Annotated in this window: 56 protein-coding genes, 1 tRNA gene and 1 pseudogene (1 of these 58 cut by a window edge); 35 read left to right on the top strand and 23 right to left on the bottom strand. The window is 64.3% G+C overall.

Annotation, left to right across the window (positions count from 1 at the left end; translation table 11 throughout):
* The 4 genes in view from J1M87_RS17940 to J1M87_RS17925 are tightly spaced (at most 40 nt apart) and all read left to right on the top strand, a layout consistent with a single transcriptional unit that may run on beyond the window.
* On the top strand, positions 1 to 129 hold the 3' end of the coding sequence (locus J1M87_RS17940; RefSeq protein ID WP_206490870.1) for an ABC transporter permease. It extends 795 nt beyond the left edge of the window; the window shows 129 of its 924 coding nt (coding positions 796-924); its start codon lies beyond the left edge, outside the window; the stop codon is at positions 127 to 129.
* Positions 122 to 1060 (top strand): ABC transporter permease, encoded by a 939-nt coding sequence (locus J1M87_RS17935; protein WP_241257122.1) that lies wholly within the window; start codon positions 122 to 124, stop codon positions 1058 to 1060. The genes J1M87_RS17940 and J1M87_RS17935 overlap by 8 nt, the downstream gene beginning before the upstream one ends.
* A gap of 1 nt (position 1061) precedes the next feature.
* Complete coding sequence (locus J1M87_RS17930) at positions 1062 to 2735, top strand: ABC transporter ATP-binding protein (RefSeq protein WP_241257121.1); 1674 nt, start codon at positions 1062 to 1064, stop codon at positions 2733 to 2735.
* Positions 2736 to 2775: 40 nt separating this feature from the next.
* Positions 2776 to 3525 (top strand): oxidoreductase, encoded by a 750-nt coding sequence (locus tag J1M87_RS17925; RefSeq protein WP_206490868.1) that lies wholly within the window; start codon positions 2776 to 2778, stop codon positions 3523 to 3525.
* A 356-nt stretch (positions 3526 to 3881) separates the two neighbouring features.
* On the opposite strand, the gene J1M87_RS17920 is transcribed toward J1M87_RS17925, so the two are convergent.
* Positions 3882 to 4727, bottom strand: coding sequence for an HAD-IB family hydrolase (locus tag J1M87_RS17920; protein WP_241257120.1), 846 nt, complete (start codon positions 4725 to 4727; stop codon positions 3882 to 3884).
* 334 nt (positions 4728 to 5061) lie between these two features.
* Here J1M87_RS17920 and ssd point away from each other — a divergent pair, with 334 nt between their 5' ends.
* The 6 genes from ssd to J1M87_RS17890 all read left to right on the top strand — a co-directional run bounded on the left by ssd (position 5062) and on the right by J1M87_RS17890 (position 9305).
* A complete protein-coding gene (ssd, locus tag J1M87_RS17915; RefSeq protein ID WP_206490864.1) occupies positions 5062 to 6177 on the top strand; it encodes a septum site-determining protein Ssd in 1116 nt (371 codons plus the stop codon).
* Positions 6174 to 7358, top strand: a complete 1185-nt coding sequence (locus J1M87_RS17910) for a TadA family conjugal transfer-associated ATPase (RefSeq protein ID WP_206490862.1) — start codon at positions 6174 to 6176, stop codon at positions 7356 to 7358. The genes ssd and J1M87_RS17910 overlap by 4 nt, the downstream gene beginning before the upstream one ends.
* Positions 7355 to 8134 carry a type II secretion system F family protein gene (locus tag J1M87_RS17905; protein WP_206490860.1) on the top strand — a complete coding sequence of 260 codons (780 nt, stop codon included), beginning with the start codon at positions 7355 to 7357 and terminating at the stop codon, positions 8132 to 8134. The genes J1M87_RS17910 and J1M87_RS17905 overlap by 4 nt, the downstream gene beginning before the upstream one ends.
* Positions 8131 to 8703 (top strand): type II secretion system F family protein, encoded by a 573-nt coding sequence (locus tag J1M87_RS17900; protein ID WP_206490859.1) that lies wholly within the window; start codon positions 8131 to 8133, stop codon positions 8701 to 8703. Before J1M87_RS17905 ends, J1M87_RS17900 begins: the two co-directional genes overlap by 4 nt.
* Positions 8704 to 8766: 63 nt before the next feature.
* On the top strand, positions 8767 to 8970 hold the full coding sequence (locus tag J1M87_RS17895; protein ID WP_032380048.1) for a DUF4244 domain-containing protein: 204 nt from the start codon (positions 8767 to 8769) through the stop codon (positions 8968 to 8970).
* 23 nt (positions 8971 to 8993) lie between these two features.
* Positions 8994 to 9305, top strand: coding sequence for a TadE family type IV pilus minor pilin (locus tag J1M87_RS17890; RefSeq protein ID WP_206490857.1), 312 nt, complete (start codon positions 8994 to 8996; stop codon positions 9303 to 9305).
* Positions 9306 to 9547: 242 nt separating this feature from the next.
* Here the strand turns inward: J1M87_RS17890 and J1M87_RS17885 are convergent, their stop codons facing one another.
* Together J1M87_RS17885 and J1M87_RS17880 are read right to left on the bottom strand one after the other, a co-directional pair.
* Positions 9548 to 10810 (bottom strand): alpha-hydroxy acid oxidase, encoded by a 1263-nt coding sequence (locus J1M87_RS17885; protein ID WP_206490856.1) that lies wholly within the window; start codon positions 10808 to 10810, stop codon positions 9548 to 9550.
* Between the two features lie 48 nt (positions 10811 to 10858).
* Positions 10859 to 12544 (bottom strand): L-lactate permease, encoded by a 1686-nt coding sequence (locus tag J1M87_RS17880; protein WP_206490854.1) that lies wholly within the window; start codon positions 12542 to 12544, stop codon positions 10859 to 10861.
* Positions 12545 to 12666: 122 nt separating this feature from the next.
* Here J1M87_RS17880 and J1M87_RS17875 point away from each other — a divergent pair, with 122 nt between their 5' ends.
* Positions 12667 to 13434, top strand: a complete 768-nt coding sequence (locus tag J1M87_RS17875) for a FadR/GntR family transcriptional regulator (RefSeq protein WP_206490852.1) — start codon at positions 12667 to 12669, stop codon at positions 13432 to 13434.
* Positions 13435 to 13457: 23 nt separating this feature from the next.
* Here J1M87_RS17875 and J1M87_RS17870 read toward each other — a convergent pair whose 3' ends face one another.
* Together J1M87_RS17870 and J1M87_RS17865 are read right to left on the bottom strand one after the other, a co-directional pair.
* Positions 13458 to 13982, bottom strand: coding sequence for a MaoC family dehydratase N-terminal domain-containing protein (locus J1M87_RS17870; RefSeq protein WP_206490850.1), 525 nt, complete (start codon positions 13980 to 13982; stop codon positions 13458 to 13460).
* A 292-nt stretch (positions 13983 to 14274) separates the two neighbouring features.
* Entirely contained in the window at positions 14275 to 16644 is a 2370-nt protein-coding gene (locus J1M87_RS17865) for a DEAD/DEAH box helicase (protein ID WP_206490849.1), read from the bottom strand.
* Positions 16645 to 17045: 401 nt separating this feature from the next.
* Between J1M87_RS17865 and J1M87_RS17860 the strand changes: the two genes are divergently transcribed.
* The 6 genes from J1M87_RS17860 to J1M87_RS17835 all read left to right on the top strand — a co-directional run bounded on the left by J1M87_RS17860 (position 17046) and on the right by J1M87_RS17835 (position 23157).
* The gene (locus J1M87_RS17860; protein WP_005248460.1) at positions 17046 to 17249 is read left to right on the top strand and encodes a cold-shock protein; all 204 of its coding nucleotides are present in this window, start codon (positions 17046 to 17048) and stop codon (positions 17247 to 17249) included.
* 150 nt (positions 17250 to 17399) lie between these two features.
* On the top strand, positions 17400 to 17987 hold the full coding sequence (locus J1M87_RS17855; RefSeq protein ID WP_206490848.1) for a hypothetical protein: 588 nt from the start codon (positions 17400 to 17402) through the stop codon (positions 17985 to 17987).
* 109 nt (positions 17988 to 18096) lie between these two features.
* Positions 18097 to 21096, top strand: a complete 3000-nt coding sequence (topA, locus tag J1M87_RS17850) for a type I DNA topoisomerase (protein WP_206490847.1) — start codon at positions 18097 to 18099, stop codon at positions 21094 to 21096.
* A gap of 103 nt (positions 21097 to 21199) precedes the next feature.
* Positions 21200 to 21784: a DUF3558 family protein gene (locus J1M87_RS17845; protein WP_206490845.1), complete on the top strand. Its 585-nt coding sequence runs from the start codon at positions 21200 to 21202 to the stop codon at positions 21782 to 21784.
* Positions 21785 to 21811: 27 nt separating this feature from the next.
* On the top strand, positions 21812 to 22999 hold the full coding sequence (locus J1M87_RS17840) for a DNA polymerase III subunit delta' (RefSeq protein WP_206490843.1): 1188 nt from the start codon (positions 21812 to 21814) through the stop codon (positions 22997 to 22999).
* 85 nt (positions 23000 to 23084) lie between these two features.
* Positions 23085 to 23157 (top strand) — tRNA-Thr (locus J1M87_RS17835).
* Positions 23158 to 23347: 190 nt separating this feature from the next.
* Here J1M87_RS17835 and J1M87_RS29465 read toward each other — a convergent pair.
* A pseudogene (locus J1M87_RS29465) lies at positions 23348 to 23719 on the bottom strand (site-specific integrase); the annotation flags it as partial.
* Positions 23720 to 24600: 881 nt separating this feature from the next.
* On the opposite strand from J1M87_RS29465, the gene J1M87_RS29460 reads away from it, so the two are divergent.
* From J1M87_RS29460 to J1M87_RS17805, 5 genes are all read left to right on the top strand, one after another.
* Positions 24601 to 24789: a colicin E3/pyocin S6 family cytotoxin gene (locus tag J1M87_RS29460; RefSeq protein ID WP_374222409.1), complete on the top strand. Its 189-nt coding sequence runs from the start codon at positions 24601 to 24603 to the stop codon at positions 24787 to 24789.
* Positions 24782 to 25114, top strand: a complete 333-nt coding sequence (locus tag J1M87_RS17820) for a hypothetical protein (protein ID WP_206490841.1) — start codon at positions 24782 to 24784, stop codon at positions 25112 to 25114. Before J1M87_RS29460 ends, J1M87_RS17820 begins: the two co-directional genes overlap by 8 nt.
* Before the next feature lie 5 nt (positions 25115 to 25119).
* Entirely contained in the window at positions 25120 to 26043 is a 924-nt protein-coding gene (locus J1M87_RS17815) for an ImmA/IrrE family metallo-endopeptidase (protein ID WP_307830851.1), read from the top strand.
* 206 nt (positions 26044 to 26249) lie between these two features.
* Positions 26250 to 26927 carry a hypothetical protein gene (locus tag J1M87_RS17810; RefSeq protein ID WP_206490840.1) on the top strand — a complete coding sequence of 226 codons (678 nt, stop codon included), beginning with the start codon at positions 26250 to 26252 and terminating at the stop codon, positions 26925 to 26927.
* Between the two features lie 176 nt (positions 26928 to 27103).
* On the top strand, positions 27104 to 27658 hold the full coding sequence (locus J1M87_RS17805) for a hypothetical protein (protein ID WP_206490839.1): 555 nt from the start codon (positions 27104 to 27106) through the stop codon (positions 27656 to 27658).
* A 322-nt stretch (positions 27659 to 27980) separates the two neighbouring features.
* Here J1M87_RS17805 and J1M87_RS17800 read toward each other — a convergent pair whose 3' ends face one another.
* Together J1M87_RS17800 and J1M87_RS17795 are read right to left on the bottom strand one after the other, a co-directional pair.
* The gene (locus J1M87_RS17800; RefSeq protein WP_206490837.1) at positions 27981 to 28772 is read right to left on the bottom strand and encodes a maleylpyruvate isomerase N-terminal domain-containing protein; all 792 of its coding nucleotides are present in this window, start codon (positions 28770 to 28772) and stop codon (positions 27981 to 27983) included.
* Positions 28773 to 28827: 55 nt separating this feature from the next.
* Positions 28828 to 29586, bottom strand: coding sequence for an enoyl-CoA hydratase/isomerase family protein (locus tag J1M87_RS17795; protein ID WP_206490835.1), 759 nt, complete (start codon positions 29584 to 29586; stop codon positions 28828 to 28830).
* Between the two features lie 117 nt (positions 29587 to 29703).
* Between J1M87_RS17795 and J1M87_RS17790 the strand changes: the two genes are divergently transcribed.
* Positions 29704 to 30303 (top strand): TetR/AcrR family transcriptional regulator, encoded by a 600-nt coding sequence (locus J1M87_RS17790; RefSeq protein WP_206490834.1) that lies wholly within the window; start codon positions 29704 to 29706, stop codon positions 30301 to 30303.
* Positions 30304 to 30359: 56 nt separating this feature from the next.
* Positions 30360 to 31403, top strand: a complete 1044-nt coding sequence (locus J1M87_RS17785; RefSeq protein ID WP_206490833.1) for an alcohol dehydrogenase family protein — start codon at positions 30360 to 30362, stop codon at positions 31401 to 31403.
* On the opposite strand, the gene J1M87_RS17780 is transcribed toward J1M87_RS17785, so the two are convergent.
* Both J1M87_RS17780 and J1M87_RS29305 read right to left on the bottom strand, forming a co-directional pair.
* A complete protein-coding gene (locus J1M87_RS17780) occupies positions 31394 to 32509 on the bottom strand; it encodes a DNA alkylation repair protein (protein ID WP_206490832.1) in 1116 nt (371 codons plus the stop codon). The two genes, J1M87_RS17785 and J1M87_RS17780, sit on opposite strands and share 10 nt — an antisense overlap.
* A gap of 9 nt (positions 32510 to 32518) precedes the next feature.
* The gene (locus J1M87_RS29305; protein ID WP_206490831.1) at positions 32519 to 33625 is read right to left on the bottom strand and encodes a DUF2087 domain-containing protein; all 1107 of its coding nucleotides are present in this window, start codon (positions 33623 to 33625) and stop codon (positions 32519 to 32521) included.
* A 165-nt stretch (positions 33626 to 33790) separates the two neighbouring features.
* Here J1M87_RS29305 and J1M87_RS17770 point away from each other — a divergent pair, with 165 nt between their 5' ends.
* From J1M87_RS17770 to J1M87_RS17750, 5 genes are all read left to right on the top strand, one after another.
* The gene (locus J1M87_RS17770) at positions 33791 to 34453 is read left to right on the top strand and encodes a TetR/AcrR family transcriptional regulator (RefSeq protein WP_206490830.1); all 663 of its coding nucleotides are present in this window, start codon (positions 33791 to 33793) and stop codon (positions 34451 to 34453) included.
* Positions 34450 to 35340, top strand: coding sequence for an alpha/beta fold hydrolase (locus J1M87_RS17765; protein ID WP_206490829.1), 891 nt, complete (start codon positions 34450 to 34452; stop codon positions 35338 to 35340). Before J1M87_RS17770 ends, J1M87_RS17765 begins: the two co-directional genes overlap by 4 nt.
* A gap of 76 nt (positions 35341 to 35416) precedes the next feature.
* The gene (locus J1M87_RS17760) at positions 35417 to 35986 is read left to right on the top strand and encodes a dihydrofolate reductase family protein (protein ID WP_206490827.1); all 570 of its coding nucleotides are present in this window, start codon (positions 35417 to 35419) and stop codon (positions 35984 to 35986) included.
* Positions 35987 to 36013: 27 nt separating this feature from the next.
* A complete protein-coding gene (locus J1M87_RS17755; RefSeq protein ID WP_206490825.1) occupies positions 36014 to 37252 on the top strand; it encodes an AGE family epimerase/isomerase in 1239 nt (412 codons plus the stop codon).
* A gap of 115 nt (positions 37253 to 37367) precedes the next feature.
* Positions 37368 to 38261 carry a LysR family transcriptional regulator gene (locus tag J1M87_RS17750; protein ID WP_206490824.1) on the top strand — a complete coding sequence of 298 codons (894 nt, stop codon included), beginning with the start codon at positions 37368 to 37370 and terminating at the stop codon, positions 38259 to 38261.
* Here the strand turns inward: J1M87_RS17750 and J1M87_RS17745 are convergent, their stop codons facing one another.
* The 6 genes from J1M87_RS17745 to J1M87_RS17720 all read right to left on the bottom strand — a co-directional run bounded on the left by J1M87_RS17745 (position 38262) and on the right by J1M87_RS17720 (position 44176).
* A complete protein-coding gene (locus tag J1M87_RS17745; protein ID WP_241257118.1) occupies positions 38262 to 39071 on the bottom strand; it encodes a carbohydrate ABC transporter permease in 810 nt (269 codons plus the stop codon).
* Positions 39061 to 40032 (bottom strand): carbohydrate ABC transporter permease, encoded by a 972-nt coding sequence (locus J1M87_RS17740; RefSeq protein WP_374222408.1) that lies wholly within the window; start codon positions 40030 to 40032, stop codon positions 39061 to 39063. The genes J1M87_RS17745 and J1M87_RS17740 overlap by 11 nt, the downstream gene beginning before the upstream one ends.
* 5 nt (positions 40033 to 40037) lie before the next feature.
* Positions 40038 to 40910: a metallophosphoesterase gene (locus tag J1M87_RS17735; protein WP_307830850.1), complete on the bottom strand. Its 873-nt coding sequence runs from the start codon at positions 40908 to 40910 to the stop codon at positions 40038 to 40040.
* Positions 40907 to 42283, bottom strand: a complete 1377-nt coding sequence (locus tag J1M87_RS17730; RefSeq protein ID WP_206490822.1) for an ABC transporter substrate-binding protein — start codon at positions 42281 to 42283, stop codon at positions 40907 to 40909. Before J1M87_RS17730 ends, J1M87_RS17735 begins: the two co-directional genes overlap by 4 nt.
* Positions 42284 to 42318: 35 nt before the next feature.
* Positions 42319 to 43440 carry an ABC transporter ATP-binding protein gene (locus tag J1M87_RS17725; RefSeq protein WP_206490820.1) on the bottom strand — a complete coding sequence of 374 codons (1122 nt, stop codon included), beginning with the start codon at positions 43438 to 43440 and terminating at the stop codon, positions 42319 to 42321.
* 199 nt (positions 43441 to 43639) lie between these two features.
* Positions 43640 to 44176, bottom strand: a complete 537-nt coding sequence (locus J1M87_RS17720; RefSeq protein WP_206490819.1) for a CGNR zinc finger domain-containing protein — start codon at positions 44174 to 44176, stop codon at positions 43640 to 43642.
* A 39-nt stretch (positions 44177 to 44215) separates the two neighbouring features.
* Here J1M87_RS17720 and J1M87_RS17715 point away from each other — a divergent pair, with 39 nt between their 5' ends.
* Entirely contained in the window at positions 44216 to 45217 is a 1002-nt protein-coding gene (locus J1M87_RS17715; RefSeq protein ID WP_206490818.1) for a DMT family transporter, read from the top strand.
* Positions 45218 to 45241: 24 nt separating this feature from the next.
* On the opposite strand, the gene J1M87_RS17710 is transcribed toward J1M87_RS17715, so the two are convergent.
* On the bottom strand, positions 45242 to 45886 hold the full coding sequence (locus J1M87_RS17710) for a TetR/AcrR family transcriptional regulator (protein ID WP_206490817.1): 645 nt from the start codon (positions 45884 to 45886) through the stop codon (positions 45242 to 45244).
* A 73-nt stretch (positions 45887 to 45959) separates the two neighbouring features.
* Here J1M87_RS17710 and J1M87_RS17705 point away from each other — a divergent pair, with 73 nt between their 5' ends.
* Entirely contained in the window at positions 45960 to 46826 is an 867-nt protein-coding gene (locus tag J1M87_RS17705) for an SDR family oxidoreductase (protein ID WP_206490816.1), read from the top strand.
* Between the two features lie 29 nt (positions 46827 to 46855).
* On the top strand, positions 46856 to 48346 hold the full coding sequence (locus J1M87_RS17700; RefSeq protein ID WP_206490815.1) for an NAD(P)/FAD-dependent oxidoreductase: 1491 nt from the start codon (positions 46856 to 46858) through the stop codon (positions 48344 to 48346).
* 101 nt (positions 48347 to 48447) lie between these two features.
* Here J1M87_RS17700 and J1M87_RS17695 read toward each other — a convergent pair whose 3' ends face one another.
* The 3 genes from J1M87_RS17695 to J1M87_RS17685 form a co-directional block, all read right to left on the bottom strand.
* A complete protein-coding gene (locus J1M87_RS17695; RefSeq protein ID WP_206490814.1) occupies positions 48448 to 48729 on the bottom strand; it encodes a protealysin inhibitor emfourin in 282 nt (93 codons plus the stop codon).
* Between the two features lie 10 nt (positions 48730 to 48739).
* Entirely contained in the window at positions 48740 to 49759 is a 1020-nt protein-coding gene (locus tag J1M87_RS17690; RefSeq protein ID WP_307830849.1) for a M4 family metallopeptidase, read from the bottom strand.
* Between the two features lie 174 nt (positions 49760 to 49933).
* On the bottom strand, positions 49934 to 51607 hold the full coding sequence (locus tag J1M87_RS17685) for a phospholipase D family protein (protein ID WP_206490812.1): 1674 nt from the start codon (positions 51605 to 51607) through the stop codon (positions 49934 to 49936).
* Positions 51608 to 51661: 54 nt separating this feature from the next.
* Here J1M87_RS17685 and J1M87_RS17680 point away from each other — a divergent pair, with 54 nt between their 5' ends.
* The gene (locus J1M87_RS17680; RefSeq protein ID WP_206490811.1) at positions 51662 to 52510 is read left to right on the top strand and encodes an aldo/keto reductase; all 849 of its coding nucleotides are present in this window, start codon (positions 51662 to 51664) and stop codon (positions 52508 to 52510) included.
* Positions 52511 to 52562: 52 nt separating this feature from the next.
* Here the strand turns inward: J1M87_RS17680 and J1M87_RS17675 are convergent, their stop codons facing one another.
* Positions 52563 to 53204 carry a 3-oxoacid CoA-transferase subunit B gene (locus tag J1M87_RS17675; RefSeq protein WP_206490810.1) on the bottom strand — a complete coding sequence of 214 codons (642 nt, stop codon included), beginning with the start codon at positions 53202 to 53204 and terminating at the stop codon, positions 52563 to 52565.
* Positions 53201 to 53962: a CoA transferase subunit A gene (locus J1M87_RS17670; RefSeq protein WP_206490809.1), complete on the bottom strand. Its 762-nt coding sequence runs from the start codon at positions 53960 to 53962 to the stop codon at positions 53201 to 53203. The genes J1M87_RS17675 and J1M87_RS17670 overlap by 4 nt, the downstream gene beginning before the upstream one ends.
* A gap of 144 nt (positions 53963 to 54106) precedes the next feature.
* Here J1M87_RS17670 and J1M87_RS17665 point away from each other — a divergent pair, with 144 nt between their 5' ends.
* On the top strand, positions 54107 to 54880 hold the full coding sequence (locus J1M87_RS17665; RefSeq protein WP_206491389.1) for an IclR family transcriptional regulator: 774 nt from the start codon (positions 54107 to 54109) through the stop codon (positions 54878 to 54880).
* 35 nt (positions 54881 to 54915) lie between these two features.
* Here J1M87_RS17665 and J1M87_RS17660 read toward each other — a convergent pair whose 3' ends face one another.
* Entirely contained in the window at positions 54916 to 55188 is a 273-nt protein-coding gene (locus tag J1M87_RS17660; protein WP_206490808.1) for a hypothetical protein, read from the bottom strand.
* A gap of 165 nt (positions 55189 to 55353) precedes the next feature.
* Here J1M87_RS17660 and J1M87_RS17655 point away from each other — a divergent pair.
* Positions 55354 to 56745, top strand: a 1392-nt coding sequence (locus J1M87_RS17655; RefSeq protein WP_206490807.1) for a DUF222 domain-containing protein, incomplete at its 3' end; no start/stop codon positions are given.

Genomic DNA, 56745 nt, shown 5'->3' with positions numbered 1-56745 from the left:
GGTCTCGCTCGTCAGGAAGGCGCCGTCGTCGTCGGCATCGTGACGCTCTTCGTGTTCTTCTATATCTTCTTCAACCTCGTGGTGGACGTTCTCTACGCGGTTCTCGATCCAAGGATTCGCTATGAATAAAGAAGATTCGAGTGCAGCTCAGCACGCCATCGAAGAGGGCGAGCCCGGGGAGGTCGTCACCGGCGAGTCCGGCGATCTGGTCGGCCAGGCCAGCCTCTGGGGCAACGCGTGGAAGTTCCTGCGCAAGAGCCCGTTCTTCATCATCGGAACCTTCCTGTTGACGGTGCTGTTGGTCATGGCCGTATTCCCACAGCTGTTCGCCCGCGGGATAGATCCTCGAGTGTGCTCGCTGTCGGATTCGCGGCTGAGCCCCAGCGCACAACACTGGTTCGGTACGGACGTCCAGGGCTGCGACTACTACGCCAACGTCATCTACGGAGCGCGCATCTCGTTGTCGATCGGCGTGCTGTCGGTGATCGGCGTGCTGATCATCGGCGTCCTGATCGGCGCTCTGGCAGGCTATTTCGGTGGAATCATCGACAGCTTCCTGGCTCGGTTCACCGACGTGTTCTTCGGAATTCCGCTACTGCTCGGTGCCCTGATCCTGCTCACCGTCACCGCCCAGCGCACCATCTTCACCGTGTCGCTGGCCCTGGTCGCCTTCGGCTGGATGACGGCGATGCGTCTGGTGCGATCGAGTGTCATCGCGATCAAGAACAGCGAGTACGTCCAGGCTGCACAGGCACTGGGGGCGTCGACCTACCGAATTCTGGTGCGACACATCCTGCCCAATGCCCTGGCTCCGGTGGTCATCTACGCCACCATCTCGGTGGGAACGTTCATCGCCGCCGAGGCGACGCTGACGTTCCTCGGAATCGGATTGCAAGCCCCCGAGATCTCATGGGGTCTGCAGATCAACCTCGGCCAGAACGTGTTTCTGACATCGCCGCACCTGGTGCTGTTCCCGGCTGCGTTCCTCTCCGTCACGGTGCTCGCGTTCATCATGCTCGGCGATGCACTCCGTGACGCACTCGATCCGAAACGGAACTGACATGGCTATTGAGAAGGACGCCATCCTGCGCGTCACGGACCTGACGGTCGAGTTCGAGGTCGAGAAAGTATGGCGCAAGGCCGTCGACACCGTCTCGTTCACGGTCGGCTCCGGCGAGGTGCTGGCGGTCGTCGGTGAGTCCGGATCGGGCAAGTCGACGACGGCCATGGCCATCCCGGGCCTGCTCGCCGATAATTCGCGAGTGTCGGGCAGCATCATGCTCGGGGAGAAAGAACTGGTCGGGTTGCCCGAGAAGCAGCTCGCACCCATCCGCGGCAAGAACGTCGCGGTGATCTTCCAGGAGCCCATGACGGCGCTCAACCCGGTGTACTCGATCGGATGGCAGATCACCGAGGCCATCCGGGCGCACACCTCGCTGTCGAAGAAGGAAGCAAAAGCCCGAGCGGTCGAGCTTCTCAAGCTCGTCGAGATGCCGGATCCGCAGACTCGGGTGAACTTCTACCCTCACCAGCTCTCCGGTGGTCAGCGTCAGCGCGCCATGATCGCGCAGGCACTGTCCTCGGATCCGGCGCTGCTCATCGCGGACGAGCCGACCACAGCGTTGGACGTCACGGTGCAGGCCGAGATTCTCGACCTGATGCGTGACCTGCGCAACCGGGCCGACGCCTCGATCGTGCTGATCACCCACGACATGGGTGTGGTGGCCGACATGGCCGATCGCATCGCGGTGATGAAGGACGGCGTCATAGTCGAAACCGACGCCGCACCCACCATCTTCAAGAACGCGTCGCATCCGTACACGCAGCAGTTGCTCTCGTCGGTTCCGCACCTGGGCAGCAGCATCGAGGCCGTGGCCGCCGGAGAGATCGCCGAGCCGAGTGCCGTCGAGGAAACTCGCGCACTGAGCATCGTCGACGGTGTCATCGAGTACCCGGGTCGCACCGTGTTCCGGGCCGTCGACGGGGTCAGCCTCGATATCGAGATGGGTGAGGTGGTCGGGCTCGTCGGTGAGTCCGGCTCGGGTAAGTCCACGATCGGCAAGGCGGTGGTGGGGCTGAACAAGCTCACCGGCGGATCGTTGTCGATCGCAGGCGTCGACATCACGAACATGTCCAATCGCGAACTGCGTTCGGTGCGAAGCAAGGTCGGCATCGTGTTCCAGGATCCGGGCTCGTCGCTGAATCCGCGTTGGCCGATCGGACAGTCGATTGCCGAGCCGATGCTGCTGCACACCGAGCACAATGCTGCCGAACGGAATCGAAAGGTCGAGGAACTGCTCGACCGCGTTCACCTGTCGCGGACCATGCGTAATCGTTATCCCCATCAGCTCTCCGGTGGACAGCGTCAGCGCGTCGGTATCGCCCGGGCTCTGGCTCTGGAGCCGACGCTGCTGGTGGCCGACGAGCCGACGTCCGCGCTGGATGTGTCGGTGCAGGCGAAGGTGCTCGACCTGTTCAAGGAACTCCAGCACGAGTACGGGTTCGCATGCCTGTTCATCAGTCACGACCTCGCGGTGGTGGAAGTACTGGCCAAGCGCATCGCGGTGCTGAACAAGGGCAAGTTGGCGGAGTTCGGTACGACGGATCAGATTCTCCGTCGTCCTACCAACGAGTACACCAAGCGGTTGCTCGCGGCTGTCCCGGTGCCCGATCCCGCCGAACAGGCCAAGCGTCGTCAGGCGCGCGCCGAGCTGTTGGCGGCCGGATCGAAGTAGGCGGGAACGCCGAGTAGGGGAGGGGGTACCGTCGTCTGTCGTGACGGACCCCCTCGCCCCGCTGCTGGACCTGCCTGGAGTTCTCGATGCCGCCGAACGGGCGCGTGACGCTCTGGGCGCGGTACACCGACACAAGGCCAATCGGCGTGGTTGGCCGGCCACTGCTGCCGAGGCCGCGGTCCGCGCCGCTCGATCGTCCTCTGCGCTCGAAGGCGGTTCGATGGATTTTCCGCGCGAGGACGAGGACGGTGATCCCGTTCTCGCCGGCGCGCTCCGGGTCGCGGCCGCGTTGGACGGTGACGCTCTGCAGAACACCATCTCCACGTGGAAGCGGGCACCGCTGCAAACCCTCGCGCGGCTTCATCTGTTGGCCGCGGCCGATCTCGTCGACGAAAATGCCGCCGCGCTCGGCCGTCCCCGCGCCGATGCCGGTGTGAGCGAGCGACTGGACCTGCTCGCTCAACTGGTGACGGGCGGGACCTCAGCGCCTGCCCCGGTGCTTGCGGCCGTGGTGCACGGCGAACTGCTGACGCTCCGTGCTTTCGGATCGGCCGATGGCGTCGTGGCGCGGGCCGCGTCGAGGTTGGTTGCAGCATCCTCGGGATTCGATCCGCACAACCTCGGGGTACCGGAGGTGAGCTGGATGCGCCGGGCGAATGCGTACCGCGATGGTGCGGCGGGATTCGCCGAGGGCACTGCGACGGGCGTCGGGAGTTGGGTGATCCTGTGCTGCGGGGCGTTCGAAGCGGGTGCGGCAGAAGCACATTCGATTGCCGAAGCAGCGCAATAGCACGTAAAAAGGGCGGCGATACCGACGTGTGTCGGCTTCGCCGCCCTCGAGCACGGAGCGCCTGGTTACCAAGCGTGCATAAGTGGGCTGTGATGGCGTACCACGTGGCCTCGGCGAGAATGCGGCAGTGATGAGGTCATCCCTGCAACCGGTGCAGGGTTCTTGCTGATCGCTGGCGAATTCCGCAGGCCCACAGCGCTTCTGCCATTGGGTGGCAAGCTCCGCGTGGGTACCGGTGTCCGTGCTGGGAATCCGGGTCGGGAGAGCGAATCTTCTCTTCCGATTCGTTCTTGGCCTTCCGTTCTTCCGTACGTCATTTCTACCCCGCGGCGCGCCTTACTTCAAGAGGTACGGGCTCATCTCTTTCTGCGAAGTAGTCCGTAGGTGATCACGCCTGCAGCAAGCGCACTGAAACTTGCTGCGGCACTGACCGCTACGGTCTTGCCGGATGGTGCCTGAATTCGAGAGCGCAGTGACACCGGGTTGGAGAAGGTCAGGATCGGCCAGCCGTTGGCTGCGGCTTCCTTGCGGAGCGCGCGATCGGGGTTGACGGCCGTAGGGTGCCCGACGGCGCGCAGCATCGGCACGTCGGTGATCGAATCCGAGTAGGCGTAGCTCGAGGCCAGGTCGTAATCATGTTGTGCGGCCAGGGAGTTCATGGCGTCGACCTTGCCTTCGCCGTAGCAGTAGAACTCGACCTCGCCGATGTACTTGCCGTCCACGGTCACCATCGTGGTGGCCATGCTGTGATCGGCTCCCAGTAACTCCGCGATGGGGTGCACGATCTCGTCGCCGGACGCCGAGACGATCACGACGTCGTGCCCTCGGAGCTTGTGATCGGCAATGAGATCGGCGGCCTCGGCGAACACGAGGGGGTCCACGATGTCGTGCAGAGTTTCGGCAACGACTGCTCGAACCTGCTCGACGTCCCAGCCCGCGGTCATGCTCGCGATGTGCGCCCGCATCCGCTCCATCTGGTCGTGGTCGGCACCGGAGAGCAGAAACAGGAACTGCGCGTAGCTGCTCTTGAGCACCGCGCGTCGATTGATGAGACCTTGGTCGAAGAACGGCTTGCTGAAGGCCAGCGTGCTGGACTTGGCGATGATCGTTTTGTCGAGGTCGAAGAATGCCGCGACGCGCGTTGCGCGTCGGCCGGCCGGGGCATCGTCATTGCTCGCGCTCTGGGTCACGTTTGTCACCATAGTGGCCGGTGGTGACTGGTGGATGTCCTGTGGCGGCACTGCCGGACTCGGCCGAACTCGGCCGAGAAACTCGGACGGTTGAACTTGCAAACAAGGACGTCCACGGGTGTAGTATTTTCCATGAGCCCGGTTCATCCCGGGCGGTGTTCAGCCCGACCCCCCGGGGCTGAACCAGACGACCCTCGCCTCCTCCCCCCCTGGCGAGGGTCGTCCTCATTTCTGGGGTCGGTCGAAAAATGGTACTTCGGTACCGTTATTCATCCACAGGCCCGAATCTATCCACATTTCCCCAAGTCGCGCGTTTCTCGAGCAGATTCTCACGCAGGCTTGGCGCATGGAAACGGACTCGCGAGAGAGAAGCGCTCGGCCCGCGGTGACGATGTCGATCGACCTTCGCGGCCTCCGCGACGAGGTCTACCGAATCGCTGCGGCCGCGGATTGTGTTGTGGAGGAGCAGAACTTACTGGTCGGTATCGGCTCGAAGCGTTCGATCTGGGACCGAAACGGAAATATTCTCCTCGATTTCGCTGCCGCCGAGACGGCTCTTTCCGCCGGATTTCCGCGACGCGAAGGTGTCGTTCTGGTCACGGCCGAGCCGCCGACGCTCGAGGATTGGCGAACCGCAACGGCCCTCGGGGCCGAGCACGTGATCTCCCTACCCTCGGACGAGGACACACTCGTGCGGATACTCGGCGCGCCTGCCGCGTCTGTCACCGGCGACGGCGGCATCGTGGCCGTCGTGGGTGCCCGCGGTGGTGCGGGAGCGTCCACGCTCGCCGCCGCACTCGGACTGAGTGCCAGTGGCACGGGCGGGCGCGTCATCCTCGTGGAGGGCGACCGGTACGGCAGCGGGCTCGATCTGTTGCTCGGCTGGGAGAACGTTCCCGGTCTGCGGTGGTCCGGATTGGTTGTCGAAGGTGGCCGAGTATCCGGCGACGCTCTGCACGGTGCGCTGCCCTCCCGGGGCGGTCTGTCGGTGTTGGCGCTGGGCAGATCTGCTGACCGGGGTGCCGGGCTCACTGCCCCCGCAGTGGCGGCTGTGCTCGACGCAGGGCGTGCGGCAGGAGATCTGGTGGTATGCGACGCACCGCGTCACCCCGACGAGATCTCCGATGCCCTGTACGCCGCAGCGGATCTCGTCGTGCTGATGCTGCCGGCAGAGTTACGCTCGGTCACCTCCGCGGAGGCGGTGGCGGCGCACGTGGCTGACCGAAACGCCAATGTAGGACTGGTGGTTCGTGGGCCCGCACCGGGTGGTCTAAGGGCGGAGGACATCGCTGTCGCGCTCGAGCTGCCCCTGCTGGCGTCGATGCGTGCCGAACCAGGATTGGCCGAACGTCTCGAACGCGGTGGACTCGTTCTCGGCCGTCGTTCACCGTTGCGCGCCGCGGCGAACGACGTGCTCGAGACGTTCTCGCAGAAACCGCGGCACGGAGGGTTGGCAGCATGAGCGCAGTCGTCACTGCAGAATTACTCGACCGCGTCCGCGATCGCCTGGCGTCGGCTGCCGACACTCCGGTTCCTGCGACCGTGGCTGCCGCCATCCGGGCCGAGGCGGGAGGGGTGATCGGCGACACCGATATGCTTGCGGCACTGCGTGTTCTGCAGACCGAACTCACCGGAGCCGGACCGCTCGAGTCGCTGCTGTCCGAGCCCGGAGTGACCGATGTTCTGGTCACCGCGCCGGACCAGGTGTGGATCGATCGCGGCCGCGGACTCGAACGCACCGGAATTCGATTCGAGGACGAGGCCGCCGTGCGGAGGCTGGCGCAACGGCTCGCGTTGTCGGCCGGTCGCCGACTGGACGATGCGCAACCCTGGGTCGACGGTCGACTACCCGGCGTCGGACAGGGCGCATTCGGAGTCCGCCTGCATGCGGTGCTGGCACCGGTGGCGAGCGGCGGAACGTGCGTGTCTCTTCGCGTGCTGCGACCGGCAACTCAAGGACTTTCGGCCCTGCGTGCATCAGGAGCGGTCACTGATGGCGGTTACGAACTGTTGCGCCGAATCATGCTCGGGCGCTTGGCTTTCCTGGTGGTCGGCGGTACCGGTGCCGGTAAGACCACACTCCTTGCCGCGCTCTTGGGCGAGGTGGATCCGACCGAGCGGATCGTGTGCGTCGAGGACGCTGCCGAGTTGGCACCGGCTCATCCGCATGTGGTGCGGTTGGTGGCCCGGGCGCCGAATGTCGAAGGGGTCGGCGAGGTATCGGTACGCCAACTGGTGCGTCAGGCACTGCGGATGCGACCCGACCGTCTCGTGGTCGGCGAGGTACGAGGGGCCGAGGTGATCGACCTGATGACAGCACTCAACACCGGTCACGACGGGGGAGCAGGCACGGTCCACGCGAACTCGCCGGCCGAGGTGCCAGCCCGGCTGGAGGCTCTGGCAGCGTTGGGCGGGATGGGCCGAGACGCCCTGCACAGTCAGCTCGCGGCGGCGGTGCAGGTGGTGCTGCACGTTCACCGCAGCTCCGACGGTACGCGTCGGCTGCGCGAGATCGGAGTGGTCGACGTCGATCCGGGCGGGCGAGTGCATATCGCGGCGGCCTGGTCCGTCGATGCCCAGGCCACGCAGGGTGCTCATCGGTTGCGCGAGCTGTTGAACCGCCGCTGCGGTGACAACCGATGACCGCAGCGCTGGTCGTTCTGGCTGCAGCAACAGTGTTGTGGCCCAGTGTTTCACGTGTCTTTCCCGCCCCTGTACGCAGAGTCCGGACCTGGCCGGCATGGGTTATCCCGGCCGGTGCGGCGTCGGTTGCCGCAGTGACGGTCTTGTGGTTCGGCGGCTTGTGGGCCGTCGGGGCCGCAGCGGTGGCGGGCGGCACCGGATGGCACCGGTACAAGCGGCGACTCGAACGCGACCGACATGTCGCCGAATCGAACTGGCTGGCAACCGGAGTCGAGGTGGTCATCGGTGAGCTGCGCGTCGGAGCGCATCCCGCGACGGCCAGTGCGGTGGCAGCGGACGAGTGCGGCGGAATCGCGTCGGTGGCATTGCGCGGCGCAGCCTCGCGCTCGCGGCTCGGCGGTAGCCCCGCCGACGGGATTGTCGCAGCCGATCCGCTACTGAACGCGGAGCTGCACCGGTTGGCCGCCGCATGGCGGGTTGCCGACGAACACGGCCTGGCGCTTGCCGAGCTGCTCGATGCCGTACGTGCGGACATGCTGGGACGCAGACGGTTTCGAGAGCGAACAGAGGCATCGCTGGCGGGGGCCCGCGCTACCGCCCTGGTGCTGGCGGGTTTGCCGATCCTGGGAGTTGCGCTCGGACAGTTGATGGGGGCCGAACCGCTGGGGATTCTGCTCGGCGGCGGAATGGGCGGGATTCTGCTGTGTATCGGAACCACACTCGGCTGCGCCGGATTGCTGTGGACCGACGCGATCACCGGCAAGGTGACGACGTGACGTGGGTGACCGTGCTGTGTCTGGCCACGGCCCTGATCGCTGCGCCGACGGTCGGTAACGGGCTGCGTCGGCCCGCGAACGCCGGCGGGGCCGAGACCGACGCCGTCGAGGACGCCCCTCCGGATCCACTGGCGGTGGCCACGACCTTCGATCTACTCGCAGCATGCCTACGATCAGGGCTGCCGATCGCGACCGCCGCCGCAGCAGCAGCTCGATCCGCTCCTGCTTCCTTCGGCATCGCGCTGCGCAAGGCAGCCGATCTGCTCGAACTCGGGGCCGATGCCGAGACCGCATGGGAGTCCGTCGCGGACGATCCGGAAACCGAAGCGCTGGCGCGAATGGCACGCCGATCTGCACGGGCGGGCTCGTCGATGGCGTCGGCGATGACGGAACTTGCTGCGACACAACGAACCCGCGCCGAGGATGCCTCGGCGGCTGCTGCCGAGCGTGCCGGTGTGCTGATCAGTGGTCCGTTGGGACTGTGCTTTCTGCCTGCCTTCATCTGTCTCGGCATCATCCCCGTGGTGATCGGACTGGCGGGCAACGTACTGGGCGGCGGTCTGCTGTGACCGACGCGCACTCGAGTGTCCGGTGCGGAGATGCCGCGTCGGAGAACAAGGAGGGGAATCGAGATGATCGAGAACGCACTGCAGGAGTTGAAGACTCGAATCGTGCTGTTCGGCGTGGAGGACGATGGCATGTCCACCGCGGAGTATGCGATCGGCACCATCGCGGCTGCCGCGTTCGGGGCCGTGCTGTACACGGTGGTGACCGGCGACAGCATCGTGTCGGCGTTGACGGGAATCATCGATCGAGCGCTGAACACCGCCGTCTGATCTTGGGTGATGAGGACGGGGCCGTGACGGTGGAGGCGGCGTTCGCGATCGCGTCCATCGTCGCGGTGATCGTGGTGTGTATCGGGGCGATCGTGTCGGTGACGATGCACATCGGGTGTGTCGATGCGGCCAGGGAGGCTGCTCGGTTGGCGGCGAGAGGGGATGTGGCCCGGGCTGTGTCGGTGGGGGAGAGGGTTGCTCCGGACGGTGCGCGGGTCACTGTCACCGAGGATGGAGAGTTCTTTGTCGCGCGGGTGGAGGTGGACAGTCCGCTGCCGGGGTTGAGATTGTCGGCGGAGGCGGTTGCTGCTGCGGAACCGGTTGCAGTGGAATGAAATCAGGCATGGGTGATGACGAGGGCGGGGCGACGGTGTTGGCGGCGCTTGCGATGTCGGCGTTGATTGCGGTCGTCGTGATGGTGATGCACGTCGGGTCGGCGGTGGGTGCTCGTCTCCGTCAGGTGCGCGTGGAATTGCTCCGTTCTGCTGGCGAATCCGCGCGCGTTCAGCGAACGCGCGCGCGTTTGCGCCGAAACCGGCCCCGAAACCGGCCCCGAAACCCGGCCCGTCGGGAACGGTCAGCGTGGCGTGAAGGTGCGGGCCCCGGACTGCAGAGGGGCGAATCGAGTGAGTTGGGTGACGTGCTCCGGGGTGAGCTCCGAGAGTGAATTGACCTGCAGCAGTTGCATGGTGCGGACGATTTCCTCGCGCAGGATGTCGATCATGCGGTCGACGCCGGCGCGGCCCCCGGCCATCAGGCCGTACAGGTACGCCCGGCCGACGAGCGTGAACGATGCACCCATTGCGATGGAGGCGACGATATCGGCACCGTGCATGATGCCGGTGTCGACGGCTACCTCGAACTCGGAGCCGACTTCGCGGACGACCTGAGGCAGCAGATGAAAAGGAATGGGTGCCCGATCGAGTTGTCGGCCCCCGTGGTTCGACAGAATGATGCCGTCGACTCCCAGTTCGGCGAGACGGGCCGAATCGGCCACCGACTGAACACCTTTGACGACCAGCTTGCCGGGCCAGATTTCGCGGATGACGTCGAGATCCTCGAACGAGATGGACGGATCCATCGCTGAATTGAGCAGCTCTCCGACGGTGCCGCCGGTGGAGGAGAGCGATGCGAACTCGAGCTTCGCGGTGGTGAGGAAATCCCACCACCACCACGGACGCGGAATGGCGTTGGCGATCGTCGACGCGGTCAACTGCGGCGGGATGGAGAATCCGTTGCGCTTGTCGCGCAGGCGTGCCCCGGCTACCGGCGTGTCGACGGTGAACAGGAGGGTGTCGAAGCCTGCCTTGGCAGCGCGTTCGACCAGCCCGAACGAGATGTCGCGGTCTCGCATGACGTAGAGCTGGAACCAGTTTCGTCCGGTCGGATTGGTGGCCTTGACGTCCTCGATCGACGTGGTGCCCAGAGTCGAGAGGCAGAACGGGATACCGGCAGCTCCGGCCGAGGCGGAACCGGCGTACTCACCTTCGGTCTGCATCAGACGAGTGAAGCCCGTCGGTGCGATGCCGAACGGGAGCGCCGACGGCCCGCCGAACACCGTCGTCGACGTGTCGACGTGGGAGACGTCCCGCAGGATCGAGGGGTGGAACTCGACGTCACGGAAGGCCTGGCGAGCTCTCGACAGTGAGATCTCGGCGTCGGCGGCGCCGTCGGTGTAGTCGAATGCCGCGCGCGGGGTACGACGACGGGCGATGGTGCGGAGATCGTCGATGGTGAGTGCGGCGTCGAGGCGTCGGCGACGCAGGTTCAGATCTGGTTTCTTGAACGAGAGGACCTCGCGCAGGTCGGTAGCTTTGGGCATCTGCCGGGTGATGGGCATGTGATGGTCTCGATTCTGTGCAGTGTTGCGGTCGGTGGCGACGACGGGTCAGGGGAGCATCCAAGCCAGTACCGAACTCTGGAGCCCGACCAGGAGGCAGATGGCAAGCAGTAGGCCGAGGCTCCACCAGATGACTTTTCGGAATATCTCGGACTCCCGCCCGACCAACCCCACCGCGGTCGCGGCAATGGCGAGATTCTGTGGGCTGATCATCTTTCCCACCACACCACCCGAGGTGTTTGCGGCGACCAGCAGGGTGGGGTCGATACCGGCGTTGATCGCCGCAGTTTGCTGCAGCGTTGCGAACAGGGCGTTCGCGCTGGTATCCGAACCGGTGACCGCGGTTCCCAGCCACCCGAGAATCGGGGAGAGGTAGGCGAAGAATGCGCCGGTGCCGGCAATCCAGGTCCCGATGGTGATGGTCTGCCCCGACTGGTTCATCACGTAGGCGAGCGCCAGCACCGCGCCGACCGTGAGTGCGGAGAATCGGAGTTTGATCAGGGTGCTTGCGAACAGCCGGGCGGCGTCGGGAGCGCTGACGCGGTAGACGGCGGCCACGATGACCCCGCAGATCAGGAGCAGTGTTCCCGGCGTCGAGAGCCAGGTGAACTTGTAGATGGTGGTGGTGGCGGGGGAGCCGGCGGCGGTGAGGATGTTGCCGTCGAGACCGGGCCACGGTACGGCGATGTCGGTCGAGGCGAGGAATCCGGTGACCGGTGCCCACAGCTTGGCCACGGAGAACACCGCGATGACGAGCAGGTAGGGAAACAGTGCAAGCAGTACCCGTTGCGTCGTCAGGGGCGCGGCCTCGGCGGTGCGGGTGGAGACCGGTGCAGGGGTGATCGGGGCAGTGCCGGAGTTTCCGGAATCGACGTCGGCATCTCGGGCGAGGAGGATGCGTTCGCGGGCCGCATCGGATCCGGTCGGCTTGCAGAACCGTAGAACGACGACGGCTGTGGCGATGCCCGCCAGCGAGGCGATGATGTCTGTCAGCTCGACCGAGATCCAGGTTGCGCTGACCCATTGCGCGACGGCGAAGACGACGCCGACGGCCAGGGCAACCGGCCACGTCTGGGCGACGCCGCGTCGACCATCGGTCAAGAACACGATGAACAGTGGCACGAACAGCGCGATGAACGGGGTCTGGTGGCCCACGTACGCGCCGATCTCGTGGTAGTCGATGCCCGTCAGGTTCCCGGCGGTGAGGATCGGAATTCCGATGGCACCGAACGCAACCGGCGCGGTGTTGGCGAGCAGGACGACGACGGCTGCGCGCATCGGAGCGAAACCGATCGCCAGGAGCATGACACCGGTGATGGCGACGGGAGCCCCGAATCCGGCGAGCGCTTCGAGTAGCCCGCCGAAGCCGAACGCGATGATGACGGCCTGGATGCGCGGATCGTCGGAGATGGAATCGATGATGCGGCGAAGGTCGTCGAATCGTCCGCTCGTCACCGTCAACTCGTACAACCAGATGGCACAGATCACGATCCACACGATCGGGAACAACCCGAAGGCGAAGCCTTGGGTGACCGAGAGCCCGGCCAGGGTCATCGGCATGTCGTACGCCAGAACTGCCACCGCCAGCGCGACGACGAGCCCGGCCAGACCGGCGAAGTGCGCTTTCCATCTGAGCAGGCCCAGCGTGACGAAGACCGTCAACAGTGGCAGGCACGCCACCGCCGCGGACAATCCGATGCTGCCCGCGAGCGGTTCGAGATCGGGTGTGAACACAGCTACTCCATTCCAAGACCTTTAGAGTTTGTGAGGTCTGACCACACACAGGATGTTATGGGTCACACTCGATGGGGTCAAGAGGCTGAAGTCACAGACCGACGTCTGGTTGGATGGTCGATATGGCTGACGACGCTGGACGGGTGCAGAACGAACCGCTTTCGTGGAAGCCGGTCCGACGCGCTCGCGCGCACGAGCTGGTCATCGACGCCATCGAGGAGCGCATCATGGCCGGTGATCTCCGCGTCGGGGATCCGCTGCCGCCCGAGCGGGAGTTCGCAGCTCAGCTCGATGTCAGCCGGGCAGGCGTCCGGGAAGCGGTACGCGTGCTCGAGAGCAGCGGAATTCTCAGGTCGTCACCGGGTTCGGGTCCGGGAGCGGGCACCTTCGTTGCGGCTCTGCCGCGCCCCGCGCTCACCCGTCTGCTTCGACTGCACGTGGCGCTGGCCAACTTTCGGATCGACGACTTGGTCAGCACGCGAGTGGCGCTCGAGCGGGCCAGCGTTCACCTCGCCGCGATTGCCCCCGATCAGGACAAGCTTGCCCAGGCCAGAGATGCCGTCGAGATCATGGAAGCGCAGGGTGTCACCCGCGAGGTCTTCAACGACGCCGACACGAACTTTCACATCGCCCTGGCCGAGGCCTCGGGCAACGACTTCGTTGCCTCGCTCACCGCCGCGATCCGCGAATCGATGCGTGCGCCCATCCTCGCCGCGCTGTTGGAGATCGAGGATTGGGAATCGTTGGCCGAGACCTTGAAAGCCGAACATCGGCAGATTCTGGCCGCCGTCGAAGCAGGCGATGCCGATCTCGCAATGACGTCGGCCGAAGAACACATCCGGTCGTCCGCTGCGGCCCTGTCCATTCAGGACCGGACGGAACCGTCCTGACGCACGGGCTGTGAAAATCGGCCCTAGCTGCGCATCAGATTGTGCAGCGCGGCTGCTATCGCGGGTTCGGTGTGTCCACCCGTCCGGGCAACGAAGGTCGTTCTGGTGATGATGACGTCGATGCCCGCCGGGTCGGTGACGGTATTGCTGGTGACCATCACATCGGTCCCCGACGATCGGCGAAACGATTCGAGACACAGATCGGAGCTGAGTCGGTCGCCGACCTGCAACGGTCGTCTGAGCAGGATCTGCTGGTCGGTGTGCAGCACGTCGCTCACGGCGTACCCGATCAGAAGATGCTCGAACAATTCCGGCAACAGACGAGTGCCGATGACGCTGACGAATGTCACCGGAGCGATCAACGTGTCGTAGCCGAGCTCGGCCGCCGCGGCCTCGAAGCGATGAGCGGGGTGCTCGTCGTGAACCGATCGAGCGAACTCGCGAATCTGTTCGCGACCGATCTCGTATTCCTGCGGCGGGAAATAATGGCACCCCACCTTTTCCGCGATCGCCGGAGTCAGCTCCGCTGCCTGATCGATCACGGTCATGGTGGACCTCCGCCCGTTCCGAGGTGTTGTCGAGTCCTCACGATTGGACCAGCGTCAGAACTGATGAGCCGTCAGAACAGCACCCGTTTTGGAGGAGTCATAGTCGAGTGGGCCCGTGGCTGGAGATTGGCCAGGACCCTCGTATTCATCGGTGGGTTCACCGATGGCAGATGCGCGCGCGTTTGTCAGGTGCGCGCGGATTCTTTCCGAAACCGGAGCGAGTTCGCGCGCGTTCGGCGAATGCGCGCGCGTTTGCGGCGACGGACCGAAACCGCAATACCCGAACCTCGGCTCAGTGCTCGCGGGTAATGGCCCCCAATACCGCGGTCAACACTCGAACGGCACCGTCTTTGTCCAGTGGATCGTTACCGTTGCCGCATTTCGGCGATTGCACGCAGGACGGGCATCCGGTCTGGCATTCGCAGGAAACGATGGCGTCTTTGGTGGCCGCGAGCCAGTCGGCGATGGCCACGTGACCGCGGTCGGCGAATCCTGCTCCGCCGTCGTAGCCGTCGTAGACGAAGACCGTCGGAAGCCCGGTATCGGGATGCAGAGCCGTGGACACTCCGCCGATGTCCCAGCGGTCGCACGTCGCCACCAGTGGCAGCAATCCGATCGCAGCGTGCTCGGCGGCGTGCAGCGATCCGGGGAACTGTTCGTACGGAACACCGCTGTGCTCCAACAACTCCGGGGTGATGGTGTACATGACGGCCCGGGTGTCGAGGGTCTGTGCGGGCATGTCCAGCTCGATGGAATCGAGGACCTCGCCGGAGAGGAGGCGTCGCAGATATCCCACTACCTGATGGGTGACGTCGACCTGCACCAGCGCGACGCGTACCTCGCCGTAGTCGATGGATTCGTGCACTGCGGTGATCGAGATGTCGGTGATCTCGCGTGCCGAGGTGTTCCACTCGGGCTGCTCGGCGTGCACCAGTGCGAGCCCGGATTCGAGATCGAGCTCGTCGACGACGAACGACTCGCCTTGGTGTATGTGGACGGCACCGGGGTGGGCGGTGGCGGGAGCTCGGCCGCCGTCGACGGTGCCGAGCATCCGGCCGGATTCGCCGTCGACGATGGCCACCTGCTCCCCGGTGCCGCCGCGAATGTTCACCGCACCGTGCGGCGAGAGCTGCTGGCCCTCGGGGGTGATGAACCATCCGTGCGGACGCTTGCGCACGTAGCCCTTCAGTTCGAGCTCTTCGAGTACCGATTCTGCGTTCAGTTCCTCGGCCTCGGTGAGGGTGATCGGCAGTTCGAGTGCGGCGCAGAGCAACTGCGGAGCGAGGATGTAGGGGTTGGTGGGATCGGTGACGGTCGCCTCGACGGGTTTGTCCAACAGCGCCGCCGGGTGGTGCACCAGATACGTGTCGAGGGGATCGTCGCGCGCCACCAGTACCAGCAGCGAGCCCTCCCCGCGACGCCCGGCCCGGCCGCCCTGCTGCCAGAACGAGGCGACGGTGCCGGGAAAGCCTGCGACGATCACCGCGTCCAAACCGGCGATGTCCACACCCAACTCGAGTGCGTTGGTGGTGGCGACCCCGAGCAGGGTGCCGTCGGACAGATCGGATTCGAGCTTGCGCCGATCCTCGGCCAAATATCCTGCGCGATAGGCGGCGACGCGTCGCACCAACTGCGGATCGACGTCGGCGAGAATTCGCTGAGCTCCGAGCGCGGTGACCTCGGCTCCGCGTCTGGATCGTACGAACGCCAGGGTTCGGGCTCCTTCGATCAACAGGTCTGCCATGATGCGCGAGGCCTCGGCACCGGCGGACTTGCGCACCGGGGCACCGTTTTCGCCGGTGATCTCCTTCAGCAACGGAGGTTCCCACAGTGCGACGGTGCGGGCTCCGTGGGGAGAGCCGTCCTCGGTGACCTCCTCGCACGGTGCGCCGATGAGCCGACTTGCCGCCCGGCCCGGCTCCGAGGTGGTGGCACTGGCGAGAACGAAGACCGGAGACGCGCCGTAGCGGGCGCAGAGGCGTCGCAGCCTGCGCAGTACCAGGGCGACGTTGGAGCCGAAAACGCCGCGATAGTAATGACATTCGTCGACCACGACGTAGCGAAGGTTGCGAAGGAATCGGGACCATCGCTCGTGTGAGCCGAGGATGCCGAGATGCAGCATGTCGGGGTTGGTGAAGATCCATCGCGCATTGGCGCGGGCCCACTGGCGAGTCTCGATGGGCGTGTCACCGTCGTACGCGCTGGGGAACACGTCGGCCAGTTCGTCGGACAGCTCGCGTAACTCGTCGGTGATCGAGATGGTCGTGCGCAGTTGATCGGCACCGAGGGCCTTGGTGGGAGCCAGATACAGTGCTGTGGCACGGGCGTCGGCAGACAACCTCGTCAGGATGGGAAGTTGGTAGGCCAGCGATTTTCCCGACGCGGTGCTCGTCGAGAGCACCACGTGAGCGCCTTCGGCGGCGAGTGTCGCAGCCCGGGCCTGATGCGTCCAGGGCCGGCGGATTCCGCGAGAGCTGATCACCTGCACCACTTCCGGGCCGACCCACGACGGCCAGGATGTGAGCTGTGCGGCGCGCGCGGGCAACTCGGCGACGTGGGTCAGAGGGCTCTCGTCCGCGGGTGAGCCCGCCAACACTCGATTGAGCAAGTGCTGCCCGTAGCTCGCGAGGTCCGCACGGTCGTGCGGATGCGTCTCGCTCACTGCAGGTCTCCATACATTCGTTCGATCTACAATCCTCCGACGGAATGATCGCGACCTGGGATCCTCATGTTATCGCGAGCGCTTCCGGGCTCCTTCGCGCCCTGGTGAGGGCGGTAATTCGCGTGTTCGGGCCTGTGCGTTCCCACAAGGTGGACGATTTGTTCGAAAAGGGTCGACTTTCGACTGTTGCGAACGCGGAGATCATGGTTCACTTGACGCGGTCGCAGCTTCTGTGTTCGTTCTACGCTTCGCAGGATCTTATGTTGCGGGCGCGGTACTGGAAGAGCTCGTCCATCAGGGGGAATCCTGAGGGGGATTCGTACAAGTGCAGCGGTCGGAACCGGCCCGATGGATCGAAAGTGCGCTCCATCGAATCCGGTGTTAGAAAGAGAAGGAAAAGCATGGCACAGGGAACTGTGAAGTGGTTCAACGCCGAAAAGGGCTTTGGATTCATCGCACCAGAAGACGGCTCCGCTGACGTTTTCGTTCACTACTCCGAGATCCAGGGCAGCGGATTCCGCACCCTCGAGGAGAATCAGCGCGTGGAGTTCGAGGTCGGCCAGGGCACCAAGGGCCCCCAGGCAACGGGCGTTCGCGCAGTCTGATCCTCGTCTCATTCGAGTCGAGAAACGTCATCCCCCTTCACCGATCGTCCCGATGCCGAGGCGATCACAGAAGGGGGATGACGCATTTGCGAACCACCCAGGTGGGCGGAAAGCCGTGAGCGTGGGCGTCGATGTCCTAATGTCCTTGCTGTGAACCAGCTGTCCTTCTTCTCCGCCGAATCGTTGCCGCCCGCGGTAACCGATCTCAGCGGGCTGCTGGCTGCCACCGGCCATGTCGTCACCTCCTCGGGTTCGGCTCGTATTTCTGTCGTCGTCGACGCGCAATGGCGCGCGGATGCCATCGCCGAGCTCATCGAGCAATGCGGTCTGAAGGCAGAGCTGGGTCGATCGGAGGAAGATCGTCCGCTGGTGCGTACCGCGTCGGTACCCGAACTGTCGGCCTTGGCGTCGCTGTGGACCAAGGGTGCTGTCAAAGCAGTGCCGCCAGGTTGGGTGCCGGGTTCGCGGGAACTGCGCGCCTGGGTGCTCGCGTCGGGGCGGCCCGAGGCAGAGGGCGAGCGGTACGTTCTCGGACTCGACCCGCACGCACCGGACACGCATTCCGTCCTCGCCCAGTCGTTGATGCGGGCGGGCATCGCGCCGACCTTGATCGGCACTCGCGGCTCCGCTCCCGGGCTGAGAATCACCGGTCGACGTCGGCTTCTGCGTCTGACCGAGAACGTCGGCGAGCCTCCGCTCAACGTGGACGCGCGTACCATTTGGCCGCACGCCGAGTAGGAAGATCTACGACTGATCTGCGAGTATTTGGTCGGGGTATGTCAGTCTGTTAGTAGTGGGGCAGGCAAATCTGCCTGTGAAAACGCACTAGGGAAGGTTCGGCAGCAAGGTGGCAGCACGTAAGAACGGCACGGGGGACAGCTCCGCCGAGCCGCGTCGTCTGGTCATCGTCGAGTCTCCGACCAAGGCAAAGAAGATTGCTCCGTACCTCGGGAGCAACTACGTCGTCGAGGCCTCAGTCGGCCATATTCGTGACCTGCCCCGCGGTGCCGCCGACGTTCCCGCCAAGTACAAGGGCGAGCCGTGGGCGCGTCTCGGAGTGGACGTCGATCACGATTTCGAGGCCCTGTACGTCGTCTCGCCCGAGAAGAAGGGCAAGGTGGCAGAGCTCAAGGGCCTGCTCAAAGACGCCGACGAGCTCTACCTCGCAACTGACCCCGACCGCGAGGGTGAGGCCATCGCCTGGCATCTCCTCGAGACCCTGAACCCCAAGATCCCGGTTCGACGCATGGTGTTCCACGAGATCACCAAGCCGGCCATCCTCGCTGCCGCTGCCGACACCCGCGACCTCGATCAAGACCTCGTCGATGCCCAGGAGACCCGTCGTATTCTCGACCGTCTCTACGGCTACGAGGTCAGTCCGGTGCTGTGGAAGAAGGTCATGCCGAAGCTGTCGGCCGGCCGAGTGCAGTCCGTGGCCACCCGCATCATCGTCCAGCGTGAGCGCGAGCGGATGGCATTCCGCAGCGCCGAGTACTGGGACATCTCCGCCACGCTCGACGCCGGTGCCGAGGCATCGCCGCGTAGTTTCGGTGCTCGTCTGGTCAATGTCGACGGCAGTCGCGTCGCCGCCGGTCGCGACTTCGGTCCCGACGGCAAGCTCAAGACCGAGTCGGTGACCGTGCTCGACGAACCGCGTGCTCGACGCCTCGCCGAGGCTCTCGAGGGCGTCGATCTGACGGTCGCGTCGGCCGAGGACAAGCCGTACACCCGTAAGCCGTACCCGCCGTTCATGACCTCGACGCTGCAGCAGGAGGCCGGTCGCAAGCTGCGGTTCAGCTCCGAGCGGACCATGCGTGTCGCGCAGCGGTTGTACGAGAACGGCTACATCACCTACATGCGTACCGACTCGACGTCGCTGTCGGAGTCGGCGGTCTCCGCGGCCCGCGCGCAGGCAACCGAGCTCTACGGCCCCGAGTACGTGCATTCGACTCCGCGGCAGTACACCCGCAAGGTCAAGAATGCGCAGGAGGCGCACGAGGCCATCCGCCCCGCGGGTGATGTGTTCCAGACGCCGGGTCAGTTGCATTCGGCGTTGCAGACCGACGAGTTCCGCCTCTACGAGTTGATCTGGCAGCGGACAGTGGCCTCGCAGATGGCCGATCTGCGCGGCACCACGTTGACCCTGCGCATCACCGGAACGGCAGGAACCGGCGAGGAGTGCACGTTCTCTGCTTCGGGTCGCACCATCACGTTCGCCGGCTTCCTCAAGGCGTACGTCGAGAGTGTCGATGACGAGGCGGGCGGCCAGACCGACGACGCCGAGTCGCGTCTTCCTGCGCTCGTGGCGGGTCAAGCGGTGACGGCAACCCAGCTCGATCCCGACGGGCACACCACCAATCCGCCCGCGCGATTCACCGAGGCGTCGCTGATCAAGACGCTCGAGGAACTGGGCATCGGTCGGCCGTCGACGTACTCGTCGATCATCAAGACCATCCTCGACCGCGGATACGTCTACAAGCGCGGTAGTGCCTTGGTGCCGTCGTGGGTGGCATTTTCGGTGATTGCGTTGTTGGAGGGGCACTTCGGGCGGCTCATCGACTTCGATTTCACGGCAGGCATGGAAGACGATCTCGACGCGATCGCGGGAGGCCGTGAGCGACGCGGAGATTGGTTGCAGAGCTTCTACTTCGGCGGCGACACCGGTGCCGAGGGCTCGGTGGCGCGTTCGGGTGGCCTGAAGAAGATGGTGGGCCAGAACCTCGAAGACATCGATGCGCGCACCATCAACTCGATCCGCCTGTTCGACGACTCCGAGGGTCGCGAAATTCATGTGCGCGTCGGCCGTTACGGCCCGTACCTCGAGCGCATGGTGCGCAACGACGAGGATCCGGACGGCGATCCGATCAGCCAGCGAGCCAACCTTCCCGACGATCTGCCGCCGGACGAGTTGACGATCGAGTTCGCCGAAAAGCTCTTCGCCACGCCGCAGGAGGGTCGCAAGCTCGGTGTGGATCCATTGACCGGCCACGACATCGTCGCCAAGGAAGGCCGATTCGGTCCGTACGTCACCGAGATCCTGCCCGAGCCGGAACCCGAGCCGACGCCCCCGCAGCCCGACATCGTGCCCGTACCGCAGGATAACGATTCCGGCGGCGGTACCAAGACTGCAGTGAAGAAGGCGGCGGCCAAGAAGGCACCTGCGAAGAAAGCTGCGGCCAAGAAGGCTGCCGGTCCGAAGCCGCGCACCGGTTCGCTGCTCAAGTCGATGGATCTGGCGACCATCACTCTCGACGATGCCCTCAAGCTGCTGTCGTTGCCCCGCGTCGTCGGAGTCGATCCGGAATCCAAGGACGAGATCACCGCGCAGAACGGCCGTTACGGCCCGTATCTGAAGAAGGGCACCGATTCTCGTTCGCTCGCTGACGAGGATCAGATGTTCACCGTGACGCTGGAGGAGGCGCTGAAGATCTACGCCGAGCCCAAGCGTCGGGGCCGTCAGGGCGAGGCCAAGCCGCCGCTGCGCGAATTGGGCGTCGACCCCGTCAGTGAGAAGCCGATGGTGATCAAGGACGGTCGATTCGGGCCGTACGTCACCGACGGTGAGACCAACGCGAGCCTGCGCAAGGACGACGAGGTGGAATCGATCTCCGACGATCGTGCGTCGGAGTTGTTGGCGGACAGGCGTGCTCGCGGCCCGGTGAAGAAGAAGGCCGCAGCGAAGAAGGCTCCTGCCAAGAAGGCTCCAGCGAAGAAAGCGGCGGCGAAGAAGACCGCGGCCAAGAAGGCTCCGGCGAAAGCAGCAGCGAAGAAGGCCCCGGTGAAGAAGGCAGCGGTGAAGAAGACCGCTGCCAAGAAGGCGCCCGCGAAGAACGCAGACGGCGAATAGCCGCGCGCGCGACATCATGGATGAAATCTCGCCTTCGGCCGTCCGTACCGTCGGGGTTGACCGATCGCGGGAACATTCCGGCGCTCGGTCGCGTCGAACTGCGATGAAACGTGGATCGATCGGTCTGGTGACCCTCTGCTGCACCGTCGTCCTGTCGACGGGCTGCACCCAGGTGGTCCAGGGGAACGCTACCGCCGCTGCCGGCCAGATCTCCGGTAGTCCGTCGACGTCGAGACCCAGTGTGCCTGCCGGGCAGAATCTGGACCCGTGCACCCTGCCGTTGAAGTCCTTGGACCCCGACGGCACACTCGGTTTGCGAGAGACGAATTCGCCGTCGACTCCGGGGAGATTCGGAATTTGCATCTGGCTCAGTTCCGATTACTCCCTGTCGGTCGATGTCACCGTCAGCGACTACGTGTCGTATCCGGATCCGGGGTCGAATCCCAACGTGGAGGACTTCCGCTCGGAAAAAGTCGGTGCATTCACGTTCGACGTGTTTCGGGCGGTCTCTACCATCGGCGACGACGGCAAGAGCGAATCGTGCAATGCACAGACGGAGACATCGGCGGGCAATGTCAGCGTCGGCGTCATCGAGATCGATCTGGAACGCAGCCGGTCTCTCGATGCCTGCAGCACAGTGGAGCAGATCGTTCGCTCGCTCGAGCCGTACCTTCCCGCACCGAAGTAGTCGGTCCCAACCATTAGGGTTGCGAGCATGGCGGGTGTGTTCGATCGACTGGTCGGTCAAGAGGATGTCGAGGCCGATCTGACGGCCGCCGCGGTGGCTGCCCGTTCCGGCGTGGATTCCTCGGCGATGACGCATTCGTGGCTGTTCACCGGACCGCCGGGGTCGGGCCGTTCCGTTGCCGCCTTGTGCTTTGCTGCAGCCTTGCAGTGCACCACCGAGGGATCTCCCGGGTGTGGGCACTGTCAGGCCTGCTCGACGACCATGGCCGGCACGCACGGCGATGTGCGACGCGTTGTCCCGGAGGGCTTGAGCATCAGCACCAAGGAGATGCGTGACATCGTCTCCATCGCCTCGCGTCGTCCCAGCACAGGTCTGTGGCAGGTGGTCGTGGTCGAGGACGCGGATCGGCTCACCGAGGGTGCCGGAAACGTGCTGCTGAAGGTCGTCGAGGAACCGCCGGCGCGGACGGTGTTCCTGCTGTGTGCGCCCTCGGTCGATCCGCAGGACATCTCGGTGACGCTGCGCTCGCGGTGCCGTCACGTGTCGCTGGTGACCCCGACGGTGCCTGCGATCGCCCAGGTCTTGCAGACCCGCGACAAGCTCGATGCCGAGACGGCGCAGTGGGCCGCGTCGATCAGCGGCGGCCATGTGGGCCGGGCCCGGCGCCTGGCCACCGACGAGGACGCGCGAGCGCGGCGCACCCGCGCGCTGGCGCTGGCGTCGGCAGCAGCCAGGCCCAATCAGGCGTACCTGGCGGCCGAGGAGTTGGTGAAGGCCGCCGAGGACGAGGCCAAAGAGATGAGCGCCTCGAGGGACGAGGCCGAGACCGAGGAATTGCGCACGGCCCTGGGGGCCGGCGGTACCGGCAAGGGCGCGGCGGGTGCGTTGCGCGGCTCGGCCGGTGTACTCAAGGACCTCGAACGGCGGCAGAAGTCTCGTGCCACCAGAACCGGACGCGATTCATTGGATCGGGCGCTGATGGACCTGGTTGGCCTGTATCGAGATGCACTCGCCCGCTCGTACGGTTCCGCCGCCACCGCGACGCATCCCGACATGGCCGAGCAGGCCGAGCGGATGGCGAAAGCTGTCTCGCCGGAGGCGCTGCTGAAGAGCATCGAGGCAATCCTGGAGTGCCGAGAGTCCTTGGCCGTCAACGCGAAGCCGAAGTTCGCGATCTATGCAATGGTCGCGACGCTGGGGGACGTGCTGCGCTAGCTCTGCGCCTCGTAGCCTGAGCGCGCGGGAGGCGATTTTCGTTTCGCCCCGGTGCTCCGTTAGACTTACCAACGCCGAAAGGCACGCCGCCTTAGCTCAGTCGGTAGAGCATTTCACTCGTAATGAAAAGGTCAAGAGTTCGATTCTCTTAGGCGGCTCAGAGAACGAAACCCCCTCACCAGCAGCAATCGGTGAGGGGGTTTTCGTGCGTCTCGGCACCGGGATCGGACTGGCGTCGAACAGCCTGTAGCGCACCAACTCCCGGATCGACTCAGAAGCCGGGGAACAGCTGTTCGAGTGCCCGAGCTGTGCCGACGCCGCGCTCAGTCCGAGTTCGCGCTCGATCATCGTCCCTACGGTCTTGCGGAAGCTGTGCGGCTTCACCCAGGCGTAGTCGTCTCCTCGCACCTGTCGCCACGAGGTCCGGACGTTTCCCGGCCACCGCGGCGTGCCGAGTCGAGAGGGGAACACCAGGCCCTCGGCCGACGGGATACCGCGGTCCCGTTGTCTTCCCAGGGCATCGGCTGAAAAGGCAGGGATCGTCACCGAGCGCCGGCCGCTCTTTGTCTTCGGGTGGTTCTGGAGAAACACCCCGGTGCCGGCCAGCTCGACGAGTGTCCCCGCAACGGTCACCACTACAGGGCCGTCACCATCGAGGCCCGCGACGTCCAGCCATCGGAGCGCAAGGCATTCACCGATCCGGGTACCGGGGCCGATCATCACGTCGATGACCGCTGCCAGATCGTGGGCGCGTTCCGGGCCGAACCGCTTGCGGCCGTCGCCCAGGTCTCGGTCCTGCCATGCGGCAACTCGTCGGCGTAGCTCGTGCACGTCGTTGACATCGAGGGCGCGAGCTTGGTTGCTCGAGGTCGTGGCTGGGCTGGTGTCTCTCACCGGATTGCTGTCGACCGCATCGAGCCGTGCGGCGAGAGCAAACGCCTGGCTGAGGATTTCCCGCGCGTCACGCTTCCCGGAGTCGTACGCACAGCCTGGAGGAAGATCTCGATTCGGCCGGTGGTGGCCTCGTGTTGTCGAACCTTGCTGAGGCCCGACGCGATGATCTTGTCGATGCATCGCTGGTACCCGGCAAGGGGCTGTGGTGAACGCCTCGACGACAAGTGTGTCATATACGAGCACGCCTAGTCCGGCGATCTTACCGAGCGGGAACGCCGGTTGCTTCCCGTGATCGGCGGGAATCAGATGCACCGCCTCGAGCTGCTGTAACACCGCGGCCTATCTGTGCAGACTATTCGTTCGATGCTTTCGTCGATGACCGTTGCTCAGGGTGATACGTCCCGGCCCACCACGACTTCGGCGTCAAACTTGCCGCCCGCCGGGGTGAAGGTGAATTGACCGGTGGCGGAATGCATGAGCGGGTGTAGGAATCTGCCGCCTGTACCCCTCAGCGCCGAAACGACACCCCGCAGGACACCCAAGGAACGGTGCCCGCGGGCTCCGTCGTCAGCGTGGGTGTCGATTGCGTCGACGACCGCGAGGGCGGTTACGGTATCGGTGCGCAGTATGCGTCAGATGTCGAGTGGAGGTCGCCTCGTTTGGACGGGCAGTACATCGCGAGGCAAGAGCCGGACTTTTTGTCGCTCATGGAAAAATATTCGTGGAACGGCGAGTCAAGATGGCGTGACGGTACGAAACAGCGTATTTACACGTACGATCGTAGACACGGCCACGTAGAAGCGTATACAAGACGCGGCCGCCACGTCGCCGTGTTGGACGTGAGGACGGGCGAACGGATTGGTCCGGCAGTCAACGGAAGGAGCATCGATGTCTGAGTCAGCTACTACTTTTGTCGATGCCTGCGTCCGGGGTGAGGCATTCGCTCGCGACATCGACGACTGGGTTGACACGTGGCACGACACAGATTTTGCGGGTTCAGAGCCTAGTCTCGACGAGTTTCTCGGCTTTTCCGATGGCGAAGGCGCTCTCTGGGTTGAGAAGCCGGAGTCGTTGTCTGTAATTGTCGCTGCACACAAGCTAGGGGTACCGGTCGCAGAACTGCTAGTGGGGCAGAGTTCCTACGCGCTCGCCGCGCGTTCTGCTTCACCAGAGGACGCGGCATCGGTCCTGCAGTGGCTGATCGAACGTGGACGTATTTAGGGAACGTGGCCGACCCACTACGTCGGTCCGGGGCGTCCCCAGATCGTGACGCATCGCGCAATGCTGCCTCAACACTGCGTGAACGGCATGGTCTAACACAGCCTGTTGATGTCGCCGAGGTGGTCAGCCACTATGCAACCCTCGAAGAGGCGAACTGGCCCTTTACCGGTGTAGACGGTTTGTCCATCGACTGCGGCGGTCTTGAGCCAAAAATCTTCTTTCGCAGTGACGTCGACCGCCTGCGCACGCGTTTCACAATTGCCCACGAGCTTGGCCACGTAATGCTCGCGTGGCACTTTGGAGACAGTGAGTGCCTACTAGACAAGTCGAATCAAACCGACCCGCGTGAAGTCGAGGCCAACGCTTTTGCAGCCGAACTTCTTATGCCGGAGGTATGGGTGGCCGACCTGATGACCGAGCATAAGTTTGACATGACGAAAGTGTTGTCGGCCCTTGGCGAAGCCGAAACCAGCGTTACAGCCTCACTAATCGCGCTCAGCTCTGTGCTCCCTGTCGGTTGGGCTTTTCAAATGAACAATGCAGATCCCATCCTCTCCCAGGAGCGGAGGGTGATCCGTCGAAGGGAGCTCGACGCGACTTGTCATCCGGGCGGTGTCGTAACGCTCCACGGGCAGACTGTTCGCTGGTGGCGGCGCTTCCGCAGGGAGGTTATGCCCGAATTGCTTTCGGGCCGGGCAGAGGCAGACGAGAAGCTGATGCGGGTAGCCGAGATGTCGGGCAACGCCTTCACTGCACATCAACTTCATTCCAAGATCGCAGGCTTGATGGGATCACAGAAAACTCGTCGCCTTCTCGCCGTCCCGGAGTTGGCCTATTCCTATGCAAAGTGGAGACTTCTGACCGAGAGCGCCTTGCAGACGACGGAGTTCGATTCGTGGCTTCGGTGGAAGCTAGCCGACTTCTCTTGATCACAAAGTTTCATCGCATCAATCACAATTCTGTCGACTTGGCGGCCGGCCACCAGCGCTCTGGACGGGGGAGCGGTCGTCGTCCATAGCTGCTTAGTGCGGTACCCGCCGGCGGCTCGGCGATGCGTCCGAAAGTGCTGAGGAAGCTGCGCACGACAGGTAAACGTTCTTGAGGCGTCGATCGGGTTGATCGTCTGAGGGAACTTGTGACCGAGGACATGCTTCTGGGGACATGCCAGAGTGACCAGGATGGGAAAATCTCATCCGGGGCGTGTCCAGCCGGAGCTGGCAGGCCCCTCAAAATCGACCGGTCGAGTCGCAGGGTCGATTCGGATTGCTCCGAACCTGTCGTAGCCCACCGCTACTTTTACGGTATGGAACTGGACCTTGAGCACCGGAAGCTACTCGACGAGCACCTCACTGCCACTTCGCTACCGCCGCGGCACGTTATTCATACAGTCGGGACGCTCGTCGACGCCAACGACATCGTGGTCTCGTTCACCGAGTACGACTCAACGGAGCCGACGAAGTGGCGCGTCTTCGCACTCACCCCAACCGCTATCGTCCACACCGAGATCCAGTACGACACCGACAACTACGACCGCGAGGAAGAGTCCTCGCCTTGGCGGCGAACCAACCGACCCGCGATGACAATCAACGCAGCATGGACGCGACCGATTCGAACTATCACTGGTCTCCACCTCACACAGGTAGGGGATCTCGTCAGAACTGACCTCGGACGCCCATGGTTCAGAACTGCATCGCACATCGCATTCGCCGACCACTCGACTATGACCCTCCCGAACGAAGAGCACCTGTACTGCGATGACGTTCGACGTAGGGCAACCGATTTCGTCAAAACGCTCCGCAGCCTGATCGCCTGAGCGGTGGCGCACTCTGCCCAACCGCAGCGTTCAACATCGAGGTTGCTGCACGGAGCTGAAGACCGTGCAGGGAGCAATCCGGTGTGGCCCACTTTCTTGGGCGGTCCGCCGGTTTAGCTGGTTCGAGAGATGTACGTCAGGGTCCGAGCTTAGATGGTCCCCGCTACGATCCGCGCATGACTGTACGTAACTTGCTGGTCGGGGTCGTGGCTGTTTTTATCTTCATCTTGGGCGCGATGGTCGGATGGATGATTGACGGGAATATGACTGCCGCCTGGGTTTCAGCAGGCGGTACCTGGGTCGGGGCACTCGGAACCATCGCTGCGATTTTGTGGGCAATTCGAACATTTTCTCATCAGGTTTCCACAGACGCTGCTGCCGAGCGGAAACATCGAGGTGATGAAGAGGAGCTAGCGAAACGCGTAGTCGTGGGCGAGAGTAAAGCGAAATCAGCAGGTGTCGAGACAACCGTCTCGATCTCGGTCGATAACCTTACTGACAAACTGGTCGAGGTTGAGTCCGTTCGTTTTGGTCACGCCGCAATGACGAACCAAGATTGGTTCGGATCGAAACCTCTAACGCTGCAACCAAATTCGCAGGCATGGCGCGGAAAATTTAACATTGATTCTCAGGCGAGAGATGCGCATCTGGGGACAGTGGTCACCTACAGCGTCGGTGGCGTTCGCTGGCAACGGTCACCCGAGCAAGCGCCGAGAAGGCAAGGAACGTGAGCGCCCAGATATCGAGGTGCGCCCGTTCTTAGCGAATGCGATTCGTCGGGGCTCCCCTGTGTCGGATCTCGGATCCGACCCATCAGGGCACTTTAAGGGCACGGTAACTGTGCACACCCGGCAAGAACGGTTGGAATGCGAATAATCGCCGGAGCGACTGACCTGCGCTGTTTGCAACTAGCGATACCAGATGGACCATCGAGCAGGTTGGTCCGTAATGAAAAGGTCAAGAGTTCGATTCTCTTAGGCGGCTCAGAGAACGAAACCCCCTCACCAGCAGCAATCGGTGAGGGGTTTTCGTGTCTTGTATTCCCGGACCCGTTCAGAAGCCGGGAAACAGCTGTTCGAGATCCTCGCGGTGTGTCGGGCCGGTGACGTGCACATCGTCCTCACGGCGGAGGCGACCGTAGACGAGCCTGGTCAGGGCGTCGGACGTTCCGGTGACGGTGCTCGGCGCACTGTGGTCGGTTCCGGTCTCGATATGGACTTCGTCGTCGATCACGAGGCGATCGCGATGGTCGTCGTGCACCACGAGGATCTGCCGCTCAGCGAGTCGCTGCCGGACTGCTCCGTCGTGGAAGCGAGAGGCGATCATGTCGATTCGCCGCCATACGAGGTCGAGCTGGCCGACCGTCGCCGACGGGTCGAACACCTCCGCGATGTCCCAGCCGTGCAGGGCATGTTCGGAGAGCCGGTAGCCGAGGTATGTGGTCAGGTCCATCGGGCCGGCGAAGTACGGAATCTGCAGCGTGTTCTCCTGCTCGACGGTGATGTCCGCGAGCAGTCCGAGATGGGCGGCGTCGGCGTGCTGCCATTGCCGCCGTTGCTCGATGGGGCTCAGGGAGTTCCATCGGTCCCAGATCGGTACGAGTTCGTCTCGTTGCGGGCCGCGGTGGTCTCCGGCCAACCCGCGGCGCACCAGTTCGGTACAGATCTCGGCGGCGCTGCCGAGGTGCGAGAGAACCTGCGCGACTGTCCAGTCCCCGGTGTGAGTTGCCTGCGACAGATCTTCCGTGTTCAGCCCGTCGACCACGTGCCGTAGGTCGTTCGAGGAGCTCTGTAGGGCGACCAGCCATTCTCGTGAGGGGCGCGTCGTCGGGTTGCGGTGGGACATTGTTCTCCTCGGTCGGTGATGATGGGGTTCGAGCAGGCGGGCGAGGCGGTGTGCGTCAGCCCTGGTAGGGCATGTCGGCAGCGGTGAGGCCCTCGAGTGCCATGCCGAACGGCACGTCCTGCACGATTCGTTTGCGCAGGTTCCGGTTCAGGGTCTGCTTCTGCAGGGTTCGGTACAGAGCCGGTTTCGCAGCGAGGCCGCGTGCGATCTCGAGCCCGCGTTCGAGCGCCCGATCGTGTGCCAGCACCTCGCTGACGACGCCCCATTGCAGCGCGGTGTTCGCGTCGATCGACTCGCCGGTCCACAGCAACCACTTCGCGCGAGCGGTTCCGAGGATCTCCTCCCAGACGACCTGGACGCCGTCGCCGGCGGTGATGCCGAAGGTGGGGTGCGGCGAGTCGCCGTACTCGGCCTGTTCGGAGGCGATGTGGATATCGGCGAGTAGCAGGTATTCGGAGTGGATGGTCGCCGGGCCGTTCGCGACACCGATCACCGGCATGGGCAGCTCGACCAGGCGCTGGAGAACCTTCGCACCCTCGACACGGGTCTTCTCCCAGGCGGCCGGCTTGAAGATCTCGCCGAGGCTCGGGCCGTCGATGTCTTTCACGAAGTAGTCGCCGGTGCCGGTGAGCACCATGGCCTTGTTGTCACGATCCAGCGCGATCTTCTCGAGCAGGGCCGGAAAGTCCTCGTGAGTTCGCCCGGTGAAGGTGAGCGGTTCGCCGTCCGTGTGGAGGCGCACCAGCAGCACGCCGTCCTCGTCGCGCGTGATGGCGAAGTTGTCGTACTCGGTGAAGTATGCCGGGGCGGTCATGGTGCGCCTTTCGTCGTTAACTGAACAGGTCTGTTCATGTATCCGAGTGAACAGGTCGGTTCAGTTGTTGTCAAGTCTTGACTGAACAGATCTGTTCAGTGCGGGTAGGATCGGGACATGACCACCGTCAAGACTCGCCGCAGGCCGGGGCTCGAGCGTGTCCTCGCGACCGCCGACCGGCTCTTCTACGAACGCGGGATCCATGCGACGGGTGTCGATCTGATCGCCGAGGAGGCCAGCGTCTCGAAGGCCACCATGTACACCTATTTCCGCACCAAGGACGATCTGGTGGCGGCCTATCTGCAGGGGCGTAGCGACGGCTGGCAGCGGCATGTCGCCGAGCAGCTGGAGGCACGTGGGGGAAGCTCGATCGACAAGGCGTTGTCGGTCTTCGATCTCCTCGGCGAGTGGTTCGTCACGGACGATTTTCGAGGTTGCCCGTTCATCAACGCCGAGGCTGAGTCGACCCAGGACTCGCCGGGGCACCGCGTCAATCTCGGGCATCGCGGATGGGTGCGAGAACTGTTCGCCGATCTTCTGCAGCCGATAGGTGTCACCGGCTCGGACGAGATGCTCGTCCTTCAGCTCACGACTCTGTACGACGGCGCTATGGCCAGTGCCTACGCCGAACCAGGGCCGGCCTGGGCGCATGCCGCGCGAGAAGCAGCCCGCGCCCTCATCGACCGGTTCAACGCCGAGCACTCTCGCGTCGAGTAGGTCGAGAGTGCGGTCGTATCGACCCCGTCGCCGCGTTCGTCCTGCACGATGAGCTCATGCAGACCGACAGCGCCCGCGGCGACCTGATGACAGCGATCGTCACCACCGGCCACGGTGGATACGACAAGCTCCTCGTCTGCGAGGTGCCCAAACCTGTGCCGGGTCCGGGTGAGGTGCTCGTTCGAGTACTGGCGGCAGGGATGAACAACACCGAGATCAACACGCGCGTGGGTTGGTATCGAGACGGTGGGTGGAACGACGCGACGCCTTTTCCGCTGATACAAGGTACGGACTGCTGCGGGCTCGTGTGTGCGGGTGCCGGGATCGACGAATCTCTCGTCGGTCGCCGCGTCCTGATTCGATCCTGCATGCGGGTCGACGGCTTCTCGTCGATGCAGACGCGCTGGTTGGGTTCGGATATGGACGGCGCGTTCGCCCAGTTCGTCGTCGTTCCGGCGAGTGAGGTATTCGTGGTCGACTGTGAGTGGAGCGACGCGGAGCTGGCGACCATCCCGTGTGCGTACGGTACGGCGGAGAACATGATCGCCCGTGCTGGTGTAGGTCGCGGATCGACGGTGTTGATCACCGGCGCATCGGGCGGAGTCGGTTCTGCCGCAGTGCAACTGGCAACCCGACGTGGCGCACGGGTGATCGGTGTCGCGAGCCGTGCCAAGCACGATCAGCTCCGCGAACTCGGTATAGACCAGGTGTACGGACGCGATGCGGACCTGGTGGTCGCCCTGGGCAGGCACAGTGTCGATGTGGTGATCGACAACGTTGCCGGTGACGGTTTCGGCCGCCTGCTCGACCTACTCGTCCGCGGAGGTACCTATGTGTCCTCTGGCGCGATTGCCGGACCCGTCGTCGAGTTGGATCTACGGACGATGTACCTGAACGATCTCACTCTCCTCGGGTCCACGGCGTGGGACGAGGATGTGTTCGCGAACCTCGTGTCGTACATCGAAGCCGGGGACATTCGTCCGCTGCTGGCCGAGTCGTTTCCGCTCGAGCAGATCGCCGCGGCGCAGCAACGCTTCGTGGAGAAGGGGCATGTCGGAAAGTTCGTGCTCGTTCCGCCTGCGGTTCATGATCAGGCGTGATCGGCCCACTGGCTCGCGAGTACGAACTCCGCGCGCCCGGAACCGACGCCATTGATCTGAAGCTCGATGGCGTGCGGCCCCGGGTAGTACCGGCGGGTGGTCAACGTCCTGAACGAATGGCGTCGTCCGACGTCGATGCTCTGACCGGGCTCGATCGTCTTGGTCGTCAGTTTGAACGTCTTCGCGCTCATTCCGCCGTTGGCTTTCGTGTGATGCACGATGTAGTCGATCGCGACCTTGGCCGGTTCGTCGCCGACGTTGCGGATCGATGCTGTGAATTCCACGCTCTCGCCGATCGGTACCTGCGTGATGTCGAGGGTAGGGCCCTCGACCTCCAGCTCGACTGGACCGAAGCCCAACAGAGCGAGCGCGTCGGAGTGTCCGTTCTTGATCACCGTCCGGAGCGCATGCCGCACAAGGCGATCGGTGGTCTCGCTCGGGTCGTCGAGCCACCGGGCGGCGGTGGTGACGACCAGGTCCGGAACGTCTCGGCTGAAGTCGTTGAGATGGTTGGCGACCGAACGCCGCACGTAGTCACTGTCGTCTCTGTAGAGCCTGTCCAGAATCGGCACCGTGACGCCAGGGCGCGCCAGTATCTCGGGGACTCGCACCGACCACGGCAGATAGGGGCGGGTGCCCTCCGAGGCGAGCCGCCGAACGTGCTCGTCGGAAGAGTGCGTCCATTCGAGCGCGATTGCGAGCGATCGATCCGCATCCGCTCGAAGAAATGTACGGATGGCGAACTCCGAGGTGAGTCGGCCGGTGAGTTCGGCGAGCAGAGACATTCCGTCGTCGAAGGCTTCGGACGTCTTCTCCGCCACAGCTTTCGATGCGACGGCGCTCGTGGCGGGCCAGATCAACCAGCCCTCGAAGTCCCTGTCCTCGGCGGCCCGTCGGATGGTACGGGCGAACTCCGCGTAGGTTCCGGGCAGTCCCGTCAGAAGCGCCTCGCGAAGCAGATCTGCGCGAGCTCGAAGTGCAAGCGAACCCAACTGATCGGCTGCTCCCTGCAGGGCGTGCAGGTCCGCTGTCGGTGCGGCGGCATGGGTGGTCCGAAACAGCGCACGGGCGGCGTCCGGGCCGATGAGTTCGTCGGCGAAGGGCATGAGTGCTTTCTACTCCGTTCCGCTGCGTGCCCGATACATCGAACCCGCGGGGTTTCGCTCGAGGTATCCGGTGTCCACGAGCTCGCGTCGCAGTGTCGCGTAGTCGTCGTCGAACAATCTGCACAGTTCGTTGATCTGGTGTTCGGAGGACCAGCTCGTCGAACTCACTTGTCGTGCAATAGCATTCAGGAATCCGGGACGATCCCGACTGTATCGAGACATCTGGGTCGGAGGCGGCGTCCTCCGGGGTAGCGTCCGAAAGCTCTCGAAGGTTGCCGCGTCGACGACGAGGTGTTCGTCCACCCGAGTCACCACCGACAGCGCGAACAGCCGCGCAACGGCCTTGCCGATCGCGCGGCCGGGTAGTTCGGTGTGAGATCGGAGTGCAGTCAATGTCGAGACTCCGCTGCCGATCGCGAACAAAACCGACCGCAGTTCCGGGTCTGCGAGCACATGAAGCACGCTGGTGGCGTGGTCCAGCAACGGCGCATCGTCGTGGACGCCGATGGATTCGAATCGCAGCGGAACACCGGTCTGCGCAACCATCTCGTCGGTGAAGTTCACCTCGGGGACGGACCCGGATCGTTTTCTGAGCAGGCCGATCCCTGCCTGGTCGTCGATCGCGGGGATCGTCAGGGCCTCGACATCATCGGCGCGGAAGCGTAGGAGTGCATTCCACAATGGATTCGCCTCGGCCGGCAGGGACGAGTTCTCGATGGCCAGAATTCCGCCGGCAGCAATGTATGGCCACAAGGCGCGTATCAGCCGTGCGTCGGTCACCAAGGACGTGCTCTCGACGAAGGCGAGATCGAACGGGCCGATGTCCCGCAGGTGGCGTGCCGGTAGGTCGAACACGGAACCGGTGATCGATTCGACGAAATCGAAACGCGGCCGATGTTCGCGAACGAAGTCGTCGATCCCGCAGTCGCTCGGATCAGCGGCAAGGTTCCACAGTGTGGGCGATGCTGCGACGGAGATCGATTCGAGAGTCAGTGCCAGTGCGCGCACGGCACTCGCCGAGCAGATCGTCAGAACTCGTTGTGGCCGAACCATTGTCACCAGGCCTGCCACGATCGTGGACACGCTGCCTGCGCCATCCGCGGAACTGGTGGACACGGTAGCCCCTTTCCGAAGGCCCGATGAGATGCGCGCGCTCCGGGGTGTGGCATGCGCGCTCGATTGCGGTTCTCTCCACCCTCTCACGGCCGTGTGACTCGGCTACCCGAGTCCGGTGATACGATTCGAGACGTGCCGTATCGTATTTGGAATTCGAGGTAGCCGATGGAGACACGTCGCGCTGGGCGTCCACGTGACGACGAGCGAGAGTCCGACATCCTGCGAGCCGTCGCCGATTTGCTCGGCGAGGTCGGCTATGACGCTCTCACCTTCGAGGCCGTCGCGCGCCGGGCAGGAGCGTCGAAGGCGACACTGTATCGGCGGTGGAAGACCAAGCGTGAGATGGTTATTGCCGCAATCAAAGCCGGACCGGCCCGTGCGGACGGTCCGGTCGACATCGACACCGGTTCGCTGCGCGGAGATCTACTCGCTCTGTGTGAGCGCCTGGTGCAGACGATGATGGCGGCCGACGGCTCGATGTCGCTGCTACTGCTTCAGGCCGGGCTCGAGGATCCGGAACTGTGCGAGGAGGTCGAGCGGACGGCAGGTCCCACCGGTGCCCGGCTTCCGGCGTCGGTTCTCGACGCAGCAATCCGGCGCGGTGAACTGCCGAGCGGCACCGACCCGTTTCCGTTCGAGGAAGTCGTGGGCGCAACGATTCTGCTCAGGCGACTCAACGGCCTCTCCGTCGATGACCGCTATCTCCGGGCACTCGTGGATTCGGTGATCGTTCCCGCTCTGCGCGTAACAGCATCCCAACCCAAGGACCTTCCGGCGGGGATCTTTTCCGGTCACCCAGCCCACCGAGTCGACGAGGAGACGACATGACTGCATTCACGATCGAAGGATTCCGCTACGAGAAGGTTCCAGGCTGCGAGGGCGTCGAGCTCAGCGTGGCAGTGGCAGGCACCGGGCCGGCATTGGTGCTGCTGCACGGGTTTCCGCAAACGCACTTCATGTGGCGAACGGTTGCCCGCGAACTGGCCGCCGACCACACCGTCATCGTCCCTGATCTGCGCGGATACGGCTCGAGCGACAAGCCGGTCGAGAGTAGCCCCGCCACGTATTCCAAGCGGACGATGGCGCGCGACATCCTCGCTGTCGCCGCATCGTTCGGGTTCGACAGTTTCGGTCTGGTGGGCCATGACCGCGGAGCCCTTGTCGGTGTTCGCGCCGCCCTCGACCACCCTTCGGCGGTGCGATATCTCGGCATTCTGGACGTGCTTCCCACCGCCGACACCTGGGACGTGTTGCGGGGAGTCGACGCCAAAGTGGCCTGGCACCTGTATCTCATGGCGCAACCGACAGGGCTGCCGGAGCGGATGATCAGGGCCGTCGCGCCCGAATTCTTCGCATCGTTCCTGGACGCGTGGGACCCCGATGGTTCGACCTTCACTCCGGATGTGCGGCAGCACTACATCGACAGTTCGGTCGGTGCGGTGGATTCCATCGTCGCCGATTATCGCGCGACAGCGGGCATCGACCTCGAGATGGATCTCCAGGACCGCGCCGACGGCAGACAGCTCATCATGCCGGTGGGAGTGATTTCGCAGGATTGGGGATCGCAACTGGGGTTCGACGCGGCGTCGCTGTGGAGGGCCTGGGCGAGGGATTCGACGTATGAATCCATCGATGCGGGCCACTTCATGGCGGAAGCGAAACCGAAGGAGATCGCGCACTTCATCACCCGCTTGTCCGAGCGCGACAAGGCTTGATCGCACCGTCCTGCCGGTGACTTCGGGAACCGGCGAAGGTCGATACTTCGGAACCCGATCGACTTCAAGGAGCGACATGGCAATTCTGACCTACAACATGCATGTTTCCCTCGACGGCTACATCGAGGACCCTGCAGGCAGGATCGATTTCTCCGTACCCGACGAGCAGACACATCGATTTTCCAATCAGCAGACCGAGTCGACCGCTGCCTTCCTGTTCGGGCGTCGCCTGTACGACGTCATGGAGGACTTCTGGACGGATCCAGAACGCGCCGACGGTGAGGAGGTCGAGGCAGAGTTCGCCGAGCTGTACAAGGCCACTCCGCGGATCGTCTTCTCCGACACCCTCGACGCCGTGGCCGACGGCTGCCGGCTGGTGCGCAGCGTCGATGCTCTCGCAGAGGTGCAGCGGCTCAAGCGCGAGACCGAGGGAAAGTTGGCTGTGGGCGGGGCCGGCCTGGCCGAGTCGTTGGTGGAGGAGATCGATCAGTTCGAGCTCATCGTTCTGCCGACCATCCTCGGCGGCGGGAAGCCGTACTTCCCTGTGGGCCGTCGACTCGATCTCGTTCTCGAGGAGCAGCAGCTCTTCGAAGTATCGAGATGGATGTATCTGCGCTACAGCGTCTCTCGTCGACAGTCGCCGTAACAGTCGACCGCGGCGCACAATGAGCACATGACTTGCGGAGACCGGGACAGCTGGCTGACGCTGCCGTCCCATCACGTGTGGCTCGACACCGAATCCTCGCGCCTGCTCGGATTCGGAACCTCGCTCGAGCATCCTGCAGGTGGCGCGGTGTGGCTCGACGATCGTGGCAATCCGGATCTCGCGCATCCGGCGCTGACGTACATCACGGCACGAATGGCGCACGTCCACTATCTCGCATCCATACGGGGGCGACCAGGATCCCAGCGGACGGCGGATCGCGTCTTCGACGGACTGCTGACGACCTTGCGGGACAGCCGAAACGGTGGCTGGTTCGAGTCCAGCGCCGATGCACTGTCACCGGATGCCGCCAAGACCGCCTACACGCATGCCTTCGTGGTGTTGGCAGCATCGGCAGCAACGGGCGCGGGACACCCGAACGGGCGGGAGCTGCTGGGCGAAGCCCTCGATGTGGTGGAGCGCCGGTTCTGGGACGACCAGTACGGGATGTGTGCAGATACCTGGAATGCGGACTGGACAGAACTCGACGACTATCGCGGCATCAACGCCAACATGCACATGGTCGAGGCCTTGCTGACGGCCGTCGATGCGGGGGCTCGGACGATATGGCGGGAACGCGCAGTGCGCATCTGCGACAACGTGATCGGCTGGGCCGAGCAGAACGAGTATCGAATCCCGGAACATTTCACCGCCCAGTGGCACCCGCAGCTCGAGTACAACAGCAACGACACCGCGAACCAATTCAAACCCTACGGCGCAACCGTGGGCCACGGATTCGAGTGGGCGCGACTTCTCGTTCAGGCAAGCCTGGCCGATACCGGTGTCCGCGGACGCCGCTACGTCGAGGCTGCCGAGTCGTTGTATCACCGAGCGGCGCAGGACGGTTGGCAGCCAGGTCCGACGCCCGGGTTCGTCTACACCACGGACTGGGCCGGACGGCCTGTGGTGACCGGACGCCTGCACTGGGTGCTGTGCGAGGCGATCGCTGCTGCTGCCACCCTCGGCCGTCACACCGGAGAAGACCGCTACCACAGTGACTATCGCACCTGGTGGGATATCGCCGCCGACTGCTGCGTAGACGGCGTCGACGGTTCCTGGCATCACGAACTCGACACCCGGAACCGGCCGGCCGCCACGGTATGGAGCGGCAAACCCGATCTGTACCACGCCGTCCAGGCCACCTGGATCAGCCGGTACCCGCCGAGCTCGAGTATGTTGGCGGCGCTGCACACCTCGGCCAACCACTGAACGACGCGTCCGCGGCGCGTGTCGCCAAGAATGCATCGGACGGATGTCCGGTGTTCATGCGTCGTTGTGTTCGCTCCGTAGCCTGGCGAGATAATCCCACCTCGAAGGGCAGGTCATGGAGCTCAGGCATCTGACGGCATTCATCGCCCTCGCCGAGGAACTGCACTTCGGACGCGCCGCCGCGCGCCTGCACATGACGCAACCGTCGCTGAGCACCCAACTGCAGAAGCTGGAGAAGTCGTTGGGCGTGACGTTGGTGGCCAGGACCTCCCGCGAGGTGACCCTCACACGCGCCGGGCGGGAATTCGAGAATCAGGCGCGGCTCATCGTTCGGCAGATGGACACCGCCGCGAAGGTGACCAGGGCCGTCGCGACCGGAGAGGAGCGGGCGCTGAACGTCGGCTACAACCTACCTGCCAGTCGTCACGTACTACCTGGTGCCCTGGCTCGGATGAGTCGCAATCACTCCGAGGTCGTCGTCTCGCTGTGGGAGAAGCGAACAGGCCCACAGCTTGCGGCTCTCGACGACGGAACCCTCGATGTCGCGTTCGTGTACGGCCGCCCCGCTTCGGCAGAGTTTCGGCACCGGCGCGTGCTGCAGGCCCTGCCGCTCGTGGCCGTGGTCGGCCGGGCACACCGTTGGGCGGGCCGGTCCAAAGTTCCTTTCGCGGAGTTGGCGACTCAATCCTGCGTTCTGTTCGACCGGGAGCAGTGCCCGGCCATGTACGACTCGATCTTCGCGGCGGCCGCCGACAGCCGCATCGGGCTGCACGTGGCTCAGACGGCCGATGATCCCGGTGCTACGGCTCACGTGGTCTCGGTGAAGCCACTGGTCGGATTCGCGTCGTGGTCGCGGGCGACCTCGGCGGGGATGGGGGCTGTCGGAGCCGACACCGTTGCCGTCACATTGTGCGACCCGGTTCCGACGATAGATCTGTATCTGGTCTGGCGCGGTGAGGAGTCGAACCCCGCGGTGGAAGCCTTCGTGAGCTGCATCGAACCGGCGTGATCACTTCAACCCCGATCTGACGAACGCGTCGACGATGTGCCGCTGCAGCACGACATAGAGTAGGAAAACAGGCAGGCAAGCCATTCCGGCGACGGCCATCATCGGACCCCAATCGGTGCCCTCGGTCCCCATGAAACTGCGGAGACCTAGCTGCAGTACGGCATTGCTGCGCTGCAATACCACTGCAGGCCAGAAGTATTCGTTCCAGGAGTTGATGAACAGCAGGATCGAGAGCGCCGCCAGTGCAGGTCTGAGGTTGGGAACCACCACCGTCCACAGGATCGACCACGACGAGCGTCCGTCCAGCCGGGCTGCCGAGATGAGTTCCTTCGGGAACCCTGCCATGTGTTGACGAAGCAGCAGCACCGCCAATGCCGAACACAGAGTGGGCATGACCACGCCTGCGAGAGTGTTGATCAGTCCCAGCTGATACAGCAGAACGTAGTTCGGCAACATCGTCACCTGGAACGGCACCAGCCACGTGCCGACGAAGGCGAGGTACAGCACCTTCTGGAACCTGAAGGTGTACATCGCGAAGGCATACGAGGCGAGCAGTGCGATCAGTAGTTGCGCCGTCGACGACGCGAGAGCGACGGCGAACGTGTTGCCCAACAGTCCGAGCAGATCGACCTTCTCGGATGCGTCGGAGTAATTGGCGAGCGAGAGCGGCCAGGGAACGGGTGCGAGTGAATAGACGTCCCCTGGCCTTCGCAGCGATGTCGCGAACAACCAGTAGATCGGGAACACGCAGACCAGTGCAGCGGTGCCGAGCATCAGGTGACCGCGGAGGCGGCCGAAGTCAATCGTCATGGAAAGCAACCTTTTCCGACAGCCAGACCAGTCCGCCGGCAATGGCCCCGAATCCGACGAACAGTACGATCCCCGCAGCGGCGCTCAGGCCGGCATCGAATGTGCGGAACCCGTAGTCCCACAGCAGGTAGTAGATGTTCGTCGTCGAGCGAGATGGCCCACCCTGGGTTAGGGTATCGATGAGTGGGAAGGTCCACTGGGCACTGAGGAGCACGGTCATCAGTGCCAGGAACACCAAGGTGGGCGAGAGCAGAGGCAGGACGATCCAGCGGTCGATCTGCGAGTTCGATGCGCCGTCCATTCGCGCGGCCTCCTGATACGAGGTGTCGACACCGGCCATACCAGCGGATACCACCAGCACTGCGAAACCCAGGAAATGCCAACCGGTGATCACGATGATGACGAACTGTGCGGTGTCGGCGTCCTGGATCCAGTTGCGGTCGGACCCGAGGATGCGATTGACGATCCCGGCTCCTGGGTCGAGGAGCCACTGCCAGACGGCCGCGCCGGCTACGGGCGCAATCAGAAACGGGGCGAAAATCAGGCTCTGGTAGATCACCCGCGCCCGTCCGCTCACCGATCTGGTGGCGAACGCGACGATCACCGGCAGTATCAGAGAAAAAGGCAACAGTCCGAGAATGAGAACCACTGTGCGCCAGAGAGAATCCGCTACGTCGGGTAGCTCGAGCAGTCGTCGATAGTTCGCGGATCCGACCGGCACCATCGGAGTCGTCGGTAGGAGATTCCACGAATATGTGGACAGTTCCGCCGCCTGTGCCAAGGGGCGATAGGTCCAGATGATCAACAACGCGACGGCCGGTGTCAGATACAGGTAGGGCTGCGCAGATCGGACCAGGCGCGTCCATCGGGTCTGCAGGGCATGCTTACCGGTGTCCACGGTCTCTACGCCGGCAACGGTGTCCACGGCCGCGTTCGGTGGATCTTCGACGACGACGAACACTCCGGTCACCCGGCCCGGCGTTCGAGATCCGCCAGTTTCTCCAGCATCGACTGCTGAGACCGGTCGTAGACAGTTGCCGACGGTGTCGCATCGACTGCAGTTGCGGTACAGCCCGATTCGAGGAGATCGATTCGGGTGAAGCCGAATCCGCTGAGGCCTCGGTGCCGTCCGGCCGGTGGAGCGGCATCGACCCGGTACGACATCGCTGGTCCGACCCACACCGGAACACCGCCGATGGACCCGGCCCCGGTGTGGTGGGAATGGCCGCAGACGATCATGCGGACATCCGAACCGGCGATCGCCTCCTCGAGATCTGCAGGATTCTGCAGTCGTAGGTGATTCACCGTCACCACCGGCGACGAAATGGGTGGGTGATGCAGTACCAGGATCGAACCTCGGGGAGATGGAACCATCAATTCCGCTGCAAGCCAGCGTAGTTGGTGAGGCTCGATTCGGCCGTCGTGCCTGCCCGGTGTAGAGCTGTCGAGAACTACGATGCGGACACCGTCGACGACATGGACGGAGTCGAACGTGCGATCCGGATCCGAGACCGCGTTCTCGCCCAGGAGCTCTCGACCGAATGCCGTCCGCTCGTCGTGATTTCCCATCGCGTAGATCGTTGCCGCACCGAGAGACCTGGCCACCGGCTCGACCAGTTCGCGCAGCCGACGGTATGCGGCGGGGTCTCCGTCATCGGCCACGTCACCGGAGAAGACCATGGCGTCCACGCGCTGACCCGACGCCATCAGCTGATCGAGAACGCGGGTCAGATTGGCATAGGTGTCGACGCTGCCGTGGACCAGTTCTCCTTCGGCTCGCAGATGCGTATCGGTCAGCTGCACCAGCGTGAATGCAGGCTCCACTCGTGCCGTGTTCACGATGCCGGAAGGAGCGTGGTCGCCTGCTGCTGAGCGGCGGTCAACGTGCCCGCCGGGTCCGCGCCCTGGTACACGGCCGATTCGACGGCGTCCATCATGCCGTCCCGAATTTGCAGATAGTCGTTGCCGGGCATCGAGACCCACGGTTCCATCGTGGCCAACTGCGTCAGATTGGGGCCGATCAACGGGCTCGACTCGGCCCACTGTTCGAGCCCGTCGGGGTCGTCGACCAGTCCGGTGCGCAGTGGCAGGTATCCGATTCCCTTCGAGATCGCGGTGTAGGAATCCTCGCTGGTGAGGAACTTGATCAGCTCCCATGATGCGCGCTGCTTCGCTGGATCGGAAGCGAACGTGAACAGCGATGCGCCGGAGTTGGTCGGTACCAGGGGGTTCGAGCCGAACGACGGCATCGTGGTGGCTCGCAGGTCCCACTTGCCCTGCGCGCCCTCGATGAACTTTCCCTGAATTGCGCTGGTTTCGAGGATCATTCCCATGTCGCCGCGTGCGAAGGCCTCGTAACCCTGTTTCTGGTTGAGCTTCGGAGTCGCGCCGGAGTCGACGAGCCTGCGGGCCATGGTGACAGCTTCGACGGCGGGGGCAGCGTCGAACTCGAGCGTCGACCGGTCCTGCGAGATGACTCTGCCTCCGTTGGATCGAACCAGGCTCTGGAAGCACCAGTCTTTGGCCGACTTGGTGAGGCAGTCCAGGTACACCCCACCTTTCTCGGTCTTCGACGCGATGGCCGATGCCGCCGATGCCACCTCGTCCCAGGTGGTGGGCGGCTTCGCCGGATCGAGACCGGCCTGCTCGAACAAGCTGGCGTTGTAGTAGAAGACGGGAGTCGAGAAGACGAACGGCACTCCGTATGTCGTGCCGTCCCAGTCCGCGAGTGTACGTGCGGTAGCGGCGTAGGGGTGCGATGCGCCGTCGAAGTTGCGTTGCACCTCGTCCTTGCCGACGAGATCGTCGAGCGATTTCGCCCCCAGCTGATGAATGGTGAAATCGAGGTCACTGAAGCCGAGCTGTGCCACATCCGGTGCTGCCCCGGCGACCATCTGGCTCTGGATACTCGACACCGTGTCCGTCGCGGGATTGGGGCTGTTGCCCTGAGGCTTCTGGGCGGTGACGGTGATGTTCGGGTGCTCGCGCTCGAACTCGGCGATGAGGGTGTCGAACGTATCGGTCCAGGCACCGGCCAATCCGTAGTTGTAGCTCTCGAACACTATCGACACCGGTTGATCCGGGGCGAGTTCGGGAATCGAGGTCGATCCGGCCGTCGGGCTCGAGGCCGTCGTGGTGCCGAGTCCTCCGCAGGCTGTCAACAGGAGCGCGCTCACTGCCAGCGCTCCCGATCCGGTGAGAATGCGTTTCATTGTCGGTACTCCGTTCGATTCAGAGGGATGGTCGGTCATGCGACGAACAGTGGTTCGCCGGTGCATGCGGGTGCGTCCTGCGGTACCCAGGTCAGGCGGCGTCCGGTCTCGGGGTCGAACAGGTGCACGTCCACAGGCGCGACCCGAGCTCGGATCGGAGCGCCGACGCGAGCGGTGGACGGTCGAGATGCTCTGATACACAACGTGTTCACGGCGGTACGAATGTGGATCAGCTCCTCGCTGCCGAGGTTCTCGACCGCGGTGACGTTCGCGGTCACCGGTGCGTGTGTGTCCGCAATGTGCAGCTTCTCCGGCCGAATGCCGATGGTGACCGGGTGATCGGTGTGAGCCTTCGCCTCGATACCCAGCGCAATGTTCACCCCGGGTGCGACGGCGTGGAGTTCACCGCGATGCGCCGTGACGGTGGCGTCGAAGAGATTCATCGGCGGGGCACCGAGGAATCCGGCGACGAAGACCGACCTCGGTGTGTCGTAGAGCTCGGCCGGTGTGCCGACCTGTTCGATACGGCCGTTGTCCATCAGCGCGATTCGCGTCGCCATCGTCATCGCCTCGACCTGATCGTGCGTGACGTACAGGAAGGTCGTGCCGATCCGTCGATGCACATCGATCAACTCGGTACGCGTGGCGCTACGCAGTTTCGCGTCGAGATTGGACAGAGGTTCGTCCATCAGGAATGCGCCCGGATCTCGAACCATGGCCCGGGCCAGAGCAACTCGCTGCCTCTGTCCACCGGAGAGTTCGGCGGGGCGGCGGGAGAGGAGCTCGCTCAGGTCGAGGGCCGCGGCGGCAGTCGCGACGGCGCCGGCGATGTGCTTTCGCGAGAACTTGCGCGATCGAAGCGGGAAGCCGATGTTCTTGGCGACACTCAGGTGCGGATAGAGCGCGTAGCTCTGAAACACCATGGCGAGGTCTCGCTCACGCGGCGGTGCGGCGGTGATGTCTTTGCCGTCGAGCAGGATTCGGCCGCTGGACGGCTCGGCCAGCCCAGCGACCAGGCGCAGCAGAGTCGACTTTCCGCAGCCGCTCGGCCCGAGGAGTACCAGGAATTCGCCGTCGGCGATGTCGAGGTCCACCTGCTCCAGTGCGTAGGCTGCACCGAACTTCTTGGACACGGACTGGAGTTGTATGCGGCCCACCGAAACCCCTCACATGGTGCTGTCGACATCGATGACGACATGCCACCACCCGGTGGTGTATTCGAGGTGAACTCGGTGCTGCGGTGACGGCGTCACCGGGGGTTGGAACACCGACTGAACTGCATCGATAGGGTTTTGCAGTCGAACGATTGATGCTGTGAGAAAGCGAGAACCTTCCGCGAGGTCCGTATCGGCCCTGTCATACCTGCGCTTTGCGTGCGCGGTACGCGGCAACGGCCGCACGGTTGCCGCAGGTGGTGCTGCAGAATCGCCGAGAACGATTGCGCGAGAGGTCGAGGACGAGGCCGTTGCACTCCGGATCGGCGCACACGTCGAGGCGGGAGAGTTCGTCTGCGCGGATGACGTCGATCATGGCCATGGCGGTCTCGACGATGATCCGCGTCGCCAGCGGACTGTCGTCCGCCACCGCATGGACGTGCCAGTCGAGATCTCCGTGGCGCACCAGTCGCGGCAGTGCCGAGGACTCTGCCAGTAACCGGTTGACCTCGACTACCGCATCCTCGCGGCTGCTGGTGAGCAGCGCCCGCAGGGTCGGCCGTAGGGCTCGTACGGCGTCGAGTTCGGCATCGTCTCCGTCGAACCGGCCCGAGTAGCCCTGTTCGGAAATGAACTCGGCCAGCTCCTCGCGTGTGGTCAACGTGTCGGGGTCCTCGGCGGAATTGACCAGTGCCACGGCGGACAGGAGCGACAGTTCGGCGTCATGAGCAAAAAGCATATTGACACCTTACCAAGTCGTTCTCTACTGTCACATGTCATGACGGCCTACACTCATGACGCAAACCAGAATCTTGCGTCCAACCACGACGCTGCGGCACGCTCGCGGCGACTGTCGGGGCTCGGTTTCGCTCTGCTCTCGGCCGCCTCGTTCGGACTCGCGGGCTCGTTGGCCAAAGGGCTGCTCGACGCAGGGTGGACGGCCGGTGCCGCGGTGACCGCGCGGATCCTGCTCGCCGCAGCGGTGTTGTCGATTCCGTCGATCCTGGCTCTGCGGGGACGCTGGGCTCTGCTGCGTCAGAACTGGAAGTTGCTCGCCGCGTACGGCGCGTTCGCCGTGGCCGGGTGCCAGCTCGCATTCTTCAATGCAGTCGGACGCATGGAAGTGGGGGTGGCGCTGCTCATCGAGTTCACCTCGCCTGTCGCCGTGATCGGATGGATGTGGTTTCGCCATCACCAGCGCCCGGGCGGCCTGACCGTGGTCGGCGCGCTGTTGGCCGCGATGGGCCTGGTGCTCGTACTCGACCTGGTTTCCGGTGCCGATATCGACACCCTCGGCGTGCTGTGGGCACTCGGAGCGATGGCCGGAGCGGCCGTGTACTGGGTGTTGTCCGCAGACGAGAGCAACGGACTTCCCCCGATCGTGCTCGCAGGCGGCGGATTGCTTGCGGGTGGGCTCATCTTGCTGCTCGCCGGACTGGTCGGCATCGTGCCGTTCGAGGCCCCGCTCACCGACGTCACCTTCGTCGATGCTGTTGTGCCGTGGTGGGTTCCCATCGTCGGGCTCGGGGTGGTGACGGCCGCGCTCGCCTATGTCCTCGGTATTGCCGCGGGCCGACGCCTCGGGTCGAGGCTGGCGTCGTTCATGGGGTTGATGGAAGTTGTTGCAGCGCTGGTGTTTGCGTGGCTGCTGCTCGGTCAGGCACCGGCTCCGGTCCAACTCGCCGGAGGCGCACTGATTCTGCTGGGTGTCATCGTCGTGAAATCCGGCGAACGCTCGGCCGCGGACGCTCCGATGGAGCCGCTGCAGGGCAGAACCTGAGCCGGCGGCCTCTCCAACCGCGGCTCAGCCGTCGACGCGGCCGAAGACCACCGCGGCCAGAATCGTGTGCGCGCTGGCGATCACCGCGTCGAGGGGTTCGGGCTCGGGCGAGAGCAGCCACTGTTGGGCGATCGTCAGTACCGCCCCCACCAGCCCCATCGCGAGTGTTCGACGGTTCGGCCCGGCGAGGCCCCTGCTGGAACCGACGGTCTCGGCGACCTCGAGCAGGGTCGCGGAGAACGAGGCGGTGGTCTTGCGGTACAACGCGTCGACGACGGGAGAGACGCCCAGGATCTCGACGAAGGCGATGCGGGCCGATTTCGGGTGCTCGGCGACGAACGTGAAAAAGCCCGTCAGGGCTCCCCGGAGCACCTGCTCACTGGAGTCGGTGTCGGCGGCTGCGCCGGCCAGGATGTTCTCGCGCATGTCGTCGGTGGCCCGGGAGTAGGTGGCCATCAGGAGATCTTCGCTGTTGCTGAAGGACTCGTAGAAATAGCGCTTGGTCAGTCCTGCCTGGATGCACACCTTCTCCACGGTTGCCGTCCGGTAGCCGGAGGTGCCGAACACTTCGACGGCGGCGTCGAGCAGTCGCGTGCGGCGTTCTTGCTGCCGCTGTTGCGGGGGCGCGCCGCGGTAGGTGCGGCCGAGTTCACTGTGATCTGTAGTCACAGGAAGATCTTGACACCGCTCGGTATCAGATGCAAAGTGTTCGCAGGTATGAATTCCTATCTAGGGGGACACCATGGCGGCGTCGACGCTGCGAAACAAGGTTGTGCTGATCACCGGCGCGGCCCGGGGGATCGGGGCCGAGACGGCGCGGGCGCTCGCGAGTCGAGGCGCACAGCTGGTCCTCGTCGACGTCGACGAAGCTCCACTGCGTGAGCTCGAGACCCAGCTGAAGGCGACCGCGTTCGTCGCCGACGTCCGGAATCTGGACGATATGCAACGCGCTGTCGACGGCGGGATCGCGGCGTACGGGGGCATCGATCTGGTGCTCGCCAACGCGGGAATTGCCAGTTATGGGTCGATCATGCAGGTGGACCCGGCGTCGTTTCAGCGCGTCATGGACATCAACGTGATGGGCGTGTTCAACACGGTTCGAGCTGCACTGCCGTCGCTGATCGAACGACACGGCTACATCCTCGTGGTGTCCTCGCTCGCCGCGTTCACCCCATGCCCCGGCTTGGCGGCATACAACGCCAGCAAGGCCGCGGCCGAGCATTTCGCGAATGCGCTTCGCCTTGAGGTCGACTACCGGGGTGTCGACGTCGGGTCTGCGCACATGGCGTGGATCGACACTCCGATGGTGCAGGATGCCAAATCGGATCTCACGGCTTTCCAGGATCTGCTCGCGGTCCTACCCGGCCCGCTCGGCAAGACTATGACCGTCCAGCAATGCGTCGACGCGTTCGTCGACGGCCTGGCCAAACGCAAACGCCGCGTCTACGTGCCGCGGTGGGTGGGCGCAGCCTCCTGGTTCAAGGCAGTCATCACCTCACGGGTCGGCGATCGCGCCATGCTCGCGCACGTTCCGACGATCCTGCCGAAGATGGACGAAGAAGTAGCGAGCCTGGGTAGATCCGAAAGCGCCCGCAACAAGACCACCTGATCCACCACACCGAAGGAATCGTTGCCGACATGACTGCCGTACTGCCTTCCCCCGAGGTCGATGTCCTCATCATCGGTGCGGGACTGTCCGGGATCGGTGCTGCGCGCCATCTCGGGCATGACCTGCCCGGCAAGACCTACGCGATCCTCGAAAGCCGTGGCGCGATCGGCGGAACGTGGGATCTGTTCCGCTACCCCGGCATTCGCTCCGACTCGGACATGTACACCCTCGGATACAGCTTCAAGCCGTGGATGGGGGACAAGTCCATCGCCGACGGCACCGATATCCGCGAGTACATCGTCGAGACGGCCCGAGAAGCGGGGGTCGACAAGCATATTCGGTTCCATCACAAGGTCGTCGCACTCGAATGGTCCAGCGAGCAGCAATTCTGGACGGTGACCGCGCAGCGCACCGACACCGATGAAACGGTCACCATCACTGCGTCTTTCGTGTTCTCCTGCAGTGGCTACTACAACTATGACAAAGGCTTCACCCCCGAATTCGCCGGCCAGGAGAACTTCGGCGGTCAGGTGATCCACCCGCAGCACTGGCCCGAGGACCTGGACTACGCGGGCAAGAAGATCGTCGTCATCGGCAGCGGTGCCACGGCGATCACCCTGGCACCCAATCTCGCCCACGACGCCGAGCACGTCACCCTGCTACAGCGATCGCCCAGCTACATCCTCTCGCTTCCCTCGAAGGATCCGATTGCGCAGACGCTGCGTCGTCGGCTGCCGAAGAAGTTGGCGTACAGCGTCACTCGTCTGAAGAACGTGTCGATGGCGATGCTGATCTACTCGCTGAGTCAGAAGTATCCGGAATTCATGAAGAAGCGAATCCGCAAGTTGCAGGAGGGCTGGCTGCCGAAGGGGTACGACCTCGACACCCATTTCACCCCGTCCTACAACCCGTGGGATCAGCGGCTGTGTCTGGTGCCGGACAACGACCTGTTCCGCGCCATCCGCAAGGATCAGGTCTCGATCGTCACCGATCACATCGACACCTTCACCGAGACCGGACTGAAATTGAAGTCCGGACAGCAGCTCGACGCCGATATCGTCGTCACCGCAACGGGATTGAACCTCTCCGCCCTCGGTGGTGCCCAGTTTCGAGTGGACGGCAAAGACATCGACCTGCCCAGCACCATGGCCTACAAGGGCATGATGCTCACCGGGATTCCGAACTTCGCCTTCGTCGTCGGCTATACCAACGCGTCGTGGACGCTCAAGGCAGACATGGTCTCCAACTACGTCATGCGACTGCTCGCGCACATGGACGACAACGGGTACAGCACCGTCGAACTCGAGCGCGACCCCTCCGTCGGTGAGGAACCGTTCCTCGACTTCGCTGCCGGCTACGTGCTGCGCGCGGTGGACAACTTCCCCAAGCAGGGGAGCGAAACCCCGTGGAAGCTGCGGATGAACTACTTCCGGGATCTGCCGGTGCTGCGCTACGGCAAGCTCGTGGACGGTGCCATGAAATTCGGGCGACCCCGCTCGAAGGTCTCGATCGGATCCTGACGGGAATTACGCCGGTCAGCTCGGTGAGTCCTTGTACAGCAGGGACTTCGGCGTGGCCGGTCCCGGCGTGGCAGGTCCTGGCGTGGCAATAGTGCAGTGACCTAGCGGATGCGACCCTCGCGGAGCGTGCGCTCCGCGAGATCGCGCAGAGGTCCGGTCAGTGCCGAGTCCCCGACTCGGCATGATTGCTCACCGACCGACACCTTCCACACGAACGTGTCGCGAGCATCCGAGCGGTCCGCGTCGGCGGCTTGCTGATCGGCAAGGTACGGCTGCGCTGCCTCGACCAACGATTGCCACTCGGGCGCGTCGGTCTCGACGATCCCGCGCTTGGACATGCCCGCGACGCCGCCGGTTCGCAGTACCTCGATGCGCAGACTCATCTGCTGTGGATCACACCCGATCGTCGCTCGACTTCCCTGATGTCTCGACTCCCACGGTAGACCACCCCGTGGCCACCGCCCTGGCAACGTCGGAACCGGACCCGAACCGCTTGTTCGCTGCCCTGAGTGTCGCGGCCGCGAAACCCGAGAAGTTCACCGTGGGGGCGAGCCCACCGACGGTCATCGTGTCGAACCAGACCTGACCGACTCGATCCCATGCCGGACCACCCAACGTGGTGGCGGCGACGGCGAACGCACGATTGGGGATACCCGAATTGATGTGCACGCCACCGTCGTCCTCGGTGGTGACGACGAAATCGTCCATACTCGCCGGCTGCGGGTCCTTGCCGAGCACATCGTCGTCATAGGCGGTACCGGGCTCGAGCAACGATCGCAGGGCCTTGCCCTGGACGGCGGGGAGGAACAGGCCCTCGCCGATCAGCCACGACGCGTCCTCTGCGTTCTGCTTCTTGGTGTATTGCTCGACGAGTGCGCCGAACACGTCGGAGACGGACTCGTTCAGTGCACCTGATTGATCCTTGTACTCGAGCGGACTGGTGTACTGCGTGAAACCATGGGCGAGCTCGTGCGCGATGACGCCGACCGAGACGGTGAATCGACCGAACACCTCGCCGTCCCCGTCGCCGAACACCATGCGTGAGCCGTCCCAGAACGCGTTGTCGTAGTCCTGGCCGTAGTGCACCGTCGCATCGAGCGGCAGGCCACTACCGTCCAGACTCGAGTAACCGTAGACCTCCTCGAAGAACGCGTACGTCGCGCCAAGACCGTCGTACGCCTCATCGGTGGCGGCATCGCCGGTGGGATCCTCGCCCTCGGCCCGAACCTGCTGGCCCGGTAGGTCACGGGTGGACTTCGCGTCCGAGATCGTGCGTTCGAGTGTGCCGCCGGTACTCGGGGCGATGGCCGTGCGGGCCTGCACCACCTCACGTCCGGCGCGCATCTCGCGATCGGCCAGCAGCGTGGCGCGGGCGCCTGCTCCCTGCAGCCGCTCGAGGAGAAACGGTGGCACGACCGGATGGAAGTGGAATGGGCGGAACGAATCGGAACCGGACACTGACGGCATATATGACCCCCTACGAGTTGGCGTGCACCCAGTGTGCCCGAGGGGACCGACAGGCCGCTGAACTCCCGCCCTGCCGATCACCGCGTCGGCATGGTCGGTGGAGCCGGCGTCGAGTGGGCGTCAGAATCGACGACGCAGGCGCATTCCGATGGGGCGGCCGTCGGGGTCGACGAACAGCCGGTACGCGAGTGCTGCGAGTCGTTGTTGCCACACCGGTGGCACCGAGATCTCGTGTAGTCGAAGCCGTCCTGCCGGACGTGGCCCCGACGAGGGGTTTCGGTGCCAGTTGTCGAGTGCGGTGGTGCTGGCGGAGATCACGTCGAAGAACTGTTGTGGATCCACCAGGTCGGCGTCGTCGCCGTCGGCGCGGCCGAGATGTTCGCGGGCCAGCTCCAAGCGCAGGCTCCGGGCGTGGACGCGGGCACCGTCGCCCAACCCGGCGGGATCGAGCGGCTCGCGAGTATCACGGGTCTCGTCGATGATCGCCGCCGTCAACTCCGAATCGTGAGTCCAGGAGCGGCGATTGAAGTTGTCCGAACCCACTGCGGTCCACACGTCGTCGATGATGCAGACCTTGGCGTGTACGTATACCGGTATGCCCCGGTCGTTTTCGATATCGAGTACCAACACTCGGTCGCCGCCGGCAGCGCGGATGACCTCGAGCGCAGCCGAATGTCCCAGCAGCGCAGAGGGAATGGTGATCGGGCTGTCGTCGTCGAGATGTTTGGGCACCACCACTACCAGTTTCAGGTTCGGTTTGCGCCGCAGCGCCGCCGCGAACACTCGAGCGACGTCGACCGACCACAGGTACTGATCCTCGATGTAGATCAGCTCGCTCGCCCGATCGAGGGCCTTCGCATACGCCCGGGCGGCGCTGCGCTCGCCGTTCGTCGCGAAAGGGTAGGCGGGGCGTCGCCGTGGATACGTGCGCAGCAACTGCACCGAGCAGGTCCCGACCGGTTCCGGGCGATCCGACACCGGTGGCAGCTCCGAGGGCTCACGCGTCACTCCGCGCACGAAGTCGGGGATCGCGTGCCACGGAAGGCGTGACAGCGCGGACGGGTCCTCCCAGCGTTCGCGAAACACGTCTTCCACATCTCGTACCGACGGCCCCTCCAGTTGCACCTGAACGTCGTGCCAGGCCGGGATCTCGCCGTACTCGGGTGGAAAGGGCCGCGACACCGGATCACCGAAGTGGTTTCCATCATCGCGTCGGGCACGGGCGAGATCGATACCACCGACGAACGCAACGTCCGATGCCTCGGGCCGTCGATACCGGACGACGACGAACTTCTGGTGGTGGCTTCCGAGTGTCAGCACACGTTGGTCGAGGATGATCTCGCCGCCGGCTTCCTCGAGGCGCAGCGCGAGCTTGCGGTTCTTCGGGCCGGTGTAGCCGAGCGTCTCCATGTGCGAGCGCCACACCATTCCCTTCACGACGCCGCCGCGGTGGGCAACTGCGGTGAGTGCGTCCTCCACGGACACCCCGTCGTCGGTGAGCAGCTGCTCCGGGTCTCCGCGCCAGTCGGCGAAGAACACCAGATCACCGCGTTCGGCCTCTTCCAGGGCACGGGCGAGCGCCGCGAAGTACGTCTTGCCGTGCACGAGATTCTCGACGCGGTTGCCTTCGGTCCAGGGCGCGATTCGGGTGTCGTCGTTGCCCCGTTCGGTCGCCGTGAGGAACCATGGGTGCCCCGGATCGAACTCCCGCGCGGGAGCGATCAGGGCTGAGGTGGATCGGCCGAAGCGTTCGGCGATACCGTCGACGACGAGCCGGATGCGCTGCACTATCACTTCCGCATCATTCCATCCGGTTTGAAGCAGCGACAGGGCGGGCACCCGAGCCACATGACTCAGGTACCCAACGTCACGCTCAGAAACGGCAAGCTGATTCCGCAGCTCGGCTTCGGCGTGTTTCAAATCGATCCCGACGAGACGGCCAAGGCAGTGGAGTCCGCCCTCGAGATCGGCTACCGCCACATCGACACGGCCGAGATGTACGGGAACGAGAAACAGGTCGGCGAAGGCATCCGGAACTCGGGCATCGACCGAGATTCGGTGTTCGTCACCAGCAAGCTCAACAACGGCTTTCACAGGCCCGATGACGCACGCAAGGCTTTCGACAAGACTCTCAGTGATCTCGGCACCGATCATGTGGATCTGTTTCTCATCCACTGGCCGTTGCCCACCCGATACGACGGCGACTTCGTCTCCACGTGGAAAGTGTTGGAGGAGTTCGCCGCTGACGGCCGAGCGCGGAGCATCGGCGTCTCGAACTTCCAGCCCGCGCACCTCGACCGGCTGGCACAGGAGACCGACACGGTTCCTGCCGTCAACCAGATCGAGGTACATCCGTACTTCGTCAACGGTGACGCCTGGGCTTACGGCCGCGAACACGCCATCCCCACCGAGGCGTGGTCGCCCATTGCACAGGGCAACGTTCTCGACGACCCCGAGTTGAAGCGGATCGCCGAGGAAACAGGAAAATCCACAGCGCAGGTGGTTCTGCGCTGGCATATCCAGCGCGGAAACATCATCTTCCCGAAGTCGGTGACGCCGGAGCGGGTCAAGGCGAACTTCGATATCTTCGACTTCGAGCTCAGCGCCGCCGATGTCGACGCGATCACCGCATTGGACAAGGGAGAAGCAGGTCGAAACGGGCCCAATCCCGATACCTTCGACATGATCCCGGACTAGCACGTAACACTGTGGGCTCGAACGTCATCGGACGTTCGAGCCCACAGTCACGTCATGGCAAGGTCAGCGCGGATCCGGTTGCGGCGAGCACCTGCTCTGTCGTGACGCCAGGTGCGAGCTCGGCAAGGGCCAGAGACCCGTCGCCGACCACGTCGATGACCGCGAGATCGGTGATGATGCGATCGACGACGCCTTGCCCCGTCAGTGGCAGCGTGCACGAGTCGAGAATTTTCGGGTTGCCGGCGCGGTCGGTGTGCTCCATCACGACGATGACACGCCGAGCGCCGTGGACGAGGTCCATCGCACCGCCCATGCCCTTGACCATCTTGCCCGGCACCATCCAGTTGGCGAGGTCGCCGCTGCGCGAGACCTGCATGCCGCCGAGTACAGCTGTGTCGATGTGTCCGCCGCGAATCATCCCGAAGCTCAGTGACGAATCGAAATACGCGGCACCGGGATTGACGGTGACCGTCTCCTTACCTGCGTTGATCAGATTGGCGTCGACGGCGTCCTCGGCCGGGTACGGCCCGGTGCCGAGGATGCCGTTCTCCGAGTGCAAGGTGACTTCGACCTTGTCGGTCAGGTACCCCGGGATCAACGTCGGCAGGCCGATCCCGAGATTGACGTATTCTCCGTCGACCATCTCCGCTGCGGCGCGTTCGGCCATCTGGTCGCGGGTCCATCCTGCTTTCATGCTCGAACTCCTGAACTGACGGTGCGCTTTTCGATGCGCTTGTCCTGTGGCCCGGTGTGCACGATGCGTTGGACGAACACTCCCGGGAGGTGTACCTGTGCCGGGTCGATCTCGCCGGGCTCTACGAGGTTCTCGACCTGTGCGATGGTGATCTTGCCTGCCATGGCGGCGAGAGGATTGAAGTTCATCGCAGTCTTGTCGAACACGAGATTGCCCGCGGTGTCTGCTGTTTCGGCGTGAACCAGTGCAAAGTCCGCGTTGATCGATTCCTCGAGAACATAGCGCTTGTTGCCGAAGACGCGAGTCTCTTTGGGGGGCGATGCAATCGAGACCGAGCCGTCGGTGTTGTACCGCCACGGCATGCCGCCGTCGGCGATCGGACTGCCGACCCCGGCGGGGGTGAAGAATGCGGGAATTCCGGTGCCGCCTGCGCGTAGGCGTTCGGCGAGGGTGCCCTGCGGAGTGAGTTCTACTTCGAGTTCGCCGGCGAGGTACTGCCGGGCGAACTCCTTGTTCTCCCCGACGTAGGAGGCGGTGACGCGACGAATACGGCCGGCCGTCAGCAGAATTCCGAGTCCGTAGCCGTCGACTCCGCAGTTGTTGGAGAACACTTCGAGTTCGTCGGCGTCGGTGTCTGCGATGGCCTCGATGAGGGCGTCCGGGATGCCGCACAGCCCGAAGCCGCCGACCGCGATGGTCGCCCCTCGGTTGATGTCCGCAACCGCCTCGGCGGCGGACGCGTAGGTCTTACGTGTCACTGGAGCTCCTGACGTGTTCGTTGAGCAAACGATGTCCCTAGTGAACCTGAGCAGCCGATATATGGGGAGTTTTGCTAGAAACTGCTCGTTCGTCGAACATTCTCGGACTATGCGTCCGCTCAGCGGACGTATGATGCGGCGGTGATGTCACCAGATGCCAACGCAAGTGTGATCGGAAAGATCTGCGCACTGCTGCGCGCGGCAGGAGGCGAGGAGCCGTCGGGTTCCACGACCACTGCGCTCGCGCGGGCGGCCGGTATTGCGCGCCCAACAGCGCACAGGCTGCTGTCCTCGCTGGCCGGCGAAGGATTCGTCGACCGAGATGCCGCAACCGGCCGCTGGTCGCTCGGACCCGAGATGTATTTGCTCGGATCGATGGCCGCGGTGCGCTACGACATCACTGACCTGGCCCGAAATATCGTGCAGCGCTTGGCTGCCGAGAGCGGAGAGAGTGCTTTTCTCTCTGCACGCCGGGGAACGGAGACGGTGTGCCTGCTCCGAGTGGAAGGGAGCTTCCCGCTGCGCTCGCACGTGCTCTACGAGGGGATACGGTTTCCGCTCGGGGTTGCGTCAGCCGGGTTGGCGATTCTCGCGCACCTGCCCGACCGCGAGCTCGACGGGTATCTGAGTCGTGTGGATCTGGTACCCGAGTGGGGTGAAAGCCATTCCAGCGGAGAAATTCGTCGGCGCGTCGCAGAAACTCGGACAACGGGATTCGCCGTCAACCCGGCTTTGCTGGTCGAAGGTAGCTGGGGCCTTGGTGCCGCCGTGTTCGATCGCGCCGGCCAACCCGCGTGGGCGCTGAGCTTGACCGGCGTCGAAACCCGGTTCCGCGAAGACCGGCGCCGGGAACTGGGCACGCTACTACTCGATGCGGCTCACCGCCTCACTGTTCAACTCGGTGAGCGGCGCAACTGAGTGAGCGGCTGACTGGGCGATGCAGCTCTCGCTCGTCAGCTGTCGAGTTCGTCGAGAATGTCCGCGGCATCCTGGCTCCCGGCCGCCGCCAATCTTGTCAGTTCGAGGCGATCGCCGCGTTCGCCGGCCAGTTCGACGAGGATATCGAGGGCGTCGCTGCTGCCGGCTTCGGCGAGGGAGCGGAGTTCGTCGAGGTCGTTTCGCTCGCCCGCACGTTCTACCAACTCGTCGACGGCGTCCTGATCGCCGCCGCGCGCGCGAGCTCGCAACTCGGCAAGTTCGGATGGCGTGGAATCGGGCTCGGTCATGAGTTGGAGTGTAGAACGACTGTCGGGCTGGATGGATATCTGCAGCTCAGGATCAGTTTTTTGCAATGACGGGATCGGTCTCGCCGCTTGTGTCGGTGGTGTCGTTTACTCTTCCTTCTAGTTCGAACATACGTTCTTGTTCGGTTCACTGGGGGGGTGACGATCATGGCGGTACCGACGGTGTCGTTGGAGGCGTTGACTGCTGCCGCGCGGGAGGAGAATCGGCACGCGGCCCGCAAGATCGCCGTCTGCTACCGCGTGCACACCGACTGGATCACCCGCGATACCGAGCACAAGCATTACAGCCGCTACGGGCGCACCGAGATGGCGTTGGCGTTGGGATGCTCGGCGACCGTCGCCGAGGGATACATCTCGGTCGCAGTGGCCCTGCACACCCGCCTTCCGCTGATCAAGGACGCGTTCGAGGCAGGCGAGATCGACTTCCCGCGGGCGCGGACCGCATGCCGGATCCTCGACAACCTCTCCGACACCATCGTCGCCTCCGTCGAGAGCGAGGTCGTCGACGCGGCCCGCCGCTCGTCCCCGGGCCCACTCGAGACACAGATCTGGGACATCCTGCTGCGCGTGGCACCGCAGGAGGCAGCAGCACTACGGAAGTTCGCGAAACGATTCCGCACCGTCACCTACAGTCCCGCCGGTGAGCTCGCCCGCATCCGGGCCGAGCTCACCGCCCCCGAGGCCGCCGCCGCGTGGCAGCTGCTCGCCGAGATGGCCGACACCGTCTGCCCGAAAGATCCACGTGGCAGACAGGAACGACTGTGCGATGCGTTCATGGCCCGGATGCACGGCGAACCGCGCCTGGAGTGCCTGTGTCAGCGCACCGACTGCCCCCGAGCTGGAGCGGTACCGGCGGATCGGCGACGGCCGTTGACGATGATCACCGTCGACATCGCGACCCTCATCGGACTCCTCGCCAACCCCGCCTACCTGGCCGGGCACGGTTGCATCGACCCCGAGTTGGCGCGAGAACTCGCACGCAACAGCACCTGGCAGATCCTGCTCACCGACGCCGTCACCCTCGCCGAAAAACTCGGACTCGCACACCAGAACCCGGAAACCGGACAATGGGAACGACACACCGACAGCGAAAAAACACCGGCCGCACCATCACCCGAGACAGCGACGGACACAGACGCAGACAGGGACCCGGACACGCCCGCTGATGCTGATGCTGATGCTGATGCTGATGAGGAGATCGCATCGGCCAGCACACCTGCAGCGGGGAACACCCCGGCAACCGGACCAACAGCACCGGAGGCACCGGCAGACGAGACCGAAGAGACCGACGAGACCAGCGAGCCCGCACCTGCACCCGATACCGCACCGAACTGTTCGGAATCGGACTGGTCCACAACAACATCGCGCTCCGCGACATCCGCCCCGACATCAGCCGACGACCCAGCACCAGAAACAGGAACACCACCAGCACCAGCACCAGCCGCGACTGATGCTGCCGCGACAGTCAGCGACACGTCACGCCGGCATCACCGGCAATCGCTGGCCTCCGCCGCCGCGAGGTTCTGCACCCACACACCC

Source organism: Rhodococcus sp. KRD162 (genome assembly GCF_017168335.1).
Classification (GTDB): Bacteria; Actinomycetota; Actinomycetes; order Mycobacteriales; family Mycobacteriaceae; genus Rhodococcoides.
The sequence above is the reverse complement of the archived record's forward strand: the minus strand, read 5'-3'. Positions and strand labels throughout refer to the sequence as shown.

Bases quoted from the DNA above. Each gene is read 5' to 3' on its own strand.
- J1M87_RS17790 (WP_206490834.1), top strand. From the start codon at position 29,704: ATGACCACCGTCAAGACTCGCCGCAGGCCGGGGCTCGAGCGTGTCCTC.
- J1M87_RS17705 (WP_206490816.1), top strand. From the start codon at position 45,960: ATGGCGGCGTCGACGCTGCGAAACAAGGTTGTGCTGATCACCGGCGCG.
- J1M87_RS17665 (WP_206491389.1), top strand. From the start codon at position 54,107: ATGTCACCAGATGCCAACGCAAGTGTGATCGGAAAGATCTGCGCACTG.
- J1M87_RS17910 (WP_206490862.1), top strand. From the start codon at position 6,174: ATGAGCGCAGTCGTCACTGCAGAATTACTCGACCGCGTCCGCGATCGC.
- J1M87_RS17700 (WP_206490815.1), top strand. From the start codon at position 46,856: ATGACTGCCGTACTGCCTTCCCCCGAGGTCGATGTCCTCATCATCGGT.
- J1M87_RS17730 (WP_206490822.1), bottom strand. From the start codon at position 42,283: ATGAAACGCATTCTCACCGGATCGGGAGCGCTGGCAGTGAGCGCGCTC.
- J1M87_RS17840 (WP_206490843.1), top strand. From the start codon at position 21,812: ATGGCGGGTGTGTTCGATCGACTGGTCGGTCAAGAGGATGTCGAGGCC.
- J1M87_RS17930 (WP_241257121.1), top strand. From the start codon at position 1,062: ATGGCTATTGAGAAGGACGCCATCCTGCGCGTCACGGACCTGACGGTC.
- J1M87_RS17885 (WP_206490856.1), bottom strand. From the start codon at position 10,810: ATGCCCATCACCCGGCAGATGCCCAAAGCTACCGACCTGCGCGAGGTC.
- J1M87_RS17770 (WP_206490830.1), top strand. From the start codon at position 33,791: ATGGAGACACGTCGCGCTGGGCGTCCACGTGACGACGAGCGAGAGTCC.
- J1M87_RS17895 (WP_032380048.1), top strand. From the start codon at position 8,767: ATGATCGAGAACGCACTGCAGGAGTTGAAGACTCGAATCGTGCTGTTC.
- J1M87_RS17745 (WP_241257118.1), bottom strand. From the start codon at position 39,071: ATGACGATTGACTTCGGCCGCCTCCGCGGTCACCTGATGCTCGGCACC.
- J1M87_RS17905 (WP_206490860.1), top strand. From the start codon at position 7,355: ATGACCGCAGCGCTGGTCGTTCTGGCTGCAGCAACAGTGTTGTGGCCC.
- J1M87_RS17715 (WP_206490818.1), top strand. From the start codon at position 44,216: ATGACGGCCTACACTCATGACGCAAACCAGAATCTTGCGTCCAACCAC.
- J1M87_RS17695 (WP_206490814.1), bottom strand. From the start codon at position 48,729: ATGAGTCTGCGCATCGAGGTACTGCGAACCGGCGGCGTCGCGGGCATG.
- ssd (WP_206490864.1), top strand. From the start codon at position 5,062: ATGGAAACGGACTCGCGAGAGAGAAGCGCTCGGCCCGCGGTGACGATG.
- J1M87_RS17820 (WP_206490841.1), top strand. From the start codon at position 24,782: ATGTCTGAGTCAGCTACTACTTTTGTCGATGCCTGCGTCCGGGGTGAG.
- J1M87_RS17800 (WP_206490837.1), bottom strand. From the start codon at position 28,772: ATGTCCCACCGCAACCCGACGACGCGCCCCTCACGAGAATGGCTGGTC.
- J1M87_RS17935 (WP_241257122.1), top strand. From the start codon at position 122: ATGAATAAAGAAGATTCGAGTGCAGCTCAGCACGCCATCGAAGAGGGC.
- J1M87_RS17760 (WP_206490827.1), top strand. From the start codon at position 35,417: ATGGCAATTCTGACCTACAACATGCATGTTTCCCTCGACGGCTACATC.
- J1M87_RS17720 (WP_206490819.1), bottom strand. From the start codon at position 44,176: ATGCTTTTTGCTCATGACGCCGAACTGTCGCTCCTGTCCGCCGTGGCA.
- J1M87_RS17680 (WP_206490811.1), top strand. From the start codon at position 51,662: ATGACTCAGGTACCCAACGTCACGCTCAGAAACGGCAAGCTGATTCCG.
- J1M87_RS17660 (WP_206490808.1), bottom strand. From the start codon at position 55,188: ATGACCGAGCCCGATTCCACGCCATCCGAACTTGCCGAGTTGCGAGCT.
- J1M87_RS17750 (WP_206490824.1), top strand. From the start codon at position 37,368: ATGGAGCTCAGGCATCTGACGGCATTCATCGCCCTCGCCGAGGAACTG.
- J1M87_RS17875 (WP_206490852.1), top strand. From the start codon at position 12,667: ATGGCTGACGACGCTGGACGGGTGCAGAACGAACCGCTTTCGTGGAAG.
- J1M87_RS17795 (WP_206490835.1), bottom strand. From the start codon at position 29,586: ATGACCGCCCCGGCATACTTCACCGAGTACGACAACTTCGCCATCACG.
- J1M87_RS17870 (WP_206490850.1), bottom strand. From the start codon at position 13,982: ATGACCGTGATCGATCAGGCAGCGGAGCTGACTCCGGCGATCGCGGAA.
- J1M87_RS17780 (WP_206490832.1), bottom strand. From the start codon at position 32,509: ATGCCCTTCGCCGACGAACTCATCGGCCCGGACGCCGCCCGTGCGCTG.
- J1M87_RS17845 (WP_206490845.1), top strand. From the start codon at position 21,200: ATGAAACGTGGATCGATCGGTCTGGTGACCCTCTGCTGCACCGTCGTC.
- J1M87_RS17805 (WP_206490839.1), top strand. From the start codon at position 27,104: ATGACTGTACGTAACTTGCTGGTCGGGGTCGTGGCTGTTTTTATCTTC.
- J1M87_RS17920 (WP_241257120.1), bottom strand. From the start codon at position 4,727: ATGGTGACAAACGTGACCCAGAGCGCGAGCAATGACGATGCCCCGGCC.
- J1M87_RS17675 (WP_206490810.1), bottom strand. From the start codon at position 53,204: ATGAAAGCAGGATGGACCCGCGACCAGATGGCCGAACGCGCCGCAGCG.
- J1M87_RS17755 (WP_206490825.1), top strand. From the start codon at position 36,014: ATGACTTGCGGAGACCGGGACAGCTGGCTGACGCTGCCGTCCCATCAC.
- J1M87_RS17765 (WP_206490829.1), top strand. From the start codon at position 34,450: ATGACTGCATTCACGATCGAAGGATTCCGCTACGAGAAGGTTCCAGGC.
- J1M87_RS17785 (WP_206490833.1), top strand. From the start codon at position 30,360: ATGCAGACCGACAGCGCCCGCGGCGACCTGATGACAGCGATCGTCACC.
- J1M87_RS17860 (WP_005248460.1), top strand. From the start codon at position 17,046: ATGGCACAGGGAACTGTGAAGTGGTTCAACGCCGAAAAGGGCTTTGGA.
- J1M87_RS29460 (WP_374222409.1), top strand. From the start codon at position 24,601: ATGGAAAAATATTCGTGGAACGGCGAGTCAAGATGGCGTGACGGTACG.